We start from the raw sequence: 46228 nt of genomic DNA, 5'->3' as shown, positions 1-46228 counted from the left end.
GTTTTATAAAGAAGATCAAATCTATGTATCTATTGTGGTGTGGAAATAGTTCGTAACATGAGTTACTAAATAGATTTATTAACCACATAGGTTTTATAAAGAAGATCAAATCTATGTATCTATTGTGGTTTGGAAATAGTTCGTAACATGCGTTACTAAATAGATTTATTAACCACATAGATTTTATAAATAAGATCAAATCTATGTATCTATTGTGGTGTGGAAATAGTTCGTAACATGAGTTACTAAATAGATTTATTAACCACATAGATTTTATAAAGAAGATCAAATCTATGTATCTATTGTGGTGTGGAAATAGTTCGTAACATGCGTTACTAAATAGATTTATTAACCAAATAGGCTTTATAAAGAAGATCAAATCTATGTATCTATTGTGGTTTGGAAATAGTTCGTAACATGCGTTACTAAATAGATTTATTAACCACATAGGTTTTATAAAGAAGATCAAATCTATGTATCTATTGTGGTGTGGAAATAGTTCGTAACATGAGTTACTAAATAGATTTATTAACCACATAGGTTTTATAAAGAAGATCAAATCTATGTATCTATTGTGGTGTGGAAATAGTTCGTAACATGAGTTACTAATAAAAATGAAAAAAATATCTGCCTCATCGGATTCTGCCTCCAGCCTTAGATTCTGCGCTTTCCTGCGAGGCGTGAACGTAAAAGGAACGGCCATGAAAATGGCAGAAGTGTGCACCGTATTTGAAAAGGCGGGCATGGAAAAGGTTTCTGCGGTGCTGGCTTCCGGCAATATCGTGTTTTCATCCGGCAAAACTGCGGAAGAGCTGAGGCCGGTGCTGGAAAAGGCCATGGCGGAGCATTTCCGTTACGAAGCATTCCTTTTTGTGAAGGACCAAAGTGAAATAGAAACCATTTTCAGGCTCAATCCCTTTGAGATTCATCCTGAATTTCACATTTACGCTTTTGTGGGGATCGGGGGGATTGAAAAAATCCTGGCGGAGGTGTTTGAAAAGTCGGTGAAAGCAGCAGGGGAGGAAGGCCGGGTTGTTGAAAATCATTTCTACTGGCGCGTGTCCAAAGGCAGTACGCTGGATTCTGATTTCGGGAAAATATTGGGCAGAAAGAACCTGAAAGATGCTTTTACTTCGCGGAATCTGAATACTTTTGAAAAGGTACTTAAGAAAATGTAAAGCCGTTTATTCCGGCACATAAATGATCTCCCCGTTTTCCAGCTGGTAGGCGGTTCCTACGCGTTTTCCCTGCGACTTGTTCTTGTCTGTGGGGCTGTCGGAGGCTTTGTATTTCTCGATTTTGTTGCCTTTTTTGACAATGATCTCCATGTTTTCCGTGCCGGGATTTTTCACCATGTTAAAATCTTCTTTAGACATCAGCTCGGTCATGCCCAGCTTACTGACCAGTGCCACCATCAGCGCTACGGCAAACACCAGGGAGAAGTCAAAGAGATTGGCTACCGCCGCAATGGGGTCCAGGGCTTCATCGTTGGTTTTCTTAAACCGTCTTTTTCTGTTTCTCATCTATAATTTCATTTACAAATTCAAGATTGGCGAGGTCTTCGTTATGCCACCGCTGTTTAATTTGCAGGGTCAGGAAGCCGATACCCCCTATCACCAGGCCGATGATGGTGGAGGCAAAACCCTCTTGCATGTTTTGGGCTATGGAGCTCAGATCGCCGTTCGTAAGGCCCACCAGGGCGGGCTGTATGGGGATCAGCGTTCCCATTAAGCCCAGGATAGGGCCTACTTTGGAGAGCGTGCGGGAGAGGTCAAGGTCTTTCTCCGAAGCCAGCTCAAAATCAGCCAGGATTTTCTCGCGGTGCACTTTGGACTCCTCATAGGTAAGAAGCCGGTCGAGGGAAGCCGTATAAAGGGAATTGCGGTGGGTGTTACTTTCTTCCAGCTGGCGCAGTCCGCCGGGGGTAAGGTCCCGGAGAACCGGGCTCAGCCTTTTATTATTTTTCAGTCGGTTTACATAGAACCCGTAAAACCCGCCCAGCAGCAGCACGCCCCGGATAAAAAGGAAGATAAGGGTGAGCACGGTGGGCACCAGCAGCCCGGTAGAGATCCAGTAGATGATTTTGTTCAGTATTTCCATTTATTCTTTTTGATTTGATGTCCTAAATACCCTAGTATACCCAGGGAAAGGGTCAGCGCCAGGGTCATTACCAGGGGCTTCAGATCGGGAAAGTGGCTTTCCCGGCTGGGAACGGGGATGTCAAAGCCGGCCGTCAGCAGGCAGGCCGTGACGATCTGTAAAAAGTGCAGGAGCAGTTTTAGCTCCAGGCGGAGGTCTTTCTCCGGTAAAATGCGCCTTATGAGGATAGGGACAGCCGCAAATAGCAGGAATATGCCGGCTGCTATGCTGAGGGCCAGGGCGGTAAACGACATGTCCAGCCCCTGGAAAAATACGAGTGTTTCCAATAGCGCAATGGCCGGGAGAACAGAGGGGCCCACCAGGTAAAAAGAGCGTTGCTGCCCTTTACCGATGGGCTCACCGTGGAGTTTCCGGAGCTGAAGCAGGCCGGATGTCAGCAGCAGCATCCCTTCTGCAATCAGGAAGATGGCCAGCCCCTGCGCTATTTCGGGGCTGTGCAGGTAGGCGGAGACGGTCTGGCTGTTTTGCTGAATGGCATAAGGATAAAACCAATAGGCAAAGATGGCCAGTGCCAGGCTTGACAGTACGGACAGCCCCTTTTGCGGCAGCAGGGAAATATGCAGCCAGAAACCGAGCGTGCTGAGCAGCATCAACAGATAAATAACTTCCCTCATGTTCCGCTCTGCTTACGTTTCCGGATAAACCAGAAGAGACCGGCAGCCAGCAGCAGGATCAGCGCCACGCCGTACCGGGTTCCGGTTTCTGGGGAGATTTTGTTCTCCGGCTTATCGGGCCGCGGCTCTTCGGTTTTCTTCAGGGTGACAGAGGCATCGGTTCCGGCGGCTTTGGCCGTTCCGGCGGCATCAATGGCCCGGTTATAGTCGGCTTTATCCGCGCCTGACAACCGCTTATCAATGAATGAGCGGAGGGCGGTATTGTTACACACAAACCCCGAGCAACCGGCGCCGTGCTGCCTGACCTGGGCCAGGTGGAGCTCCGTGATCTCCCGGACCTGCTGCTCGCTGGCTTTCCAGTACCCTTTCCGCACGGTTTCCAGCATTACAGCGGTCATTTCTTCCAGTGCAAAAGGATTCTCCCGCTCAAAGAACGAGCGGATGCCGAGGTTCCCGGTGTCTTTGATGTAGACGTCGTGAAGCTGGTTCCATAGTTCGCCGTCTACCGCCTCCGGTTTCATCACGTTCCAGCCGTAGGTGTTCCGGAAGGTCTCTGCCAGCTTTTCCGCTGATGAGGCCCCGCCGCCGGCCAGTTCGCTGATGTATTTGGGGTTCAACAGGGTAGAGCGGGCCTCTACCCAAATGGCTTCTTTGATGTTCTGGATGCGGGCGTGGGAAGGATTCCGGAAGTCGTTAAAGAATACATCGGCCTCTTTCCCGGTGGCGGTTTTGACGGCCAGGTTCAGTCCGCCGGCAAACTCGTACACGTGATCCAGGCTCAATGCGCCCCAGGTGTTCGACTCCCGTGGCTGAACGATGGCTTCGGTGTTCTGAAGTGCCGCTTCAAATACCCCTTCCCGGTAATAGGCCCAGCGGTCGGAGTCGTCATAAACGGCCCCCATGTTATTCAGGTAGGTCTTGCCCACTTCGGTATCGGATGTCCAGGAATCGCCTTTTTCCACCATTCCCATGATGCCCGTGCCGTAGTTGCCGTTAGCGCCGCCAAATACCCGGAGGGTGGCCAGCTCCCGCGCTTCCTGGGGCGAGATGCCTTTGGCTATCATGCTCTTTTCGGCTGTCAGAACGCCTGATTTCACGAAGTTGTCCTCTCCATCGCCCGCTTCCGTAGCCATTTTTACGGCTACATTGATCAGTTTCAGGCGGGAAGCGGCGAGGTCACGCAGCTGCCCGGCGGTCTGCACCACCACATCTATCCGGGGACGTTTTAGCTCAGCCTGCGGGATCAGGCGGATATCCTGTACCCGGCCAAAGGGATCCCGCACAGGTTCCACGCCCAGCAGCCAGAACACCTGGCCCAGCATGGCGCCTTCAGTCTGGATAAAGTCACCGGGCCAGAGGGTAAATGCTACTTTTTTAGGGTAAGTGCCGTGTGTTTTCAGGTGATTTTCCAGGAGGGAGTTGCCCAGCATTTTGCCTACCTCCCAGCCTTCGGCTGACGGGGTCTTTTCCGCATCGATGGAAAACAGGTTACGCCCGGTGGGAATGGCAGCGGGAGTGGCTATGGGGTCACCGCCGGGCGACGGGCTGATATAGCCTCCGCTGAGGGCGGTGAGAATGCCCGTAAACTCGGCTTCAGTGCTGCTTTTGAGGGCTTCCCGGTACGAGCGGATGTTGGTCACAGCATTTTCGATGGTCAGTACGGCGGTAGCAAATTCCTTTTCCCGGGCATCCGGTACAGCTTTGGGCCGGTGAGACGGGCCGGCTCCGGGGATGGGCCGTTCGGAGGATGTGACGGAAGTTTCGCTTCTTTCCCGGTTATTCTGTAGGGTCCTAGATTGCGGAAGAGAGGGTTTTTCCGGAGTAGGATGTTTTGACGTAGGAGTGTTATCCACCTCTTTTTCTCCGGGATGAGTAGAGGTTTTGGCTGTCGGCCGGGCCGGGGTGCCTGCCGTATTCTTAGCTCCTGCATGCTGTGCAATGCCCGGGCGGCCTCCGGGGTGCCCGGCCGGCTGTACGGCATTCGCTTCCTGCCACTGATGTGCCCGCTTCCGGTCGCTTTCTGCGATTACCTGATCCGCGGAAAGACTACCGTTCAGGGCCCGGTCAATGATCTGCCGGGCTTTTTGGGTATATATTTTGTTGAACCAGACTTTGTCGTCGGTCTTCGATGCCGGGATACGACCCTTGATAACGTCCAGCCTGGCAAACGAGTAGGCCAGCGGGTCAAGGGCCATCAGCATGACCGTATTATTCAGCTGTTGGGTGGTATAGGGTTTGCCCAGGGTATAGAGGCCGCCGGTGACCTTTTCATTGGCTATTTCTTCCACCAGGTTGGCCAGCTGGCGGCATTGTTCCGGCGTCAGGTCCCGGGTATCGTCCTGCAGGCCGAGGTCTTTGTACAGTTTTAGCTTACGGGCACGCTCTGAAATGGTTTTGGTATAGGCGTGCTGCATGGCCGGATCTTCCAAAGCAGAAAAGGTATGCAGCTGCTGCTCCAGGGCACCCAGCTCATCGTAAGCACCGCTCTCCATGAGCGGCGGGGTAAGGTAGCTGATCGTAGTGGCGTACGTGCGGCGCTTGGCCATCATGGCCTCGCCCACGTTGGAGATGGTATATACGTAAAAATGAGGTGTATTCCCGATGAGCGCATCCGGCCAGTCAGACCCGGATAGGGCGATCTGCTTGCCGGGAGTAAATTCCAGGCTGCCGTGGGTGCCGAAATGGAGAATAGCATCGGCTTTAAAGGCATTGCGGGTCCACAGGTAGCTGGCCAGGTAGGGGTGCGGGGGTGCTTCTTTGGCTCCATGTACCAGGCTGTTCGTATTGCTGCCTATGCCCGGTAAAGGTTGGGGAAGCAGAACCACATTACCGAATTGTATCCGCGAAACTGCAATGTAGTCTTTGCCGTCTTTGGAAAGCGACAAATAGCTTCCCGGCGCCTTTCCGTATTTTTCTTCCACCCGGTTCCAGAGCTCTTTCGGTAGTGCGGCTTTGGCCCAGGCTTCGTAGGTGCCGGCTTCCACCAGCTCGGGGTTAGCCGTGCGGATGTACCGGGCCACCGATCCTTCTGCGTAAGGAGCCAGCACCGAACCGTTTTGCAGGATCAGCTGCCACAGCTCTTTTTCGCTAGCCGGAAGCCCCGTGAGGTTGTAACCTTCTGCCTGCAGCCTTTTCAGCAGGTGAAACAGGCTGGGTACCACTTCCATGTTAGCGGCTACCATGGAGTTCAGCCCGGGACCTTTAAAGTAGTAGATCGCGATTTTTTTACCGGCGTTGCTTTTCTTTTTCAGGGCAATGTATTTTGCCACCATGTCGGAAAACGCTTCTAAACGCCCGGGAATGGCGCGGAACGACAGGAAATTATTTTCATCGCGGTACTGGGCCACAATGGCGTATGGATTAACGGCGCCGTCCAGCTCGGGCAGGGTGACACTCATGGTCAGGAGGGCGCCATTCATGCCCTGCGGATCTTTCACCCATTTATCGTATTCGGTAAATACGCTCAAGGGAGCCAGCAGGGGAACTTTGTTTTCGCGGAGCCATTGCTGCGCTTCTGCTGCTTCACCCTGGGTAAGCCGGCCGTGAGGCATCATGATGGCCACATCCGGCCGGATCTGCTTCAGCCAGGCCAGCCGTTTGCTGACCGAGGCAATGGGGTAGACGTTCATACCCCGGCTACTGAGCGACTTAATGATGGCTTCCAGGTGCTCACGGTTCGAATTAAACGGGCCCGGAACGGTGGTCAGCAAAACCACTTTGGGCGCGCCGGGCTTCAGGAAGCCCTTTTCGGTGCCGTATTTTTCAAAGTCGGCGGGGTTTTCAAAAAGTACGGTTTCGTCGATATGGAAAAATACGTCCGGCGGAATGGGGTGAGGCTTCTCCCAGGTGCCGGTAAAAAACGTTTTGCCGTCGAGGCTCTCCCTGACGTAGCTGAGCAGGTTTTTGTAGTTCCGGTTGCCGCCGTACCGGAAGTAGTCCGTAATGTAGCTGAGGTCACGGCCTTCCAGGTTGGTCACGTCGATATCCGGGTTGGTGGTGCCTTCCATGTAGAGAGCTGCTCCTGATTTTTTGAGGGTCTCCACCTGTTCCGGTTTGAGGCTGAAACCCCTTCCGAACAGGAAAACGGCAGTGTAGTTTCCTGCCTTTTCCAGCCGGTCTGTTTCCAGTACCTCCAGGTGGATAAAGCGGCTATCGTTTGCCTTTTTGATCCGGGACAGCTGGAATTCAGGATAATTCACAAAGGCGATCCGTGTGGGCGCCAGGTATTTCCTGTACTGGGTGAAGGCCAGGGTGAGCGCCACCAGGACCGCTAACCCGGTCCCGGTGGCTTTACCGTATTTTTTAAAGAATGATTTCATTGAAGCTCATTGTACTGGAAAGAAGGGTACCCTGAGGTGATATCAGGTCCGCCCTTAAAGGTCAGGAATTTCATTTTGTAGACCCGGCCTTCCGCATCCTGTATCATGTAGGTCTTCCAGTCGTATACCTTGTAGTTGGCCTGGGCGTGCGGCTGCAGGATCTGCCACCAGGATTTCCCGATGACAGAGGCATCTGTTGTCGGGGATAAGGCCTGGAAGTCGGCTTTGGTCAGCACGTCGTATTTGCTTTCTGATGAAGCCACATTGTTGATGGGAGCAGTGGGCAGGTCGCTGGCGGCCAGGTCAGCCGCCGGGTTATGAACCGCCACCTGTACGTTTTCAAAGCGGTTGGTCAGGAAGCCCACGCTTACCACATAGCTGCCCGGAGGGCCGCCGCCCGGCTGGGTGATGCCTGTGGCTACAATATCCCATTTGCCTTTCTCGGGCTCTACGTCAACCACGGTACTATTGATGAGCGAGAAATAGGTAAAGTTGGTTTTGGTATTGACCGGGATCTCCACGGTTTTGTCTTCCGTACCGTCGAGGTTGGCATAGCGGAGGGTGTATTTTCCGTTGGAAAATCCTTCCACCCTGAATTTTTTAAAGCCCAGGCTGACCGCTGAAGTGGGCGGGTTCAGGCCCAGGTTGATCACGTAGGTCTTGCCCTGCCAGTCGCCTACAGCGGTTTTGGTCAGATCCAGGCTGATGTCGTCGTACCTGAGGCCCGTAGCAGGTACCTGGGTGGTGGAGGCGAAATCAGTGGTTACGGCATACACACCGGTCTTTTTGGCAAAATTTGACCGGACGGCAGTGCCGCCCGAGCTTTGGAAGGCCAGGTCCCAGCTGTTGGCGGGCCGCACCACAGCTGTGCCTTCACTGAGGTCAAAGTAGACCTGGTTAGCGTAGTCACTGCCCATTTCGGCGGTTTTGGTGCCTTCTGCCAGCTTGATCTCGGTAAAAGGCTCATCTTTGCTACAGGCATTCAGGAGCAGCACGGCGCTTGCCAGAAGTGAAAATCTGAATTTTTGGGTCATGAAAGTTAACGGTTAAAAACTGTAATAAATCTTAGTGAAAAATTGCCGGCCCTGGGCTATGGGGAGCGAGGGCTTGAAACCCGACCGTACTACCAGTCCCTCGCTTCCTTCCCCGGTCTGTACCACGTTCGTGACATCCAGCAGGTTACGGGCACCCAGGGTTACAAACAGCCTGTCGCCCCAGAAGGGCCGCGAGGCTGAAAGATCCACGAGTGTATAGGCACCTAGGGTACGGTCCAGCAGCTGGTTGTCAGCCGACAGGGAGAACTGGGCCATGGGGCCATTGTATTTGTAGAAGAGGTTCAGCTTGATCTTTGATGCGGTAAGGGCGTAAGAGACATTACCGTTGGCTTCAAAGCTGTAGAACCGGGTGCTCAGCGATTTGGAGCCCGAACGCTCCAGCAGCCCGAAGCCGGGCCGGATCATCAGCCGGCTGCCCTGCGCGTACGAGAGGTTCAGGTTAAAGCCGCGGGTCATGAATTCGGGAATGTTGGCATAGGTTTTGGCTACATTGACATTCTGACGCGACGGATCCATCAGGCTGCGGTCTTTATCGACCAGCTCTATTTTGCGCTCGATCCGGTTAACATAGGTCATCAGCTGGATACCCAGGCGGTGGCTTTCGGTGCCGAAGGTGTATTTGCCCGACAGGATGTAGTTATCGGCAATTTCGGGTTGCAGGGCAGGGTTGCCGTTAATGCTGTGATTGGCATCCTGGAAGTCCCAGAACAGCTCACGCAGCGAGGGTGCCCGGAAACCTTTGGCATAGGAAGCCCGCAGGTTAAGAGCCCTGCTCACCTCATATTTGAGATTCAGCGAGGGAATGACGGGCAGCCCGGTATCCAGGAAATTGATTTCGCGGGTATTGTACCGGGAGTTGTAGGTGTAGCGGAAACCGGGCTGGATTTCTAATTTTCTGAAAGGCTTTATGTTCAGGCTGCCAAAAATGCCGATGTCGTTCACGGAAGTACCGAGCGAGTCAACCGTATCTCCGGCCGAATTATTGAGGTTTACATCATACCCGACCTGGAAACTCAGTCCGGAACCGGTATAGCTGTAGGCACCCCGGAACAGCCAGGAGCTGAATTCCGTGCTTCGGCGGGAAGTACGCTTACGGGTTTCATCGGATACGTTCACCAGGTAGTTTTCGCTGATGCGGTCATAGTACTGGTACCCGGCGATCATATCGATGTACGACCGGGAGCTGCTTCCCGGCTTCCCGTTCAGGAAAATGTTCGAGTTAAAGCGGTTAGTGGTGAAGGCGTTATCGGTGGCGGTCAGGTACTGGAAGCCCGGGTCGGGGTTGCCTTTGCTCACCTGGGTTTCGCGAAACTGGTTATGCAGGAGCCCGTAGTTCAGGTTTCCGGTGCGTTTTACCCATTTGAAGTTGCCGAAATACTGGGTGGATGGATTCCAGAGCTTGTTACGGGGCTGGTCATCGGGCGAAAAGCCGATGAACTGGTTGCGTCCGCCGGAAAGCGAGAGCTTGCTGCCGTCGCGGAGGTTGGTGCCGATACTGGCGTCCACATTGTATTTGCCCACCGTTTCATAGTAGGCATTCACCCCGCTCTGCAGCCTTTTGCCGTCAGGCAGCTGCCTGGAGATGATGTTTACGGTACCGGCCAGCGCATTGGTGCCGTATTGAACAGAAAGAGGGCCTTCAATGACTTCTATCCGCTCCACCTGGTTCATGTTCAGCTGGTTCAGGTCAAATTCATTGGCTTCGCCGGAAATGAGCGGCACGCCGTCCATCAGTATTTTTACGTTCTGCCCGGTAAGCCCCTGGAGAATGATGTTGCTCCCCAGCACGTTATCGTTGACAACGCGCGCATTGAGCTCCATGCTCAGGATGTCGGTCAGGTTTACGGCGCCGCGGGCGGCAATATGGCCTGCATTGAAGACTTTTACGTTATAGAGCGAGCGCGATTTTTCGGTAGGGGTGAACTGGCCGGTGACCACTACCTCGTCGAGCCCGGCGGCAGATGCCCTGAGCCTGACGGTTTCATCGGCTCCGGGAGAGAGGCTTATTTTTTCAGGATGATACCCTACAAACGACAGGCTGACGGTGGTTGGTCCGTCGAGGCGGAGGCGGATAATACCTTCTGAGTCGGCCAGTGCTCCTGACGAGCCGGCCCATGCGGCATTCACCCCGGCCAGCGCCTGGCCGGTTTCTGCATCCAGCACCCGGATCAGGGCATTTTGGGCAATTGCCTGTGATAAGCCGGTACAAAACAGTAGCCAGGTTAAAATGCGTAATTTCATGAATGCAGGCCGGGTTATAAATTTACAAATGCATCAATGTTGCAAATGTAAAATGACATTTTCTTATATGCAACAACGTTGCAAAATATCTTTTGAAATGTCTTTTCCCGGCCGGCGGGAATAGCCGTAAAGAGGACAGGGCCTGTGAGAACTCCCCGGGTTTTATTCGGGCTTTAAGGAAGAGACCCCGTTCAGGAGGGAGTACACTTTTACGCCGGGAAGGAGGCTTTCTGCCAGCCCGGCTGCGCGGGTACTTTTATTTCCCGAAGTACAGTAGAAAATAAGTTCATTATACGATTCGAGTTCGGGCGAGTGGCTTTCCAACTGGTCAATGGGAATGTTTTTCCCGCCGATATTGAAGTGTTGGTGTTTTTCTTCTGTGCGTACATCGATCAGCGCGACCCCGGGCTGCTTTAATTTTTCCTGGACTTCCGGCCAGCTGAGCTGCGGGATGGAAGAGAGGAGATTTTCAGATGAATCAGACATAACTTAAGATTTATTTTGCATTTTCGTTCCAATAATAGCTGTCAGGGGTAGAGCGCTGGCCAAAGATGGCGGTACCTACCCGTACCATAGTGGCTCCTTCAGCTATGGCCGTTTCCAGGTCACCGCTCATGCCCATAGACAACTCCTGCATTTCCACACCGGGTACTTTCAGCGCCAGAATTTCCTGCTGAATTTTTTTAAGCAGCCGGAAGCATTTCCGCACCTGTTCAGTATCTGCACTGAACAGCCCGATGGTCATCAGGCCTTTTATCTTCAGGGTTTCCAGCTGAGCTACCTGCTTTACGAGGGTGCCGGCCTGGTCAGGGCTGATCCCGAACTTACTTTCTTCGCCTGAGGTATTGACCTGGATCAATACCTCTAAAGTTTTGTGTCCGGCCAGCAGGCGCTGGTGCAGCTTTTCGGCCAGTTCCAGCCGGTCAAGCGATTGCAGGCACGAAACATCGTATTTTAAAAGGTCTTTGACCTTATTGGTTTGCAGGTGGCCGATAAAATGATTGGTATGCGGAATTTCCTTCAGGGCCTCATATTTTTCTTTCAGCTCCTGTATTTTATTTTCCGCAATCAGGGTATGCCCTGCCTGCAAAGCCGTTTTTATACGTTCGGGCGGAACGGTTTTCGTGGCCAGAAGCAACTTTACTTCACCGGGGTCTCTGCCGTTATCCCGGCAGGCTTTACTGATTCTTTCCCGTATGCGGGTGATGTTGTTTACAATATCGTTCATATATATCGTTCCCGGTAGTTGGTTCCGGGTGGTCATTCGTTCTTATTGTTAATGGGTGTCCGAGCTTAACAGGTGTTCGGGGCAATCCACCCGCAGATCCCGGGTGTGCAGGGGCTGATTCAGGAGGGTACAGAAATGCTTCCTTCCTGCCCCGGATGACCTGTAATACGAGCAGGTCATGCACATTCGCTGAATAGTAATCACTTCTGCCCGGTTTAAATGGCGTATTATGTTCAGCAGGCTCAAAAGCAGGTTTTCTTTATCGTCCGGGTGCAGGTGGTCAATCGGTTTACGGATCTCCCGGGTGAAAAGCGACGTTTTACCGGCAATTTCTTCACCTTTCGGGGTCAGGTGAATAACATAGCTTCTTGTATCATGCGGTTCATACGTTTTGGTGATCAGGTCTTTTTGCTCCAGTGTTTTGATGGTGTCGCTGATGGTGGCTTTGGTCATGTTAAACTCTGTGGCCAGGTAGCTCACCTTTCTTTTTTCAGGACTGTGGTACAGCAGGAAAATGAGTACCTGTACCTGGATAGGGCTAAGAGAAAATGCTTTGCTTTCCTGCCACAGCAGAACCCGGAAAGCCTGGGCTATCCTTTCAAGAGAGGCTACTATTTTGCTCTCCACATGCCGGTTCTGGTGCGAGAGATCAAAATCTGATTTGTTCATTGAGCAAGAGGTAAAATGCCTCATAAAGTTAGTGATCCTAACTTTATGAGGCAAATTTTTTTTTAACCTTTTACGTCGGCCATTGATGCACCAAAGTTAATGTGAAGCACATTCCCGTTAGGCGTTACCAGGGCCGGAACCGATTTTACTCCCGCATTTTCTGCTTCTGCAATGCGGTTACGGTCTTCACCCAGGTGGACTACTTCTACCTGGTCTTCCCCGATAAGGGTGATAACATCGTGCTCGGCACTAACACATACCGGGCAACCCGCGTGATAAAAAACTGATTTTGCCATGATTTTACTATTTAAATGATGCTTTGGTGATATTACCGGTACAAATATAGTTAGGATAACTAACTATATCAATAAGAGTTGTAATATTTTTGGCTGAAACAGGAAGAGGGGCATCCGTCGATGCCCCTCTTTTAAGGATTTAATTTCCGGTCTGCCGGCCTGAAATACCATGAAATGACGGTCAGGATAAGCAGCAGGGAGGGGCCGAAATAGCTGACGGGGGCATCGCCTACCGCTGCGTGGGAAAACAGGGCTCCTGACATCACGAAGAAGAAGCCCGCATAGGCCCATTCTTTGAGCAGGGGAAATTTAGGGGCCAGTATGGCCATTACCCCCAGTAGCTTCCATACACCGATGATGGTCAGGAAATAGGCGGGGTAGCCAAGCAGCCCGGAGGTTTTTTCCACCTCTTCCTTCAGGGGAATCAGTTGAACAATGGCCGTGGAGGTCATTCCCAATGCCAGCCAGGCAGTAGCTCCCCAGTAGATGATCTTGTTTTTCATAAGGAATAACGTTTAGCCGTGAGCTGATGGTGTACAGTCCATCGCTCAGGGCTACTTTATATTTTTAATTTATTTGCAATTTCCTCTAAGCGGTTAAGGGCCATATTAAGGCCTTGTGCAAAGGGCATCTGGAGAAGTTGGTTCCTGAATTCCACCGACCGGAATACGATGTGTATGCTGAGCCTACTGGTGCTTTCGGTCAGTTTTTCGAACTCAAGGTATTCCAGTTGAACGGGAAAAGGCGTGTTTTCCATTTCAAATGTGCGGATGATCCTTTGGTTCGGAATAAACTCATGGATGGTTCCGTTTGCCCGGAAAACCACGTTTCCGCCGTGCGAGGTTTCAAACGCATACGAACCGTGCTTTTTATTTTCCAGCTTCAGTACTTTTGTGCCCATCCACTGTTCAAAAACCTCCGGATCTTCGTATCCCCTGAAAAGCAGCTCTACCGGCAGATCAAATTCCCGGGTGATGATAATCTCCTGTTTGCCGTCTTCGGCACTGACTTTTGTTTTCATTTATTTCAGGTTTTTAAGTAGGGTTTCCAATCGGTCAAAACGTTCCTCCCACAGTCCGCGGAACTGGTTCAGCCACTGGTCTATTTCTTTCATTTTCTCCGCTTCCAGCTGGTAGTAGATCTCCCGGCCCTGCTGCTTTTGAGTGACCAGTTCGCATTCCGTTAAAATCTGGAGGTGCTTGGATACCGCCTGCCGGCTGGTATCGAAATGCTCGGCCAGGGCATTAGGCGTCATGGCCTGCAGTGCGATAAGGGTAAGAATGGCCCGCCGGGTGGGGTCAGCTATGGCCTGGAAGATATCCCGTCTTGTTTTCATAACGCAAACATTTGATTGCAAATATAGATGCAATTATTTGATTGCGCAAATTTTGGGAATTAAAATTTGTTGTATTGCTATAATTTTGAAGACAGGGGCAGACGAGCGTTCCCCATGAAGTGGGTCACTCCATTTTAATGACATTCACCGGGCAGGCCCGCATGGCCCGCTCGTTTTCTTCCACCTCGTCAGGTCGGATGGAAACCTGGTAAACGCCTTTTTTCTCGATTCCGCCCAGCAGTACGGCTTTCCCGTCTTTTTTCGACATCCGCCAGCGTTCGTAGGCAATTTCCACACAGGCATTGCACCCGATACAGCGCTGCCGGTAATGAAAAAGCTTAGGCATGCGCTTCCACTATTTTGTAGAGCTTGTCGGAAGGACGGATCTTTTCGCTGATCTTCAACGATATGGTGTCTCCTTTTCCGGCTTTCTGCACGTCGTCTCCTGAGCCCAGGCGGATCTCTTCTGCCACAGCTTCTACCAGCCCGGTGGTAGGGCCGGTCACGATCAGCCGGTCGCCCACGTTGATATCGTGGCTTTCCAGGAGGAATTCACCTACCCCTATTTTATCGAAATATTTGACACCTTTGCCGATGTAGATCTTTTTGGTGGTGGCCACCGAACCGTGCACGTTGCTCCACTCGCCCATTTTACGGCCCAGGTAATAGCCATCCCAGAAACCACGGTTATACACCTCGCTGAGCTTTTCTTTCCAGGCTTCCACTTTTTCAGGGGTATAGGTGCCTTCTTCAAATGCGTCTACGGCTTCGCGGTAGCATTTTGTGGTGGTATATACGTAATCTGCCGCTCTGCCCCGGCCTTCAATTTTCAGCACGCGCACCCCTGCTTCCAGGATCTTATCCAGGAAATCAATGGTGCAAAGGTCTTTGGCCGACATGATGTATTCGTTATCGATCTGCAGCTCAATGCCCTCTTCATCGGTCACGGTATATTCCCGGCGGCAGTTCTGGATACAGGCTCCGCGGTTGGCCGAGGCATTGTGCGAGTGAAGGCTCAGGTAGCATTTCCCGGATACGGCCATGCAAAGTGCGCCGTGAGCGAAAATCTCAACCTGTATCAGCTCTCCTTTAGGCCCGCGGATATCGTTCCGTTCAATGGCTTTGACAATATCGCCTACCTGTTTCAGGGTAAGCTCACGGGCCATCACCATGACATCGGCATAGTCTGAAAAAAGCTCTACCGTTTCAATATTGGTAATGTTGGATTGCGTACTTACGTGCAGCTCCATGCCTACTTTGCGGCAGTAGTTCATCACGGCCAGGTCAGAAGCGATCACGGCGGTAATGCCTGCTTCTCTGGCCTTATCGATGATCCTGCGCATCAGCGAGATGTCGTGGTCGTAAATGATCGTATTTAACGTGATATAGCTTTTTACCCCGTTTTCATTGCACAGCCGGGCCACTTCGGGCAGGTCATCTACCAGGAAGTTATTGGTTTGCCGGGCGCGCATGTTCAATTGCTCCACACCAAAATACACGGAATCCGCTCCCGCTTTGATGGCGGCAACCATGGCGTCTTTTGACCCGGCAGGGGCCATCACCTCAAACTTTGTGCTTCTCTTCATTGACTTAACGGGATGCATTTTTTGCAAAATTACGATATATTGCAGAGATTATAACAGATAAACAGGCAGAATGGTGCCTGCAGGTGATAAAATCATTAAATTTGAATTTAAAACCCTTCCCCGGATGAACAGAGAATCTTTGAACAGGATAGCAGCCATTGTGGCTATTGTTTGCGGTATACTTACAGTCAGCCTGCTTATTCTGACCGCTCCCGATCTGCGCCTTCAGACCGTTATCTCCGGGAAGTTTATTTTGGGTTTTGTGATGATTGCGATAGGTATTTTTGCCCTGCGGGTGAAACGGAAGTGAGTAGTTCAGGGCAGGTATCCCAGCAGTCTTAATTCTTCGGCATCACGGAATGATTTAAGCGTGCCGTTTCGCATGATGTACTTCTGAGCCGAAATATCGAGTACATTGCGGTAATCATGGTCGGTCAGGATAATCCCCTTGCCCTCCCGGGCAGTGGTACGGATAATTTCCTTTACTTCTTCTTTCAGAATAGGCGAAAGGCTGTTAAAGGGCTCATCGAGAATGATGTAAGCGGCCGGCCGGTTCACGATAATAAGGATTTCCAGGTATCGTAGTTCCCCGCCGGAGATGGTGGCCACGGTTTGGTTGAGGAGGGGCTTCACCACGGGGTGACCGGCCAGGTGCTCCACCTGCATCAGCTTCAATACCGTTTTTACTTTGAGAGGGGCGGGTATGAAGGTGTCCTGGTAAAGATAAGCTATTTGGGAAGGCCGTTCTGAACGGTTTAAGAATACTTTCCCGTCTATTTTTACATAGGCATGGTCGGCCGGCAAACTGCCGAATATAATTTTGAGCAGGGTAGACTTTCCTGAACCGTTCCGGCCCAGTATTCCCACAATCTCGCCCGGCAGGCAGCTGAGGTAAATATCGGAAAGAACCCGGGTAGTATGAAAATGCCTGATGACGCTGTCTACGTGTAGTCCTTTCATCTCAGGAGGGCGATTAAGATGACGACGCCAAGCGCAATGCCTGCCGTTATAAGCCGGAGCCGGTTTTTAAACAGGCCGAGGTTGGCATAAAAGTAGTATTCCTGCGGGTTACCGAGCTCATAGAAAAACAGGTGCACAAAAGGAGAGAGAACGGCGTATGCAAACCCCAGGAAGGCCGGGGCCAGCTTACCCTCCAGGCCAAGCGCCAGCAGTACGGCCAGGAGCAGGCTATAGAGAAAAATCTTGCGGTAAAAAATCAACCAGGCTCTGACCCGAATCACTCAAAAGGTATTTTTTTGTGAATATAAGAAAAAAACAGGCGTTTACGGGCCTAAAATGCGGAAATGTTAAAAGTTGCGTGAACTTAGCTTTTCTTGGGCAGTTTTCTAATTAAGCGAAAACAGTGACTTCAGTCGGTGGATACGCGGAAGCAGGGACAGCGGAAGCCTGCTTTTTTCAGGGCACATTCCAGGGCATTTATATTCTGGCAGTTCGGACAAACCACCGAAATCTCTTTGGTTTCAAAATCTACATTAAAACTGCCGATCCCAACATTTTTCAGCTCGTACCGCAACTTTTCCAGGTGGGTCATCGCTGTATTTTCGGCGGTAAAAATGACGGTCTTCATGGTTTTTAGTTACGGTTAGCCAAACATTCATGAATCAGGTTTTTTATGCTGGCAGACTCGATCATTTCTATGAAATTTTCCAGCTCATAAGGCGTTAAAATCATCATTGAACCGGAATCTCCCACACTTATGCGAATCTTTTTTTCATGCAGGCCATAGGCATCTCCCTTCACCCTGAGGTGATACAGGTAATTGGCAAATACTTCAAATTCTTTCATGCTCACGCCGAAAAGTGAAGTGCCAAAAGCGATCTGAACCTTAGAGCAGCTTTCGCATCTTGCCACATAACCGTGAAAGTTTGAAACCAGTACTGTATGTTTGCACATTTTATTTAGACTCTGTATAAATAATGAGACAAAGGTAGAGGCTGTCGTATTATGAAGCAAATATTATTTAGAATTATTTTAAATAAAATTCAAATCGGACCAGGTCCGGGAAAATATTTCGCCCTTCAGCAGCTGCTACCCCGGGATATTCAGCTATCCCGTAAAAACCAGGAAAAGACCCGGTCAAAGTGCGACAGGAAGTCCCAGATTTTCCGGTTCCCGTCTTTTCCGGCTTCGGCACAATCGTAGGCTTTGAGCGACTTATCCACCAGGTTGGCCAGCTTCTGCAGGAAGATCACCTGCAGCAGGCGGCGGAAGGGCGGGTAGAGCTTTTCGAAATAATAATGTCCGCGGATTTCTGTCACGAGCGACTTCGTGCTGATGTTGAGGGGCCTCTTTTTGACTTCCCCGAAATGTGTTTTCAGCGCCTCTGCCAGCTCACGCACGCCTTTTTCGGGGTAATTTTTCATCAGCCTGTGCAATTCCGGGTCGCTGATGAGGTGTATTCCCGCATCAGAAAATGAATAGGTAATGGTGCAGTTAAAAAGGGTCCGGGTAAACAATCGGGGCAGCTATATTTTAGTATAACGTAATGCTTCCTGTTTTTATTTTTCCGTAAAGAGGCTGACGGGCTGCGTTACAGCAGCCCGTCAGGCAAAAAGCATCCCCGCCGATTGATCCGCCTGATTATAGAAGATTTTTGAGCTATACAACGCTACAAAATATTCGGTCAGGGGTTTAGCCGTTTCCGCCGCCTGCCCGTTTTTTCGCTTCTTCTGAAGCGGTGCTCCGGTTAACGCTCTTCACATTTTGATTTCCGAAATTGTAAGTGAACGTTAGGGCTATTCTGCGGGCATTCCAGCGGTTGGAGATTTTCAGGTTAACATCCCCGTTATCTACATATCCCTGGAAGAAAGAGGTCAGGAACAGGTCATTGACATTCAGCTTCAGCTTGGCTTTCTTACCGGGAAAGGTCTTCTGGATCCCGGGGTTAAAGGAATGCTGCGCTTTGGTCTGCCGGAATACCCCGAAAATGCCCGGTGAATAATACCAGTAATTGACTTCTGCCGACCAGCTGTCGGGCAGGGTCAGCGTATGCGTGGTGTTTAAGCCAAATATAAAGCCGCTGTTGTTCAGTGGATTGCCCGAAAGGTTGTTGTCGGTGTACCGGTTATGGAATACATTAAAATTGTTCTGGCTGCTCCACCAGTTATTGATTTTGAGCGGTACCGAAAAAACAGCGGAATAGCTTTTCAGCCGGGCAATGTTCTGATTCTGGGAAATATTGGTACCGGTTTTTGCATCCTGGATGATCACCTCATTGATCATCTGGCGCGTGTCGGCGTAAGCCAGGGTAGCCGAGTATTCGCCTTTATAGCTATAGGTCATTTCATTGGAGTTGGTAAACTGCGGCCGCAGGCCGGGGTTCCCCATGACATAAAAGTACGGATCGAGGTAAAAGATAAAAGGATTCAGGTTATCGTAGTTGGGCCGGTCAATCCTTCTGCTGTAAGCGTATTTCAGGGCGTGATCTTCTGACAGCTTATAGTTCACGAATCCCGTGGGAAATACATTCAGGTAGCTTCTTTTATTCCGGAGGTCGAGGGTGATCGAGTTGCCGTCAGAAACGGTATGCTCTGCCCGCAGGCCGGCCTGCAACGACCACTTGCCTTTCTGGTAACCGGCACTGGTATAGAGTGCATTTATATTTTCTTTGTATTGGAAATGGTTTGAACGGTTGAGGTTGCGTTGCCAGCCGCTCTCCAGGAAGTCCTGGTAGGTAAAGTTATTATCAGCGTCAACAAAGGTGGTCTTCGCACCGAAATCAAGCTTCAGCTTGTTTTCAAAAGGCACGGTGAAGTCAAGCTTGGCCGAATAAATATTGATGTTGGTCGGCTGGATTATCCATTGCCGGGTAACAGAATCGGGTGTAGCGGCCTGGCTGTAATACTTGTTGGTGAAAACCTGGTCGGAGGTATTGCGATACCCGCTGTAATCCAGGTCGAAAGAGATCTCTTTTTCTTCCACTTTATGCCGTATGCTGAAATTGGAAGAAAAATTCCGGTTGCCCATGGTTCTGCTGCTGCCGGGAATCAGCGAGGTGGTAACGGTTTCGCCGCCGGTCATGCGGTCAACACCGGTAAGCCCTTTGCTGTTCATGGCGCCGTTCCACAGGTTATAGTCGGCCTGGAGCCCTATGGTGGTGTGTTCGGTAAGGAAATAATCGGCTCCCAGTTTGGCGTAGTAAAACTCCCCGCCGCCTATCCTTTGCGTGTATTGGTCAAAATCGGTACGGGTATTCTCAAAATAGAGGGTACGCCAGAAATGATTGTCGTTGTACCAGCGGTTCCGTCCGGTTCCGGCATTGCCGAAAAGATTCCATCGGGCATTCCGGTGGTTGAGGGTAAGATTGGTATTGCCGCGGTAAAGGTCTTTGGTCGAGTTCTCCAGTATGCCGGTCCCTGCTGAAGCGCTGACGGTTCCGTTGGTGCCGTAAATCTGGTTCTTTTTGAGGCGGATATTGATGATCCCGGAGTTTCCGGCCGCATCGTATTTAGACGACGGGTTGGTAATGATTTCAATGGAAGCGATCTGGTCGGAAGGCAGGTTACCCAGGTACTGGGCCAGCGCTTCAGACGACATATAGTTGATCTTGCCGTCAATCATAACTACCACACCCGACTTATTCCGTATCCTGATCTGGTCATTTTGCCGGTCAACGATCACACCGGGGGCTTTTTCCAGGATTTCAAGGGCAGTGCTTCCACTGGCCGATATGCTGTTTTCCACATTCAGCACCATTTTATCGAGATGCTGCTCAATAAAAGGTTTTTTAGCGGTGACCTGCACCCCCTGAAGCTGTGTGGCCGATTCTTTCAGGCTGATATCGCTGAAGCTGACAGCCGGGTTTTCTTTGTTAATAACAAAAGGGGGGGTAAAAAAGTCTTCGTATCCTACAGAAGATACTTTCAGGTAATAGCTGCTGCTTTCCACGTCGTCTATCAGGAATTTCCCGTCGGTATCGGCTGCGGCCGCTTTGTAAAAAGTGCTGTCAGATGATTTATACAGGAAAATGTTGGCAAAGGAGAGCGCTTCTCCACCGGCACTTTTTACATTTCCGGATACCTGGAAGGTAGTGCGGGCCAGAGCAAGGCCCGACATCAGCCACATGGCGATGAAAATAATTGATCGTATCATTTTAAGTAATAGTTTTTGAATTCTGTTTTAAAGTGTGGAAAATGCCGGCTTACGTTGCATTGGGTAAGCCGGCTTAACTTTTTCATATTTTGTTCTGCAAAATTACTCCTGTAAAGCTTTGCCGTTTCTTAAATTAAGTTAACCGGGTCCTGTTTTAAGGAGTTTTAACTATCCGGCAGCCGGGCCTCCTGAAACGTGTCAGCTATTTAGAATTACCGGCAGATACCCGGAAAGTTACAAATCGCTGCATCTTTTTTTCAGGGGCGGATGTATTCTGCCTGCTTTCCGGGTGCCTACTTCGCCTTTCGGATGTAGATGCTGCCGTTAACGGTCTTCATCATCACCTCGGGGCCGCCGCCGTTAAGGGTACCGGTCACCCAGCGGGTAGTTTCTATTTTGGAAAATCCTTTTTCGCCGGTGCGTACCACTTTCGGATCTTCTTTCAGGAAACCGATCTCAAAGTCACTGTATACATCGCCCTGGTCGGTTTTTGCCCGGATATTGCCTTTAAAAGAGGCCGGGAAGCTCAGGTCAATTTTCCCGTTGAGCGTTGAGAAAGCCATAGGTGTATCAGGAGATACCCGGTTAAAGGTGGCGGTGATGCCGCCGTTGGTGGTGTTGGCCACGGCTGAACCGGAAATATTCTGAAGCGTGATACCGCCGTTTACATTAGAAAGCTCAAACTCGCCGCTCACATTCTCTACCTTAATATCGCCGTTGCTGACGGTCCGTAGCCTGAAGCTCCCGTTATCCGGCACCTGCAGGGTAATGTTTACGGTATGGATAGGAATGCCCGGCACCACCTGCACTTTATTCCCGGCTTCTTTTACCGTAAGATCAAAATTGTTGCCGGAAGAAATTTTCCGCATGCCGTCTTTTTGTACCGGGGCTGTTTTGCCGGTTGCCGGAGTGGCTTCTACCACCAGCTCTTTTCCTGCACTTTTAACCACATGGATAGAACCGTGCACCAGGCTGAGGTCTACCGTGTAGGGTTTTCCGGGTTGAGAGAGCTCTACCACAATTTTTTCATTCTGCGCCTGTACACGGGTCAATGCTGCTCCTAAAAGAAGGGCAAAAATTATTCTCGTTTTCATATGAGTAGGTTATCTTTTTTTGATGTAAATGCTGCCATTCAGCGTTTCGAAATTCATTTTACTTTCTCCTTTTCCTATTCTCAGGTAGGTATCTTTATTCAGCTTGTAGGTAGTGCCTGAGCCGGAGACATTCTTATTCACTACCGTTTGCGGAGCCAGCTGGGCATTCGGGAAGTCGGTATAAAAGCTGCCGTTCATGCTTTTCAGCTTGATATCTGCCGACAGGCTTTCGGGGTAGGTGGCATTGATGGTGCCGTTAATGGTGTGGCAGGAAGAGCCGTCGGCCGGTGTTCCGGCATAGGTCACATCAATTCCCCCGTTAATGGTGTGAAGGTCGGTATACCCCTTTGCATTGTCTACCCGGATGCTTCCGTTTATGTTATTGACCTTCATTTTGCCGCTGACATTGCTCACCGTTATGGCTCCGTCGTTAATGGTCGATAAGCGAAGCTGCACGTCCTGGGGTACTTTAATAACATAATCCAGCTTGATGGAATAGGGAATAGGATTGTTTTTGTCTGATTTGTTCCGCGAGGGACGGGTGTCGTAAGGCGCTTTGGTATAGATGACGATCGTGTCGCGGTTTGTGTCGATGCCCAGCTCAAATTCTTTGTTGCCCAGCTCGATGTCGGCCTTATTTTTGGCAGAAACGTTCTTGTCAATCTCTACCAGCACCTTGTTCCCGGAGTACCCTTCCACCTTGACCGAACCGAGAAGGTTATAGACTTCTACCACGGTTTTGGAGGGGGCAGCAGGTAAAGTAATCTCTTTACTAATGTGCTCCCGGGACGACTGTGCCTGGGTTTGGGCACAGGAAATCATAGCTCCTGCAAAGAGGAGGTTCATCAGCTTTTTCATAGTTTTGTTAATTTTAAATGAGTATTTCTTGAATTGTCTGTTCCAGCTTGTCTTTGACGGTACTGTTAAGATCGCCGCGGTTAAGCATTTTCTTCAGGGGCTTGACCGAGCTTTTCTCCTGGAGCTTCAGCATGACATCGGCCATGGCCGACTGCATGATGGGCGAGGTTTGCGAGACAATCGAGTGCACCAGGCCCTCCCTGACCCTGGGGTTGCCGGCTAATTCTGTCAGGGCTTCCAGGGTCATCAGCCTCACGTTATCGTTAGGGTCATGGTTAAGGGTAGAGAAAAGGGCATCGATCACCTTATCGTCTACATTCCGGATCTCATTGGTCAGGCTAACGGCCCGTATGCGCTCGGTAGCCGAGGGGTTTTCAATCAGGGAAAGAACCATCATCTGCTTCATTTCGCTGATTTCTGACGACATGCGGGCTATTTCGTCGGGGTTCTTACGGTTGATATAAAGTCCGGCTCCCAGGCTTACGCACAGCAGCACCAGGGTGTATGCCATTTTCAGCTGAGGTTGAAAATTCCAGAGGGCTTTCAGCCGGAACAGCCAGCCGGGGTGCGGGTTAGCGGCTTCTTTATACACCTGCAGGGTGTCGAGGAAGCGGCTTTTCAGCTTGTCATTCACTGCCGGAGCCTCTATGTTACCCATCAGGCTCCAGAGGGCTTTCTCCTCTTCGTACGCTGCCCGGAGCTCAGGATCGCGGGCCAGTCTTTCTTCAAAGGCCCGTTTTTCATGTTCGGGCAGCTCTCCGTTAATGTAATCAATGATCTTTTCCATGTTTCAATCGGCAAGTTTTAAATAAACGGTCTTCAGGCGGGCCATAGCCCGGTGAATCCGTACCCTTACGTTGGCTTCCGAAATACGCAGAACCTCTGCAATTTCGCTGTACGACAGCTCCTGGTACCGGCTCAGCACCAGTATTTCCCTGTGCTCTTCGCTCAGCCCGTTCAGGGCCCGGTTCAGCAGGTGTAACTGCTCTTCTTTGTCCATCGAACTTTCCGGGGCTTCATCAGCCACCTGCCCGGATACCTGCTCAAGAGGACCGGCCTGGCGCTTATTCCCTTTGTGATGATCGTTCAGCACGTTCCGCGCCAGGTGATACATCCAGGTTCTGAATTCTCCGTCTCCCTTGAAGGTATGGCGGTATTTCAGCATCCTGAGAAAAACATTCTGAACCATGTCTTCACTGCTTTCCCTGTCGGCGGTCATCCGGTACAGGAAACCGAACAGGGGTTTGTAATGCCTTTCAAACAGCAAGCCCATCCGGTCGAGATCACCGGCTTTTACTTTCAGCATCAGGGCATTGTCAGTTAACGCGTTCAATAGCTTTTCTTATGAGGTTTTACAGAGTTAACTGTGATGCGCTGGTTTTGTTACAGATGTTTTTGATTTTTTTTACCATAGGAGGCACAGGAGTCGTAAGAGGTGGTGGATAAGAGGCAGGAAAGAAAAAGCCTCCGGAGCGGAGGCTTTTTTTAGTCAGCGATACAGCTCAGGCTTCTATTATCTCAGCCCGGTACCCGATCTTCTTCAGGGAATGAATGAGGTCATCCACGTCGATATTCTCACCCTCTACCGTTAAGATCTTATCCGGGTTTTCAGTGTCTACTTTCCATTGGCTTACCTGTTCATTAGCTTCTAAGACAGGAGTTACTTTGGCTACGCAGGAGCTGCAATTGATGTTGGTTTTGAATTTCATAGGTTTTACCATATAAGGCATATTAGTATATACTGAGTTTTGGATGTTCAATAATTGTACTTTCACTTTTCACTTTTCACTTTTCACTTTCAGCCTCAGGCTGTTCAGCACCACACTCACCGAACTAAAAGCCATGGCCGCTCCCGCCCACATGGGATCAAGCAGGAACCCGTTTACCGGGTAAAGAGCGCCGGCGGCAACAGGAATGCCGATCACGTTATAGATAAACGCCCAGAACAGGTTTTGGCGGATAGCCTGCGCCGTATTTTTTGACAGATGGATAGCTTCCGGAATTTTTGCCAGGTCAGACGAGATGATGGTCATTTTGGCCACGTCCATAGCAATATCACTGCCTTTGCCCATAGCAATGCTGACATCGGCACGGGCCAGAGCGTTTGAGTCGTTGATGCCGTCGCCCACCATAGCCACCACTTTACCTTCCTGCTGCAGCTGTTGCACAAATCCGGCCTTTTCTGCCGGCAGCACGTGGGCTTTGTATTCGTCAATACCCAGCTCTGCCGCTACGGCTGCGGCCGTTTGCTCGTTGTCGCCCGTCAGCATATATACCCGGATACCCTCATGATGGAGGCTGTCTATGGCTGCTTTGGAGGTTGGTTTTATGCGGTCGGCAATGGCGATGGCAGCCAGCACCCGCGCCTCGTCGCTATAAAGTACCACGGTCTGCGCTTTTGCCAGGTGCTGATCAATCCATGCTTCTGCTTCCGGACCGGTCTGTATTTTCCGTTGGCCGGTTAAGACCCGGTTGCCGATGGTGAAGGTTTTTCCCCGGTACCGGCCCTCGATTCCCTGGCCGGACAGGTTTTCAATTTCCACATCGTTCAGGAATACCGTTTCTCCTTGCAGGTGGGCTGTGATGGCATCGGCCAGGGGGTGCTCCGACGATTTTTCAATGCTGTAAAGAATATTATTCAGCTCTTCTGTCTTATCGGCGAACCACTGAATGGCCGTTACTGTGGGTTTTCCCTCGGTGATGGTGCCGGTTTTATCCAGGATGACCGCATTGATCTTACGGGCGGTTTCCAGGCTTTCTGCATCTTTGATCAGGATTCCCTTTTCAGCACCTTTGCCCACACCCACCATGATGGCGGTGGGAGTGGCGAGTCCCAATGCACAGGGACAGGCGATAACGAGAACGGTAACAAAGGCAATGAGCCCCTGTGTAAACGCATGCTCTCCGCCAAACACCAGCCAGGCCACAAAGCTCAGCAGGGCAATCCCTATTACCACCGGCACAAATACCGCTGCAATTTTGTCTACCAGCTTCTGTACGGGGGCTTTGCTGCCCTGGGCCTGCTCTACCATTTTAATGATCTGGGCCAGCACGGTGTCACCGCCTACTTTTTCGGCCCGGAACTGAAAGCTGCCTTTCTGGTTGATGGTGCCGGCAAATACCTTTTCACCCGCTGATTTGGCCACCGGTACAGGCTCGCCGCTGATCATGCTTTCATCTACAAACGAAGAGCCCGAGGTGACCGTGCCGTCTACCGCAATTCTTTCTCCCGGCTTTACCAGCAGGGTAGCGCCGGTTTTTACCGACCGGATCGGCATTTCCATCTGGTGACCGCCCTCGTGAACCACGGTAACGGTTTTGGGCTGGAAGCTCATGAGCTTCTTGATAGCGGAAGAGGTATTACCCTTGGCTTTTTCTTCCAGCAGCTTTCCCAGAAGTATGAAGGCGATCACAATACCGGCGGCTTCAAAATACACATGCGCATGGATACCTCTGGCATGCAGGTAGTGGGGGAACAATGTGATCAGCACGCTGAAAAGGTAGGCAGTTCCCGTACTCACGGCCACCAGGGTGTCCATATTGGCGCTGCGGTGCTTCAGCTGCTTCCAGGCACCGGTAAAAAACGGGCGGCCGTAATAGAAAAGCATAGGAGTGGAAAGCGCCCACAGGATGTAGGTGGCATAGGGCATATCCATGAAAAACATGCCGATCACAAACAGCGGAACCGCCAGGATCAGCGCCCCGGTTACCCGTCTTTTCAATGCCTGATAGCTGCTCTCCCGCACTTCATCCAGGGTTTCCGCTTCGGCCTCATCGACCAGCAGATCGTAGCCGGCGGCCTGTAGCGCCGATTTCATTTCTTCGGGACTGATAAGCCCCGGAATATATTCTACCTGTGCCGAATTGTTGGCGTAGTTGACCTCGGCTTTTATCACACCCGGCTGGTTATTGAGGGTAGCTTCGGAGCTTCCGGCGCAGGAGGCACAGGACATGCCCGTTACCGGCCAGGTTTTTTTTACGGAGGGTACATCGTACCCCAGGTCGCGGATTTCCCTGACGGCTTCCTGTATCGCCTCTTCCGGGTATTTGCCGGCCGTGATCACCGCCCGGTGATTATTCAGCTCCACCTTGTGCGACTGAATCCCTTTTACCTTCTCCAGCCCTTTATCTACAATCAGCGCGCAGTGTTCACTGTCTACATTCAGCAGGGGGATATGAATGGGTTGGCTCATGATCTTTAATTTATACTGCAAAATTACAACGGCGAGGTGGGGGAGCGCTTACGTTTTTAGGGGAGAGGCTTGTAGGATTTTCCTTTTTAAAGTTCGATATAAAATAATAAACCGTATATTTGAGTTGATCTTAAAAATGAGAAAGGAAATGAATGTATTGGAAAAGAAGGTTGAATTAATTCAGTGGCTTTCCTTCCTGGAAGATGGTGAGATCATAGAGAAGTTAGTGAAATTTAAGGAGGATTCTACGAAAGACTGGTGGGATAGTATTTCTGCCGAGGAAAAGTCAGGAATAGAAAAAGGCCTTAAAGGAGCAGATAATAATGAGTTAATATCCCATACAGCTTTTTCAAACCGGCAAAGCCCTGCAAAGAAAAAACTTGCCCCTTAGATAGATATACATCCATGCTAAATGTCCAGAATTTCACCAAAAGCTACTCCGGCCAGAAGATCATTGCCGTAGATGAGCTGGTCATTCCTGACGGGATTCACTGGGTCAGGGGAGTAAACGGTTCGGGGAAGTCAACATTCTTCCGGTCGGTGGCGGGAATTGTACCCTACGAGGGGCAAATATCCTGGAACGGGATTGACCAGAAGGCGCAGCCGGTAGCTTACCGGATGAAGGTAAATATGAGCGAGGCAGAACCGCTTTACCCCGAGTTTTTAAGCGGCTACGATATCCTGAGCTTTATCTGCAAGGCGAAACAGGGAACCCGGGAACAGCTGCGCAGTCTGGCCGAACGGTTCGATACGCCCGGTTACTGGAAGAACCCCTGCGGAACTTATTCGAGCGGGATGTTAAAGAAAGTAGCGATTATTTCTGCGTTTTTAGGAAGCCCGGAGCTGATTATCCTGGATGAACCCCTGATCACCATCGATGTAAAGAGCGTGGGTATTGTTTATGAGCTGGTGAAGGAGTTTTACGAAGAAAAGGGCGTTAACTTCCTGCTTTCGTCGCACCAGGATTTCATTTTTGAGAACCTGCCCATCCTGCATTCTTACCAGGTAGAAAACCAAACCATTTTTAAGGTATGAACCGCATCCTGTACCTGACTATCGTACGGGAATACTACCGGCAGAATGCGATCTTCATTTTTGCCGTGCTGATGTTTGCCATCGGGTTTCTGAGGGGGAACGAGCACCTGGCCATCATCAATGAAGCGCTCCGGAGCCCGTTCATACTGTCCTGTATTTTCCTGCTCTGGATACTCTATGCACTGAAGGTTACTTTGTTTGCTTTGCGGTTTTTGTCGCAGAGAAGCAGCGAGTTCCTGTATCATATCCGCCTCTTCTCTCCCGCAAAGCGTATCTGGGCGTTCATGAACCTGCAATTCTCCCTCATCCAGCTGGCGTTTACCTATGCCGTGCTGATGATAGGCAAGGGCATACTCGAAAAAACCTGGTGGGCTATCCTGGCCATTGTGGTGGTGAACCTGGTCGTGGTGGTAGCCGGCGCTCTGGTGTATGAATACCGGATCAGGCGGCCGAACAGCCGGCAGGATGTGACCCGGAAATACGCTAACCTGTCTTTTACCACGCCTCAATTCCTCTTCTACCCGCAGTACCTGCTGACCCGGCAAACGGTGCTCCTACTGATTACCAAAAGCTTTACCGCCTTTGTGATCATGGGCGTATGCTACCTGTACCCCACAGACGACTACGATATCCGGCTGATCTCCCTGGGCTGCCTGCTGGCCGCTTTTTCGCAGAGTGTGATCCTGCAGAACCTGCATTTTTTTGAAAGAATGTATTTCGATATGTACAGGAATATGCCGGTTTCCGGACTACGCTGGTTCCTGAATTACCTGCTGACCCTGGCGGTGATCCTGCTGCCCGAAGCGGTGGTGCTGGCCCGGAATTTCCCGGCGGGTCCGGGCCTGGCCGATGGCGTGCTCCAGTTTGTATTCCTGTTTTCGGTAACGGTGGTGCTTTTGCATTACCAGATTTTCGTGGCAGGAAATAACGAGAGCGGTTTCCAGGTAGTATTTTTCTCCGGGGTGCTGCTGGCCATCCTGGTCATGTTCAGAATTCCGGCCTGGGCGTTTTCAGCAGCCGGACTTCTCCTGGCTTATGGGATGCTGAAGAGGAGATTTTACGAAGTAGAGTAGGAAATATAAGACAACAGGCCCGGCTGAGGGGATCTTTACACAATCTCCACAATATGATTCTTTTTCCCTTTTCCAACCAGGATATACCGGTCATGCAGCAGCACGATATCTGCAACAGGGAGCTTGTCGTTTTGCGTTTTTTCCTTGTTTATACTCACCGCATTGGCCTGGATGGCTTTACGGGCCTCGCCCTTCGACGGGTAAATTTCGCCGTTTGAAAGCACAGAGATCAGCTCCAGCAGGTTACTTTCCGGGGTAAGCTCCGATTTTTTAACGGTTGTCTGCGGAACGCCGGCAAATACCTGCCGGAAAGTTTTTTCATCCAGGCTTTTCAGGGTTTCCAGGGTGGCTTTGCCAAACAGCACTTCCGATGCCTTGACAGCGGTTTCGTAGGCTTCCTGTCCGTGAACCATGATGGTCACCTCTTTGGCCAGGGCTTTCTGGGCTACCCGTAAGTGGGGCGCCTGAGCATGTTCAGCTTCTATGGCCTCAATCTCTTCCCGGCTGAGGTAGCACCCGTATACCCGCATTAAACGGGGCAGGTCGGCGTCGTTCTGGTTGATCCAGAACTGGTAAAATTCATACGGGCTGGTCAATTCGGCGTCCAGCCATACGTTTCCGCCTTCTGATTTCCCGAATTTGGTACCGTCGGCTTTGGTCAGCAGGGGTGTGGTTAAGGCAAAAGCCGAATACGACGCATTTTCGTCGTTTTCATTCTCCTTTCTGCGAATGAGCTCGGTGCCGGTAGTAATATTTCCCCATTGGTCTGAGCCGCCCATCTGCAGCTTTACCCCGCGGGTTTTGTACAGGTGGTAGTAGTCGTACCCCTGGATCAGCTGGTACGAAAATTCGGTAAAGGAAATCCCCGTCTCGATTCTCCGTTTAACCGAATCTTTCGAGCTCATGTAGTTGATGGTGAGGTATTTCCCGGCTTCCCGTAAAAACTGCAGGAAGCTGATATTTTTAAACCAGTCGTAGTTGTTCACAATCTCGGCCGAATTTTCACCGCAGTCGAAATCAAGGAACTTTTCCAGTTGTTTCCGGATGGCAGCCTGGTTTTCCAGGAGAATTTCTTCGGAGAGGAAGTTTCTTTCGGCACTTTTTCCTGAAGGGTCGCCTACCATGCCGGTAGCACCGCCCACCAGGGCCAGGGGCTTATGGCCGGCCAGCTGAAACTGCTTCAGCACCATGATGGTAGCCAGGTTCCCAATATGCAGTGAACGGGCGGTAGGGTCAAACCCGATGTATCCTGTAGTTGATTCTTTGTTCAGTTGCTCTTCTGTGCCGGGCATCATGTCCTGAATCATGCCCCGCCACCTTAGTTCATCAATAAATCCCATTTTTATTTATTTCTTTTTAGGCCCGAATTTTTTGTTCCAGAGGTATTGTTCGGAAAAAGTATATGTAGCGCTTATCTGGAAGCTCCGGTTGCTGAAATCCATCGGTATGTTATTCTTTTTCAGTTCCGTTACATTCCGTAGCCCGTGTACATACCGCAGGTTGATGCTGAAGAGAGAGAACATGTCCAGGAGGTTGATTCTTGCCCCCACGATAAGGCTTTCATCGCCTGATTTCCCGGGGCCGTACGGTTTGTTAAGCGTAGGAACCTCGGTCATACGGTTCAATGCCCAGCTTTTTTCATAACCGGCTTCAATGTAGACGTACTTGACGGGTGAATAACCGAGAAGCACCGGTGTGGAGAAATACCGGTAGGTATGCTTGGACGATATCGGTTTTTTCATGTTTGTGCCTTTGGCCTGGTAAATGAATTCAGGCTGTATGCTGAATTTTCCCAGGTTGAGACGGGTAAAAATACCTCCCTGTAAGCCGAAAGCCGGTTTTATGGAGTAGGTAATGGTATCTGCCGGGGAAATGTTGGAAAGGTTAAGCCCTGCTTTGGGGCCGAATTCAAACAACCGGGGCTCGATCTGCGCCATGGCAGGAAGGGTGATCAGGAAAAGTACCAGGACTTTCAAGGATTGCATGCTGAATATTTTTAGTTTTGAAACGGTAGGTTTCGCTTAAAAAGTCTGCAAAGTTACAAAAAATAGAGGTTTATTTTCTGAAATTGTCAATATTCACGTTTTGCGCATATATTGCAGGCCGATTAAAGAGTTTTCATGGATATAATTTTAAAGCACGGGGAAGGAACTGTGGAGCTCGATCCCGTATTCAAGCATGCCACGAACGGGCTGGATGCCGGTTTCCGCACCCGGGTTACGTTAGGTGCGGACGAGCGTTTCCTGAAGGTGAATTTCATGTGTGAGGACAACCTGTTTACGGAGCAGAACTCCATGAAAGTTCATAATGCGCCCCTGTATAACCAGGAGGTTTTCGAGGTATTTATAGGTGTGGGAGAAGAAGACCCCACAGCGTATTTTGAGGTGGAGATTAACCCCAATAATGCGGTGTGGATAGGGGAGATCGCCAATCCTGAGCTGGGCAACGGCCCGCAGCGCATTGTGCGCCAGCTGGAGCCTGAAGCCGCCGGAATAGCCCATGGAACCGAAGTAAAAGAAGGTGCCTGGGGCGGCTTTTTGCATATCCCGTGGGAGCTGGCAGGCGAGCCGGCCGGTGGAGATTACCGGGTTAATTTTTACAGGATCCGTTCAAGGGTCTCGCACGCCGATCCCGACTGGGAATGCGATGCGGAAACCTGTGATTTTGTATGCTGGCGCAGTACGCTTTCGGGAGCAGAGCCCGCCTTTCACCGGCCCAGGCGGTTCGGGCACCTGAAAGTGCAGCGGTAATTATCCTGCCGTGCCGTTTCCGGGCAGCCGTATGCTCACCCGTTTAGGGCCGAGGTCAGTGCCTGGGTTTCCAGGTGATTTCCGGGGCGTTTTGCTCCTGCGTTATTTTTCGGGATAAGACGAAAAGATAATCGGAAAGCCGGTTCAGGTATTTTAGGATCAAAGGATTAACAGGCTCTGACCGGGAGAGCCGTATCACCTGCCGTTCGGCCCGCCGGGCCACTGTGCGGGCCACGTGCGCAAAAGAAACCTGCGGATGCCCGCCCGGCAATACAAAAGCCCTTAAGGGGGGAATAGCTTCGGAGTAGAGATCAATTTCTTTTTCCAGCAGCTCAATATCCGGCTCGAAGAGCTCTGGCAGCTTTTTCCGGTTTTGCTCCGGCACTGAGGCCAGTTCCGCGCCTATGGTGAACAGCCTGTCCTGGATCTCTTTAAGGATATTTTTCCGTTCTGCATTTTCCGGGGCATCAGACAATACCCCGATCCAGGCATTGAGCTCGTCTACGGTTCCGTAAGCCTCAATTTTATCGTGATCTTTGGAAATGCGGCTTCCGCCTACCAGTGAGGTCTGGCCCGTATCACCGCCTTTTGTATAAATTTTTGGCATTTATTCTTCTTTAATATTCCGTAAGTCCGGTAAAACAGAAGTACCTTTGTGTTCCCGTTCGGGATAATTTTAATAAAGATAAAGACAGGGCAGCGAATGGCAAATATTTTTTTTAAGTTTTGGCGTATAGGTTCCATCATTCTCATTACCGTAGTATTACTTTTTTGTTATACAGCCCTTCCGGATAACATCGCTGTGGGCTTCAATGAAGCGGGCGATCCCGTTGGTTTTATTGACAAGCAGCAGTTTTTCTACTGGTCGGTGGGGGTTATCCTGGGGATAAATTTTTTGTTGCGGATACTGGAAAATGCCCTGGCGAAGCTCGATTTCAGCCGGCTGTTCCGGGGAAGCTCATGGGGAAAAAACCCGGCTGCCGTTACGAACTTTCTTAAGGGCTGGTTTTCGGCGCTCCTGGCCTTCATCAATACGTACCTGGTTTTTGTTTTGCTGGGCTTGTATAATATCAACTCCCATAAAGAACAAAAGCTGGATTTTAATTACAACTACCTTTTGCTGGTAGGGGTACTGATCCTGCTGATCATCCTGGTTTATCTGCCTTACAAACTGATCGTTACGCAGGCTCCTGATGAAGATTAATATTTCTGATTATCAGTATCCGCTGGAAGACAGGCAGATTGCCCGGTTCCCTGAAAATCCGAGAGATGAGTCGCGGCTCCTGGTATACAGGCCGGCGGGTATTGAGCATACCCGGTTCAAAAACATAGCCGGTTACCTGCCGGAGAACGCCCACCTGGTGCTCAATAATACCCGGGTTATTCCTGCGCGCCTGTTTTTTAAGCGAAAAACGGGGGCAAACATCGAGATCTTTCTTCTGAACCCTATAGAACCCAGCGGGGTGCTTCCGCTGGTCATGGAAGAGACCCGCACCGTTACCTGGCATTGCGTGATCGGGAACAAGCGCCGGTGGAAAGAAGGGGAGAGCCTGGAAGGGGAATTCCGGTACGAAGACCGTACGCTCTTGCTGAAAGCCCGGTTAACCGACAACCTTCAGAATTATGTGCAGTTGGAATGGGAAGGAGACGTTCCTTTCTCGCAGGTGGTGGTGGCTTACGGCAATATTCCCCTGCCCCCTTACCTGAACCGCGAAGCAGAGGAATCTGACAAGCAGGATTACCAGACCATTTATTCGGAGAAAGACGGTGCGGTGGCCGCTCCTACCGCCGGTTTGCATTTTACCCCGGCTGTTTTTGATGAGCTTGAGAAGAAAGGCATCGGGAAGAGCTTCGTAACCCTGCATGTGGGGGCGGGCACTTTTATGCCGGTGAAAGAAGAAAATGCGCTGAATCATCCCATGCATTCGGAGCAGATGGTGGTGCACCGCCGCTTTATAGAAAACCTGCTGCTCAATGAAAGCTTTATTTTACCCGTGGGCACCACCTCCATGCGGAGCCTGGAAAGCTTGTATTGGTTCGGGGTAAAAATACTGGAAGGCAGTGAAAATCCGTTCTTTATAGAGAAGCTGTTCCCGTATGACGGGCACGGGGATATCTCTATGCGGGCCTCGTTTGAGGCTATCCTGCGTTTCCTGGAGCACGAAAACCAGGAACAGCTGATCGGTAATACGGAGATCATGATTTTCCCGGGGTACCGGTTCAGGGTTTGTAAAGGCCTTATAACCAACTTTCACCAGCCGGCGTCTACCCTGTTGCTGCTGGTGGCGGCGCTGATCGGCGAGCAAAGCTGGAAAGAAGTTTACCGGCAGGCCCGGGAAAACAATTACCGTTTCCTGAGCTTCGGCGATTCCAGCCTGTTATTGCCGTGAGAATAGACAACCGGTACTATCTTTACTATTTATGAAAGCATTCTATTTCTTTCTCTGCCTGTCTTTTCTTTCCTGCGGGAAGGTAAAGCAGATCGATACTTCGGATATTAAGGAGCTTATGCGAAATTCGAAGGTGAAGCGGGTAACCGAAAAACAGCTGCTGGAAAAGGTGAGCGAGATCGGGGAGGCCGTCAACGGCCGTATTAACCGGGCGGATTACCGGGTAGAATGCCAGCATAGTTATGAGATTGACGGGTACCCGGTAGAGCTGTACAATGCCGATCTTGCGGGAGAAGACCCTACGGATGATGTAAAAGGCCAGTTGCTGGAAGCCTACCAATACGGTATCAGGAACGGCCAGCACGTAGGTTCAAATATCCAGAAGCTGAACGATACCCTGTATGCGTACAGCTTTCCGCTCGGCAGGGAGTCTTACCTGAAAACGGCCTGCAACCAGGATTTTGCGCTGGTGATTATCTCCGGGCCGAAGGTGATAAGGGAGCTGTGAGAGGGTTCCCGGTTCTCGACTTCGCTCGAACTGACACGGGCGAACACTACCTGTCAGTTCGAGCGAAGTCGAGAACCAGCGAAGTCGAGAACCAGCGAAGTCGAGAACCAGCGAAGTCGAGAACCAGCGAAGTCGAGAACCAGCGAAGTCGAGAACCAGCGAAGTCGAGAACCGGGAAACCGACTGCAGGAGCTGCTCAGAATGCCCTGAAGTTCGGCCTTATGTTCATGGGTGAGAACTCAGAAGGCACCGCTACCAGGATGAGCACCAGGGCAATGGTAAACCAGATGGCAATGGTTTTGTATTTTGCCGCATCGTTGGGCTGCCTTTTGGATTTGGCCGAACCGATGGTCACACATACTACTGCCAGAAGCATCATCACCGCGTGCTCCATTCCGAAGAAGCGGAGATCTTTGTTTTTCATGGAGCCGCCCACATTGCCCAGGAATTCGGCAACTAACGGACTCACAAAGTACAGGATCACTCCAATGATCAGCTGAAGATGAATGGTGCTTACCGTAAGTGTCTTAAAGAGATTGGCAATTTTGGTGTACGGCCTGTTGCCCAGCCAGCCGCTGTATGCCTGCACCAGGGAGATAAGAATAAACACTAAAAATACCCACCGCAGCAGGTTATGTGTTGCTAATAAATGAGGATACATATCGTTTATCCGGGTTTGATTCAAAGGCAAATATCGCTTGTATTTCCCAAATCCCGGTTCTCCCTCCTGTAAATTGTTCTTATTCTAAATTAGGTGCCGGCCGCCGCTTTTTACCCTTCTGTTTTCCCGGTGTAGGCTTCCAGCTGGTCAGATACTTCTTTCAGGAATAACCCGCCCAGTGAGCCGTCTACCACCCGGTGGTCATACGAATGAGAGATAATCATTTTCTGCCGTATACCGATCACATCACCCTCGGGCGTCTCAATAACCGAAGCCATTTTCCGGATAATACCGAAGGCCATGATCGCTACCTGGGGCTGTACAATGATGGGGGTGCCGGCCAGGTTTCCGAACCCGCCGATGTTCGACATGGTATAGGTTCCACCTACCAGCTCTTCCGGCTTCAGCTGGTTGTTGCGGGCCCGGTTAGCCAGGTCATTTACCCTGGCAGAGAGCTGAGCGAGAGTATATTTGTCGGCCTGGTGAATTACCGGCACAATCAGGTTGCCGTTAGGCAGGGCTACTGCCATGCCGATGTTGATGTCTTTTTTGTAAATAATTTTTTCACCGTCTACCTGTACGTTAATGGCCGGGAATTTCCGGATGGCCGCTACAATGGCCTGGATCAGGATAGGGGTGAAGGTGATATTTTCGTTGTACTTTTTCTTAAAGTCGTCTTTTACCGAACTCCGCCATTGCGAAACCCGCGTCATATCGGTTTCAATGAAAGAGGTGACATGGGGAGAAATACGCTTGGAGTCTACCATGCGCTGGGCAATCATCTTCCGCATCCGGTCCATTTCAATGACCTGGTCGCCCGCAGCTGAAGGGGTAATCTGCGGAGCAGCAGGCGCAGCTCCGGCCCGGTTCTGAATATAGCCCAGGATATCGTCTTTGGTCACCCGGTTGTTCTGTCCCGTGCCGGAGATTTTGTTCAGTTCCTCCCGGCTGATGTTTTCCTGCCGGGCAATATTCAGCACCAGCGGCGAGTAGAACCGCCCGTCAGCAGGGCTTTCCGGTGCTACGGTTTCCGCGGCTTTCCTGATCCCTGTTTCCAGCTCCTGGATTACTTTGGGCTCGGGGATCTCCACTTTGGGAGCGGCTCCTTCCACTTCAATTTCACAGATGGGCTCGCCGATTTTGGCCACGTGACCTTCCTGCACCAGGAAACGGGTGATCACCCCGCTGTGAGAGCTGCCGATCTCGGTATCAATCTTGTCTGTAGCCACTTCAATGATCATGTCGTCAACCTCTACGCGGTCGCCTTCACTGACCAGCCATTTCAGCACGGTACATTCAAAGATGCTTTCCCCCATATTGGGCATTAAAATCTCTATTTTTGCCATTTGCCTGTTAGTTGAAGCCGCAATAAATTTAAAGCCGCCTTGGTGGTATAGGTGATGTTGGTCAACCGGTCTTTGCCCAGGTTCAGTTTCCGGGTTACCGTTTCCCGCCCATTGGTGGCGGCCATCCAGATGGTACCCACCGGTTTTTCCGGTGTGCCGCCTCCGGGGCCTGCTATACCCGAGGTGGAAACCGCATAGGTAGACCCTGTTAAACGCTGAACACCTTCGGCCATTTCTATTACGGTTGGTTCACTTACGGCCCCAAAATTACTCAAAGTTTCTGATTTAACCTTTAAAATATCCAATTTTGCTGAATTGGCATAGCTGACCACGCTTCCCAGAAAGTAGTCTGAGCTGCCCGCTATCTCCGTGATCTTACGGGCAATGTTCCCCCCGGTGCAGCTTTCGGCCGTGGAGAGGGTAGCGCCCTGTTCCAGAAGCAGCTTTCCTATGGCTTCTTCGAAGGAAATGTCTTCCGTAGCGTATACATACTCCCGGATCAGGGGCAGCACTTCCTCTGTTTTTTGATCCAGTTCTGTGGTGGTATTTTCACCGAAAGCGGTGAGCCTCAGCTTAACCTCTGCTACAGAAGGCAGGTACGCCAGCTTGATATGTGACGGGAGGCTGTCTTCCCATTGTGCAATTTTCTCAGCCAGGAAAGATTCGCCGATGCCGATGGTTTTGATATAGCGATGGGTGATAGCCGGGGTTTTGAAACGCTCCCTGATGCGGGGCAGCACCTCGTGTGTCATGAGGTATTTCATCTCTGACGGAACCCCCGCCATAGAAACTATTGCCTTGTTCCGGTAGTTGAACCACATGCCCGGTGCGGTACCTGCGGCGTTGTGGAGGTATTCGCAACGGGAGGGGACGGCCGCCTGCTGCCGGTTCATTTCTGTAAAAGGCAGACCGCGGCTTTCAAAAAGGTGCCGGATATGTGCCTCGGCCCGGGTGTTGATCGCCAGCACATCTTCCGTATAGCTGCAAAGTGTTTTCTTGGTGACGTCGTCTTTGGTCGGGCCCAGTCCGCCGGTCAGCAGCACGATATCGGCACGGCTCAGTGATTCATCGAGAATGAAGATGATTTCACGGGCGGTGTCTGCCACCGAGGTGGTGCGGGTTACTTTTATCCCGAGAGCAGAGAGCTCTTCGGCCATCCATTGCGAGTTGGTGTCGGTGATCTGACCGTACAGGATCTCATCACCTATGGTTACTATTTCAGCCGTTACCGGGTTCATATGTATATCTGTTCTGACAGGTTGTTTTGTCGACTTTTGAAAATCATTTATCTGTTCCCGTTACAAAAGTCTCTATTTTTGCGTCTAATATAGCAAACAGTTAAATCATGTTAAAGAAAATTATCATTATTCCCTTTTTAGCCATGGCCCTGGTGTCGTGTGCCCAGAATGTAAACCTCGGGGGTGTTTTAGGAAGTGTTTTAAACGGTCCGTTGACAGAAGGAGAAGTAGCCAGCGGCCTGAAAGAAGCCCTGGTAGTAGGCATAACCAACGGGGCCACACAGGCTTCTGCCGTTGACGGATTCCTGGGCAACTCGCTCATCCGGATTCCTTTTCCGCCGGAAGTACAGAAAGTAGAAAGCACCTTGCGGAATATCGGTCTGGGCGGGGAAGTGGATAAATTTGTAACCGCCCTGAACCGGGGGGCTGAGAAAGCGGCAAAAGAAGCTACCCCTATCTTTGTTTCGGCCATTAAGCAGCTGACCATCACCGATGCGTTTAATATTTTAAGAGGCGAAAAAGATGCCGCTACCCAGTTCCTGAAGCGGGTGACCACAGCCCAGCTTACCCAGGCGTTTGCCCCTCATGTACAGAAGGCCCTTGACGCCACCCAGGCCACCAAATACTATAGCGACCTGGCCAATACCTATAACAAAGTGCCGTTTGTAACAAAAATTAATCCCGATTTACAGGCTTATGCAACTCAAAAGGCAATTGACGGGTTATTTATACTGGTAGCGCAGGAGGAAGCGAAGATCAGGGAGAACCCGCTGGCCCGCACTACCGACCTGTTAAAAAGAGTATTTGGTAGTATTAACAATTAAGCATGAAGTCAGAAATCAGTTTTGAAATTCAGTTAGATAAGGATAGGGTTCCGGAGAAGATCTTTTGGGACGCCACCGAGAACCCCAATGAAGGGATTAATGAAACCAAGGCTATCTCTATCAGTGTCTGGGATCACTATCACCGCGGACTGCTGGGCATCAATCTCTGGACCAAGGAAATGCCGGTAGATGAAATGAACCATTTTGCCGTAGATATGATCGGCAACCTGGTGCAGATGCTCCGCGATTCCACGCAGGATGAAAAGATGATCGGTATCCTGGAAGATGCCGGGCGGCAGATGACCAAGCACCTGAACGAACAGGCAAAGCAGGAGCAGAGCGGTACTCCTGCCCCGGAAGACGGCCTCGCCGCTTTGCTGGAGCAAACCAAAAAGAAAATGCAGAAGGGCTGAAACAGGCCCGGATAACCGTGCAAAATAAGAACTGCCCGGAGAGCCGGCACATGTGTGCGCTTTCCGGGCAGCTTTTTTATTTCTGCAGTATTTTTCCTGATTTCTTTTCTTTCAGAAGGGTTACCCGGTCACCGTTGGGCAAGGTTTCTTCTTTGATCAGCCAGTGATCCTGGTCGTATTCTTTGTACACAGAGGGTTTTTGAATGCCTGTCTGTCCCCGCCAGAGCGGCAGCTTCACGGGTTCCCATTGTTTGGTTTCAGACGACCTGTAGGCTGCGTCAATCACCGCGTTGACCACGTAGCCGTCATAGAAGGTTTCCTGTGGCTGCTCTCCTTTCTCCCAGGCGCTCAGCATATCCGTGAACATGTTGGTGTAGCCCAGCTCATGGGCTTCATCGCCTACAGGAAACTGCCAGCCGGAGGCCGACTCCGCCTTTTCCACCACGTAACCGTTGCCTTCTCCGCTGGTGAACATTTCAAAGCCGGTACGCAGCCACGAGTTGATCCAGATGGTGCCCTCGGTGCCCATCACCTCGTCACGCAGGTCCATGCCGCCCCGGAAGGTCCAGGAGACTTCGAATTGACCGATGGCCCCGTTCTCGTATTTTACCAGGCCAATCGCATGATCTTCGGCTTCAATGGGCTTGACCTGGGTGTCGGCCCAGCACATTACTTCTACCGGCAGGATGTCTTTTCCTATGAAGTTCCTGGAGATCTCCACGCAGTGGCAGCCCATGTCGAGCATGGCTCCGCCACCGGCCAGGTCCATATCCCAGAACCATTCGGCGTGCGGACCGGGGTGGGTTTCTCTTGATTTGGCCCAAAGCACCCGCCCGACAGCCCCGTTCTGAACCGACTTTAATGATTTCAGGAATTTGGGCGTGTAGCACAGGTCTTCGAGATAGCCGGCAAAAATCCCGGCTTCTTCTACCGCCCTGAGCATCCGCAGGGCTTCATCGGCGTTCCTGCCCAGCGGCTTGGTGCACAGCACGGCCTTTTTGTGTTTCACGCAGAGGTTCACGGCTTCTTCATGCTGGAAATTGGGCAGGCCGATCACCACGATCTCCGATTCCGGATGCGCAACGGCTTCCTCCATATCGGTGAAATGATGTGGCACCTGATAATCACGAGCGAAACGCTCAGCGCTGGTTTTGCTGCGGGAGTACACTGCCGTCAGGCGGTCAGCCGTTCGTTTGCCGGTTAGCGAGTCGGCATAAAACCGGCCGATAAAACCTCCTCCCAGGATACATATCTTTGCCATAAGCGGTTTATTTTAAAGCCTGATCATTTTCTTTTTTCAGGAAACCCGAAGCATCCAGCCGTGCTGACGAGTCCCATGCCAGGAGGGCTTCGTCAGGTACGGTTTCCAGCGGCAGGGTGCTGTTACCCGAAGGTTCATTGTACGGCAGGTTAGCTGCCCGGTTATAGCAGGAAATAACAGACCAGCGGGCATGGTCTGAGGTGTTGGCTTCCGAACGGTGAATGAGGTTGCTGTGAAAAAAGAGGGCATCGCCGGCCTGCAGTTCCACATACACGTGCTCAAGGGTTTTTAATGCGAGGTCTACATAGTGCTGGGAGGCCCCGACCTGCTCACCGGCGAAACCGTGCTCTATGCGCCCCATTTTGTGCGAGCCCCTGATCACCTGGAGGCAACCGTTGGCCCGGTTGGCGTCGGTAACGGCTACCATCACCGAGATCATCTGGTCAGGAAAAAGAAACTCATTTTTGTACCAGTAGCCGTAGTCCTGGTGCCATTCCCATGCGCCGCCTACTTTAGGCTCTTTTTGCATCAGCTTGGAATGAAAGTGACACACGGCCGAGTCCCCGTCCATCAGCTTACCGGCATTGTTGACCATTCGCCCGCTCCTGGTCAGCAGGCCGTAAGCGTCATTGCCGGGTTTGTACCAGAGCGTCAGCCGGGTTTTTTTACCGGTGGTGTCGTTCAGGTCAATAGCATGGGTATTGACGGCATCGTCTCCCACCGCTATTTTGTAGAGCTTGTCTACTTCTGTACGGCTTAAAAAATTCCGTACAATCAGGTAGCCGTCCTGCCGGTAGGCTTCCACTTCTGTTTCCGTAAGCAGGTAGTTTTTCATTTTAACCGTATTTATCTGTACACCGGGAATTGCCCCGCAATTGTCTTATTTTTTGATCACCAGCCTGCCCGAATACATTTTTCCTTCGTGCATGACCGATATGTTATACACCCCGTCGTCAAGATCCTGCAGGTTCAGCCGGGCTTTTTCCATATCCCTGCGGATCACCCTTCCCCAATTGTCGGTGACCGTGACCTTTTCGGTATCCGGAAGCAGCCGGCCGTTGAGGGCGATCGAGAGCTCACGGGAGGAAGCCAGCGGATTGGGGTAGGCAAGGATCTGCAGGTTTTCAGGCGCATTGGCCATGACAATGTAATCGCGGTAGGCAATGGCCCGGGCCCTGGTATAGCTGGGAATACCGTAGCCGTATTCATTGTCGGGTGTAAGGTAACGGTCAGCCGACCGGATCAGGATATCCCGCAGCTGCAGGGCCGTGAGGGTAGGGAACTGTTGCCGCAGCCCGGCCATAAAACCGGCTATCAGCGGTCCGGAATACGAGGTTCCGTTACCGGTGTATACCGATGAGCCGGAATTGCTCAGGGCTGTAGCCTGGCCCATGGCGCTCACGTCGGGTTTTATCCGGCCGTCAGCCGAGGGCCCGAAAGAGCTGAAAGCGGCTTTTTGCCGGCCGGCGTTTACCGCTCCTACCGCTATAACGTATTCGGCATCGGCCGGTGTACAGATGTATCTCCATTTGTCGTTGCCTTCATTTCCTGCCGAATTTACCACAATCATTCCCGTACGGGTGGCATAGTCTGCTCCCCGGGCAATGATAGTGGTTTTACCGTCCATTTGCTGATAGGTATAGTTCTGGGTGGTATCTATAAATTCATAATAGCCCAGGGAAGTATTGATCACGTCAGCGCCGAGGCTGTCGGCGTGTTCTGCTGCCAGCACCCAATACACTTCTTCTATTTTGGATTCGTTGTATTCCAGGGCATCTTCGGTAACATAGAGGGCCACATCTGCTTCGGGGGCGGTTCCGGAGAGCTTTCCGGGAATAGAACCGGCAATGATGCTCAGTACATTGGTGCCGTGTGCGTTGTCGCGGTAAACGTCAGGGGTATCGTATACATAATTGTAGGTATGTTTGATTTTATTGCTGCTCCGGAGGTGAGCAAATGCATCTGCGGTGTTAACTCCCGGGAAACCGGCGTCCATGACGGCCACCAGCACCCCTCTTCCGCGGTACCCGCTGGTATGCATGGTGTCAGCGCCCAGCATCCTGATCTGGGTGGCAGAGCTGCCGTAATCTACCGGTGGGGGCAGGTCGAATTTGGAACGGAGGCGGGCATATTTCCCGAGCGAAATGTCACCCCGGATGTCTGCATTGCCCTCAATACCCTTCACAAAGGGCAGGGCTTTCAGGGTATTCGTGCGGGCGGTGTCGCCTTCTACCAGCACGGCATTCAGCCATTTCGATTTCCCGATCACCCGGAAGCCGGCCTTACGGATCTCTGTAAGGTAAGTGGCAGAAACCGGGAGGTCTTTGCCGGTAACGACAATATGCTGACTGGTTCTCCTGATGAGAGAACGTTCGGATAAGAAAGTCTCAGGAGCAAGGTTTTCAGAACCTGCTTTGTCTTTTAAGTAAACAAAATACTTTGCCTGGCCCTGAACAAGCAAGGGCATAAGCAGTAAGCAGGAAAAAAAATTACGCATGATACAGAATAACCTATATCAAATATACGTAAAGTCAGGTAGAACACAATACAGCTTAAAGTAAATCTTCAGGGAATACGCTTAGAAATTAAGGTTGAAAATTCCGATAAGTACCAAAGCTGAAAGCACGATGATGTTTAAAATTTTGAACCAGCGATATTCTACAATGGAGGTGCTGGCTTTCGCCTTGTGATAATTTAATTGCACATTTTTCATTTTTTTATAAGGGTTAAGTAAGGAAAAACCGGGGCACTTTCGGTTATGATTTTTTTGATATGAACTTGTAGTTCCTTTAGAAAAAGCACCGGAAATTTCAATTCGGCAATAATATTAAAGAATCTACAATTTATTTACAAGAGATAAGGCTAATTTTGTGCCAATTTGTGAGAATTAATGAATAAAACGGTAAAAATAGCTATCCAGAAGTCGGGAAGACTCAGTGAAGATTCGCTGAATCTCTTTAAGGAATGCGGGATCAAGGTGGAAATCGGGAAAGGCCGGCTGAGGTCGGTTTCGTCTAATTTCCCGGCTGAATTCCTTTTCCTGCGCGACGACGACATCCCGGGCTATGTGGAAGACGGAGTGGCTGACCTGGGGATAGTGGGGGAGAACGTCCTGGTAGAATCGGGTAAAAAAGTTGATGTGGTAAAGGCGCTGGGTTTTTCAAAATGCCGGCTTTCTATTGCCGTTTCAAGAGAACGCGATTTTGTACTTCCCGAAGATCTGAACGGGAAGAGCATCGCCACGTCTTATCCCCGTATCCTGGGCGATTACCTGGATAAGCATGGTATTACGGCCCATATCCATGAGATCAGCGGCTCAGTGGAGATTGCCCCTTCTATCGGGCTGGCCGATGCCATCTGTGATATTGTGAGCTCGGGCAGCACCCTGCTCAGCAACGGCTTGAAAGAGCTGGAAAGCATTTTCCGCTCCGAGGCTGTGCTGATCGCCAATCCCGGCCTGGACCCCGATAAGCAGACCATCCTGGATAAGCTCCTGTTCCGGATAGCTTCGGTTCAGACCGCCAAAGATCATAAATATGTATTGCTGAATGCGCCAAACGATAAGCTGGACGCCATTACGGCCATTTTATCCGGCATGAAAAGCCCCACCGTGATGCCCCTGGCCATAGAAGGCTGGAGCTCGGTGCATTCGGTGCTGAAAGAAAGTGATTTCTGGGAGAAAATCGAGTCGCTGAAAGATGCCGGGGCGCAGGGTATCCTGGTTATTCCAATTGAAAAAATGGTATTGTAAGATGCAGGTATACAAATATCCGTCTCCGCAGGAGGCTGCTGAAATTATCAGGCGGCCGGTTTTAGACCTGGGTGAAATAGAAAGCCGGGTGAGGCCCGTCCTGGAAGAGGTGAAGCACCGGGGTGATTTTGCTTTAAAGAAATTTGCCCTGGATTTTGACAATATGCTGATCGATGATTTTGAGGTTTCTGAACAGGAGCTTTTAACTGCCGCTGACAGCCTGGATCCTGAACTGAAAGAGGCCATAGACCTGGCGTACGATAACATTTACAGGTTTCATCAGTCGCAAATGCGGGCAGAAGACAGGGTAGAAACGATGCCGGGAGTTACCTGCTGGCGGAAGCCGGTGGGGATTGAGAAAGTAGGTATTTATATTCCGGGTGGAACCGCCCCGCTTTTTTCCACGGTGCTGATGCTGGGCATCCCGGCCTCTATTGCCGGGTGTAAGGAAATTGTGCTTTGCTCGCCCGGGAATCATCCGGCCATTTATTATTGTGCTTTAAAATGCAATGTGACCCGGGTTTTCAGAATAGGCGGCGCCCAGGCCATAGCGGCTATGGCTTACGGAACGGAAAGCGTACCGAAGGTCCATAAGATATTCGGCCCCGGAAACCAGTATGTAACGGCGGCGAAGCAGCTCGTAACCCAGTCGGGAGTAGCGATAGATATGCCGGCAGGCCCTTCAGAAGTAGCTGTTCTGGCCGATGAAACGGCTCATCCGGCTTTTGTGGCGGCTGACCTGCTCTCCCAGGCAGAGCACGGGAAAGACAGCCAGGTATTGCTGGTTTCTACTTCCGGAAAACTGATAGACGAAACCCTTACTGAGGTACAGCGACAGCTGGATCTGCTGCCCCGGAAGGATATGGCGGAGGGTGCCCTGGAAAACTCAAGAGCGGTGCTGGTAGAAAATACAGACCAGGCCATGCAGCTGCTGAACAGCTATGCTCCCGAGCACCTGATCCTGGCCGTGAAAAACCCGGAGGAGGCAGGAGAAAAGGTGCTGAATGCCGGGTCGGTATTTTTAGGACATTATACCCCCGAGTCTTGCGGCGATTATGCTTCGGGTACCAACCACACGCTGCCTACCAACGGTTATGCAAGAGCCTACAGCGGGGTATCGGTTGACAGCTTTGTGAAGAAAATCACCTACCAGCAGATTACGCACGATGGACTGAGAGGGATAGGCCAGACTGTAATGAAGATGGCCGAAGCCGAGCAGCTGGATGCTCATAAGAATGCGGTGGAAGTGCGGTTAAAGTGAGGTTTTTTCGACTTTTTCAGTGTCCTGGCGACCTATAATACTCATGATTTCCACGGTGGTTTCAACTATCCGATAATATATACTATCTACACCGCAAACGCACCGTCGATATCCCGGCTGGATGTAATCTACAGGTTGGAACAGGTAAGGTTGCTTAGCGATAATTTCAAACTGCCCGAAAAATGCATAGAAATACTTATCCGCCTGTGCCACTCCAAATTTTAGCACACCGAACTGATGAATCCGGATAAGGTCTTCTTTGGCAGTTTCACTGAGCCTATAGCTTGCCATGGATTCGTAACGATTCCTTAGATTGAACCAGTATTTCCTCAGGACTCATGGTTGTAAAACCACCCAGTTCGGCTTTTTTTAGTTTTTCTCTTATCCACTCAGTCTCCCTTGCCCTCCGTATCAAATCATTGACCAGCTCACTTTTATTTGTATATTCCTTATTTTCAACCTGCATTTTGAGCCACTCATCATTGGGTTTGGTAAGTGTAATACTTTGCCTCGTCATTTTTTTTTACTTCTTTTGGTGTAAAAATACACCAGAAATGCACCAGGGGCAAGTATTTCTTTAAAAATTGTGTTGAGATCTCTTTAAACAACTGTAGTGGAACAGCGATCAGGGGAATATCTGTAGCTTTTCCTCAAATTCTCTATTTGTAGTAGTGGTATCATATCCTCCCACCCTTTCAGATTTATGTTTACGGATGCCTGTATATTCCAGGCTTGCGTTTTCATAACGTTTGAATTTAAAAACGGCATCGTTCATTTTGTTCGAGTTGAACCTAAACACTAGCCTGAGAGAGACTTTGATGAGACTTTCGTATTGCCTACCATAAAATCTGTCGCCAAAATACTCTACACCCTCTCTATGATAATAGCGCTGGCGCCACCGCCACCGTTACAGATAGCGGCCATGCCTCTGCGGCTGTTCCGGCTTTGAAGCACAT

The 46228-nt window shown here is 50.8% G+C and carries 52 protein-coding genes (1 of these 52 only partly in view); 13 read left to right on the top strand and 39 right to left on the bottom strand.

All coding sequences use genetic code 11. The features are described 5' to 3' along the window. Positions 1-614 precede the first annotated feature (614 nt). A complete protein-coding gene (locus AB2U10_RS02880; protein WP_367915456.1) occupies positions 615-1178 on the top strand; it encodes a DUF1697 domain-containing protein in 564 nt (187 codons plus the stop codon). A gap of 6 nt (positions 1179-1184) precedes the next feature. Here AB2U10_RS02880 and AB2U10_RS02875 read toward each other — a convergent pair whose 3' ends face one another. The 15 genes from AB2U10_RS02875 to AB2U10_RS02805 all read right to left on the bottom strand — a co-directional run bounded on the left by AB2U10_RS02875 (position 1185) and on the right by AB2U10_RS02805 (position 15504). After that, positions 1185-1523: a DUF2149 domain-containing protein gene (locus AB2U10_RS02875; protein ID WP_367915457.1), complete on the bottom strand. Its 339-nt coding sequence runs from the start codon at positions 1521-1523 to the stop codon at positions 1185-1187. Then, complete coding sequence (locus AB2U10_RS02870) at positions 1498-2100, bottom strand: MotA/TolQ/ExbB proton channel family protein (protein WP_367915458.1); 603 nt, start codon at positions 2098-2100, stop codon at positions 1498-1500. Before AB2U10_RS02870 ends, AB2U10_RS02875 begins: the two co-directional genes overlap by 26 nt. Further along, complete coding sequence (locus AB2U10_RS02865) at positions 2088-2774, bottom strand: hypothetical protein (RefSeq protein WP_367915459.1); 687 nt, start codon at positions 2772-2774, stop codon at positions 2088-2090. The genes AB2U10_RS02870 and AB2U10_RS02865 overlap by 13 nt, the downstream gene beginning before the upstream one ends. Beyond that, positions 2771-7093 (bottom strand): cobaltochelatase subunit CobN, encoded by a 4323-nt coding sequence (locus tag AB2U10_RS02860; protein WP_367915460.1) that lies wholly within the window; start codon positions 7091-7093, stop codon positions 2771-2773. The genes AB2U10_RS02865 and AB2U10_RS02860 overlap by 4 nt, the downstream gene beginning before the upstream one ends. After that, positions 7090-8127: an HmuY family protein gene (locus tag AB2U10_RS02855; RefSeq protein ID WP_367915461.1), complete on the bottom strand. Its 1038-nt coding sequence runs from the start codon at positions 8125-8127 to the stop codon at positions 7090-7092. The genes AB2U10_RS02860 and AB2U10_RS02855 overlap by 4 nt, the downstream gene beginning before the upstream one ends. A 12-nt stretch (positions 8128-8139) precedes the next feature. Beyond that, on the bottom strand, positions 8140-10389 hold the full coding sequence (locus tag AB2U10_RS02850) for a TonB-dependent receptor (protein WP_367915462.1): 2250 nt from the start codon (positions 10387-10389) through the stop codon (positions 8140-8142). A 162-nt stretch (positions 10390-10551) separates the two neighbouring features. Next, positions 10552-10875: a rhodanese-like domain-containing protein gene (locus tag AB2U10_RS02845; protein ID WP_367915463.1), complete on the bottom strand. Its 324-nt coding sequence runs from the start codon at positions 10873-10875 to the stop codon at positions 10552-10554. 10 nt (positions 10876-10885) lie between these two features. Further along, positions 10886-11653: a YggS family pyridoxal phosphate-dependent enzyme gene (locus AB2U10_RS02840; RefSeq protein ID WP_367915464.1), complete on the bottom strand. Its 768-nt coding sequence runs from the start codon at positions 11651-11653 to the stop codon at positions 10886-10888. 12 nt (positions 11654-11665) lie between these two features. Next, positions 11666-12286, bottom strand: coding sequence for a MarR family winged helix-turn-helix transcriptional regulator (locus tag AB2U10_RS02835; RefSeq protein WP_367915465.1), 621 nt, complete (start codon positions 12284-12286; stop codon positions 11666-11668). Between the two features lie 62 nt (positions 12287-12348). Next, a complete protein-coding gene (locus AB2U10_RS02830) occupies positions 12349-12582 on the bottom strand; it encodes a thioredoxin family protein (RefSeq protein WP_367915466.1) in 234 nt (77 codons plus the stop codon). A 131-nt stretch (positions 12583-12713) separates the two neighbouring features. After that, positions 12714-13085: a DoxX family protein gene (locus tag AB2U10_RS02825; RefSeq protein WP_367915467.1), complete on the bottom strand. Its 372-nt coding sequence runs from the start codon at positions 13083-13085 to the stop codon at positions 12714-12716. A gap of 56 nt (positions 13086-13141) precedes the next feature. Continuing rightward, complete coding sequence (locus AB2U10_RS02820; RefSeq protein ID WP_367915468.1) at positions 13142-13603, bottom strand: SRPBCC family protein; 462 nt, start codon at positions 13601-13603, stop codon at positions 13142-13144. Beyond that, positions 13604-13918, bottom strand: coding sequence for an ArsR/SmtB family transcription factor (locus AB2U10_RS02815; protein WP_367915469.1), 315 nt, complete (start codon positions 13916-13918; stop codon positions 13604-13606). 124 nt (positions 13919-14042) lie between these two features. Beyond that, positions 14043-14264: a ferredoxin gene (locus tag AB2U10_RS02810; RefSeq protein ID WP_367915470.1), complete on the bottom strand. Its 222-nt coding sequence runs from the start codon at positions 14262-14264 to the stop codon at positions 14043-14045. Beyond that, on the bottom strand, positions 14257-15504 hold the full coding sequence (locus tag AB2U10_RS02805; RefSeq protein ID WP_367915471.1) for a peptidase U32 family protein: 1248 nt from the start codon (positions 15502-15504) through the stop codon (positions 14257-14259). Before AB2U10_RS02805 ends, AB2U10_RS02810 begins: the two co-directional genes overlap by 8 nt. Before the next feature lie 124 nt (positions 15505-15628). Here AB2U10_RS02805 and AB2U10_RS02800 point away from each other — a divergent pair, with 124 nt between their 5' ends. Then, entirely contained in the window at positions 15629-15814 is a 186-nt protein-coding gene (locus AB2U10_RS02800) for a hypothetical protein (protein WP_367915472.1), read from the top strand. Between the two features lie 5 nt (positions 15815-15819). Here AB2U10_RS02800 and AB2U10_RS02795 read toward each other — a convergent pair whose 3' ends face one another. From AB2U10_RS02795 to AB2U10_RS02740, 12 genes are all read right to left on the bottom strand, one after another. Continuing rightward, a complete protein-coding gene (locus tag AB2U10_RS02795) occupies positions 15820-16464 on the bottom strand; it encodes an ATP-binding cassette domain-containing protein (protein WP_367915473.1) in 645 nt (214 codons plus the stop codon). Beyond that, on the bottom strand, positions 16461-16745 hold the full coding sequence (locus AB2U10_RS02790) for a hypothetical protein (RefSeq protein WP_367915474.1): 285 nt from the start codon (positions 16743-16745) through the stop codon (positions 16461-16463). The genes AB2U10_RS02795 and AB2U10_RS02790 overlap by 4 nt, the downstream gene beginning before the upstream one ends. 128 nt (positions 16746-16873) lie before the next feature. Beyond that, positions 16874-17092: a hypothetical protein gene (locus tag AB2U10_RS02785; protein WP_367915475.1), complete on the bottom strand. Its 219-nt coding sequence runs from the start codon at positions 17090-17092 to the stop codon at positions 16874-16876. A gap of 5 nt (positions 17093-17097) precedes the next feature. Then, entirely contained in the window at positions 17098-17418 is a 321-nt protein-coding gene (locus AB2U10_RS02780) for a DUF6686 family protein (RefSeq protein WP_367915476.1), read from the bottom strand. 149 nt (positions 17419-17567) lie between these two features. Then, entirely contained in the window at positions 17568-17981 is a 414-nt protein-coding gene (locus AB2U10_RS02775) for a hypothetical protein (protein ID WP_367915477.1), read from the bottom strand. A 175-nt stretch (positions 17982-18156) separates the two neighbouring features. After that, the gene (locus AB2U10_RS02770) at positions 18157-20616 is read right to left on the bottom strand and encodes a TonB-dependent receptor (protein WP_367915478.1); all 2460 of its coding nucleotides are present in this window, start codon (positions 20614-20616) and stop codon (positions 18157-18159) included. Between the two features lie 293 nt (positions 20617-20909). Further along, positions 20910-21710 carry a DUF4097 family beta strand repeat-containing protein gene (locus AB2U10_RS02765; protein WP_367915479.1) on the bottom strand — a complete coding sequence of 267 codons (801 nt, stop codon included), beginning with the start codon at positions 21708-21710 and terminating at the stop codon, positions 20910-20912. 9 nt (positions 21711-21719) lie between these two features. After that, positions 21720-22568 (bottom strand): DUF4097 family beta strand repeat-containing protein, encoded by an 849-nt coding sequence (locus AB2U10_RS02760; RefSeq protein WP_367915480.1) that lies wholly within the window; start codon positions 22566-22568, stop codon positions 21720-21722. A gap of 13 nt (positions 22569-22581) precedes the next feature. Beyond that, a complete protein-coding gene (locus tag AB2U10_RS02755; RefSeq protein WP_367915481.1) occupies positions 22582-23355 on the bottom strand; it encodes a HEAT repeat domain-containing protein in 774 nt (257 codons plus the stop codon). Positions 23356-23358: 3 nt separating this feature from the next. Continuing rightward, positions 23359-23874 (bottom strand): RNA polymerase sigma factor, encoded by a 516-nt coding sequence (locus AB2U10_RS02750; RefSeq protein WP_493820181.1) that lies wholly within the window; start codon positions 23872-23874, stop codon positions 23359-23361. 196 nt (positions 23875-24070) lie between these two features. Beyond that, positions 24071-24277 (bottom strand): heavy-metal-associated domain-containing protein, encoded by a 207-nt coding sequence (locus AB2U10_RS02745; protein WP_367915483.1) that lies wholly within the window; start codon positions 24275-24277, stop codon positions 24071-24073. A gap of 69 nt (positions 24278-24346) precedes the next feature. Then, on the bottom strand, positions 24347-26761 hold the full coding sequence (locus AB2U10_RS02740) for a heavy metal translocating P-type ATPase (protein WP_367915484.1): 2415 nt from the start codon (positions 26759-26761) through the stop codon (positions 24347-24349). 136 nt (positions 26762-26897) lie between these two features. On the opposite strand from AB2U10_RS02740, the gene AB2U10_RS02735 reads away from it, so the two are divergent. Genes AB2U10_RS02735 through AB2U10_RS02725 form a run of 3 tightly spaced genes read left to right on the top strand, consistent with a single transcriptional unit; the run spans position 26898 to position 28869 of the window. Then, positions 26898-27152: a hypothetical protein gene (locus AB2U10_RS02735; RefSeq protein ID WP_367915485.1), complete on the top strand. Its 255-nt coding sequence runs from the start codon at positions 26898-26900 to the stop codon at positions 27150-27152. 14 nt (positions 27153-27166) lie between these two features. Further along, entirely contained in the window at positions 27167-27796 is a 630-nt protein-coding gene (locus AB2U10_RS02730; RefSeq protein ID WP_367915486.1) for an ABC transporter ATP-binding protein, read from the top strand. Further along, positions 27793-28869 (top strand): hypothetical protein, encoded by a 1077-nt coding sequence (locus AB2U10_RS02725; protein WP_367915487.1) that lies wholly within the window; start codon positions 27793-27795, stop codon positions 28867-28869. Before AB2U10_RS02730 ends, AB2U10_RS02725 begins: the two co-directional genes overlap by 4 nt. Before the next feature lie 35 nt (positions 28870-28904). Here AB2U10_RS02725 and tyrS read toward each other — a convergent pair whose 3' ends face one another. Continuing rightward, entirely contained in the window at positions 28905-30209 is a 1305-nt protein-coding gene (tyrS, locus tag AB2U10_RS02720; RefSeq protein ID WP_367915488.1) for a tyrosine--tRNA ligase, read from the bottom strand. Between the two features lie 6 nt (positions 30210-30215). Then, complete coding sequence (locus AB2U10_RS02715) at positions 30216-30854, bottom strand: porin family protein (RefSeq protein ID WP_367915489.1); 639 nt, start codon at positions 30852-30854, stop codon at positions 30216-30218. Between the two features lie 135 nt (positions 30855-30989). Between AB2U10_RS02715 and AB2U10_RS02710 the strand changes: the two genes are divergently transcribed. Beyond that, complete coding sequence (locus AB2U10_RS02710; RefSeq protein ID WP_367915490.1) at positions 30990-31619, top strand: carbohydrate-binding family 9-like protein; 630 nt, start codon at positions 30990-30992, stop codon at positions 31617-31619. 55 nt (positions 31620-31674) lie between these two features. Here the strand turns inward: AB2U10_RS02710 and AB2U10_RS02705 are convergent, their stop codons facing one another. Beyond that, a complete protein-coding gene (locus AB2U10_RS02705; protein ID WP_367915491.1) occupies positions 31675-32226 on the bottom strand; it encodes a cob(I)yrinic acid a,c-diamide adenosyltransferase in 552 nt (183 codons plus the stop codon). A 96-nt stretch (positions 32227-32322) separates the two neighbouring features. Between AB2U10_RS02705 and AB2U10_RS02700 the strand changes: the two genes are divergently transcribed. From AB2U10_RS02700 to AB2U10_RS02690, 3 genes are read left to right on the top strand one after another with little or no spacing between them, the layout of a single operon-like run. Continuing rightward, positions 32323-32823 (top strand): hypothetical protein, encoded by a 501-nt coding sequence (locus tag AB2U10_RS02700; RefSeq protein WP_367915492.1) that lies wholly within the window; start codon positions 32323-32325, stop codon positions 32821-32823. Beyond that, positions 32813-34009, top strand: coding sequence for an S-adenosylmethionine:tRNA ribosyltransferase-isomerase (locus AB2U10_RS02695; RefSeq protein WP_367915493.1), 1197 nt, complete (start codon positions 32813-32815; stop codon positions 34007-34009). Before AB2U10_RS02700 ends, AB2U10_RS02695 begins: the two co-directional genes overlap by 11 nt. Before the next feature lie 31 nt (positions 34010-34040). Then, positions 34041-34517 (top strand): hypothetical protein, encoded by a 477-nt coding sequence (locus AB2U10_RS02690; protein ID WP_367915494.1) that lies wholly within the window; start codon positions 34041-34043, stop codon positions 34515-34517. Between the two features lie 196 nt (positions 34518-34713). Here the strand turns inward: AB2U10_RS02690 and AB2U10_RS02685 are convergent, their stop codons facing one another. The 3 genes from AB2U10_RS02685 to AB2U10_RS02675 form a co-directional block, all read right to left on the bottom strand. Next, a complete protein-coding gene (locus tag AB2U10_RS02685; protein WP_367915495.1) occupies positions 34714-35178 on the bottom strand; it encodes a hypothetical protein in 465 nt (154 codons plus the stop codon). A 110-nt stretch (positions 35179-35288) separates the two neighbouring features. After that, positions 35289-36524, bottom strand: a complete 1236-nt coding sequence (locus AB2U10_RS02680; RefSeq protein ID WP_367915496.1) for a dihydrolipoamide acetyltransferase family protein — start codon at positions 36522-36524, stop codon at positions 35289-35291. Further along, complete coding sequence (locus AB2U10_RS02675) at positions 36512-37762, bottom strand: competence/damage-inducible protein A (protein WP_367915497.1); 1251 nt, start codon at positions 37760-37762, stop codon at positions 36512-36514. Before AB2U10_RS02675 ends, AB2U10_RS02680 begins: the two co-directional genes overlap by 13 nt. Positions 37763-37869: 107 nt before the next feature. Here AB2U10_RS02675 and AB2U10_RS02670 point away from each other — a divergent pair, with 107 nt between their 5' ends. Continuing rightward, positions 37870-38586 carry a DUF4197 domain-containing protein gene (locus AB2U10_RS02670; RefSeq protein ID WP_367915498.1) on the top strand — a complete coding sequence of 239 codons (717 nt, stop codon included), beginning with the start codon at positions 37870-37872 and terminating at the stop codon, positions 38584-38586. Positions 38587-38588: 2 nt separating this feature from the next. After that, positions 38589-38999 carry a gliding motility protein GldC gene (gene gldC / locus AB2U10_RS02665; RefSeq protein ID WP_367915499.1) on the top strand — a complete coding sequence of 137 codons (411 nt, stop codon included), beginning with the start codon at positions 38589-38591 and terminating at the stop codon, positions 38997-38999. Positions 39000-39075: 76 nt separating this feature from the next. Here the strand turns inward: gldC and AB2U10_RS02660 are convergent, their stop codons facing one another. Genes AB2U10_RS02660 through AB2U10_RS02650 form a run of 3 tightly spaced genes read right to left on the bottom strand, consistent with a single transcriptional unit; the run spans position 39076 to position 42757 of the window. Further along, positions 39076-40260 (bottom strand): Gfo/Idh/MocA family protein, encoded by a 1185-nt coding sequence (locus tag AB2U10_RS02660; protein ID WP_367915500.1) that lies wholly within the window; start codon positions 40258-40260, stop codon positions 39076-39078. Between the two features lie 7 nt (positions 40261-40267). Further along, positions 40268-41095, bottom strand: a complete 828-nt coding sequence (locus AB2U10_RS02655; protein WP_367915501.1) for a phytanoyl-CoA dioxygenase family protein — start codon at positions 41093-41095, stop codon at positions 40268-40270. A 45-nt stretch (positions 41096-41140) separates the two neighbouring features. Next, positions 41141-42757 carry a S8 family serine peptidase gene (locus AB2U10_RS02650; RefSeq protein WP_493820125.1) on the bottom strand — a complete coding sequence of 539 codons (1617 nt, stop codon included), beginning with the start codon at positions 42755-42757 and terminating at the stop codon, positions 41141-41143. A gap of 393 nt (positions 42758-43150) precedes the next feature. Between AB2U10_RS02650 and hisG the strand changes: the two genes are divergently transcribed. Next, entirely contained in the window at positions 43151-44011 is an 861-nt protein-coding gene (gene hisG, locus AB2U10_RS02645) for an ATP phosphoribosyltransferase (protein ID WP_367915503.1), read from the top strand. Position 44012: 1 nt separating this feature from the next. Further along, positions 44013-45272 carry a histidinol dehydrogenase gene (gene hisD / locus AB2U10_RS02640; RefSeq protein WP_367915504.1) on the top strand — a complete coding sequence of 420 codons (1260 nt, stop codon included), beginning with the start codon at positions 44013-44015 and terminating at the stop codon, positions 45270-45272. Here hisD and AB2U10_RS02635 read toward each other — a convergent pair. From AB2U10_RS02635 to AB2U10_RS02625, 3 genes are all read right to left on the bottom strand, one after another. Then, positions 45264-45563, bottom strand: a complete 300-nt coding sequence (locus AB2U10_RS02635) for a type II toxin-antitoxin system RelE/ParE family toxin (RefSeq protein ID WP_367915505.1) — start codon at positions 45561-45563, stop codon at positions 45264-45266. The genes hisD and AB2U10_RS02635 overlap by 9 nt on opposite strands. Further along, positions 45550-45789 carry a ribbon-helix-helix domain-containing protein gene (locus AB2U10_RS02630; RefSeq protein WP_367915506.1) on the bottom strand — a complete coding sequence of 80 codons (240 nt, stop codon included), beginning with the start codon at positions 45787-45789 and terminating at the stop codon, positions 45550-45552. Before AB2U10_RS02630 ends, AB2U10_RS02635 begins: the two co-directional genes overlap by 14 nt. Before the next feature lie 347 nt (positions 45790-46136). Further along, positions 46137-46228: the final stretch of a thiolase family protein gene (locus AB2U10_RS02625; RefSeq protein ID WP_367915507.1), read on the bottom strand. It continues 1087 nt past the right edge of the window; the window shows 92 of its 1179 coding nt (coding positions 1088-1179); the start codon falls outside the window, past its right edge; its stop codon occupies positions 46137-46139.

The sequence above is a fragment of the Leadbetterella sp. DM7 genome, from assembly GCF_040829825.2.
Taxonomy (GTDB): domain Bacteria; phylum Bacteroidota; class Bacteroidia; order Cytophagales; family Spirosomataceae; genus Leadbetterella.
This window is presented reverse-complemented; position numbering and strand designations above follow the sequence as displayed.

Bases quoted from the DNA above. Each gene is read 5' to 3' on its own strand.
- AB2U10_RS02880 (WP_367915456.1), top strand. From the start codon at position 615: ATGAAAAAAATATCTGCCTCATCGGATTCTGCCTCCAGCCTTAGATTC.
- AB2U10_RS02875 (WP_367915457.1), bottom strand. From the start codon at position 1,523: ATGAGAAACAGAAAAAGACGGTTTAAGAAAACCAACGATGAAGCCCTG.
- AB2U10_RS02870 (WP_367915458.1), bottom strand. From the start codon at position 2,100: ATGGAAATACTGAACAAAATCATCTACTGGATCTCTACCGGGCTGCTG.
- AB2U10_RS02865 (WP_367915459.1), bottom strand. From the start codon at position 2,774: ATGAGGGAAGTTATTTATCTGTTGATGCTGCTCAGCACGCTCGGTTTC.
- AB2U10_RS02860 (WP_367915460.1), bottom strand. From the start codon at position 7,093: ATGAAATCATTCTTTAAAAAATACGGTAAAGCCACCGGGACCGGGTTA.
- AB2U10_RS02855 (WP_367915461.1), bottom strand. From the start codon at position 8,127: ATGACCCAAAAATTCAGATTTTCACTTCTGGCAAGCGCCGTGCTGCTC.
- AB2U10_RS02850 (WP_367915462.1), bottom strand. From the start codon at position 10,389: ATGAAATTACGCATTTTAACCTGGCTACTGTTTTGTACCGGCTTATCA.
- AB2U10_RS02845 (WP_367915463.1), bottom strand. From the start codon at position 10,875: ATGTCTGATTCATCTGAAAATCTCCTCTCTTCCATCCCGCAGCTCAGC.
- AB2U10_RS02840 (WP_367915464.1), bottom strand. From the start codon at position 11,653: ATGACCACCCGGAACCAACTACCGGGAACGATATATATGAACGATATT.
- AB2U10_RS02835 (WP_367915465.1), bottom strand. From the start codon at position 12,286: ATGAACAAATCAGATTTTGATCTCTCGCACCAGAACCGGCATGTGGAG.
- AB2U10_RS02830 (WP_367915466.1), bottom strand. From the start codon at position 12,582: ATGGCAAAATCAGTTTTTTATCACGCGGGTTGCCCGGTATGTGTTAGT.
- AB2U10_RS02825 (WP_367915467.1), bottom strand. From the start codon at position 13,085: ATGAAAAACAAGATCATCTACTGGGGAGCTACTGCCTGGCTGGCATTG.
- AB2U10_RS02820 (WP_367915468.1), bottom strand. From the start codon at position 13,603: ATGAAAACAAAAGTCAGTGCCGAAGACGGCAAACAGGAGATTATCATC.
- AB2U10_RS02815 (WP_367915469.1), bottom strand. From the start codon at position 13,918: ATGAAAACAAGACGGGATATCTTCCAGGCCATAGCTGACCCCACCCGG.
- AB2U10_RS02810 (WP_367915470.1), bottom strand. From the start codon at position 14,264: ATGCCTAAGCTTTTTCATTACCGGCAGCGCTGTATCGGGTGCAATGCC.
- AB2U10_RS02805 (WP_367915471.1), bottom strand. From the start codon at position 15,504: ATGAAGAGAAGCACAAAGTTTGAGGTGATGGCCCCTGCCGGGTCAAAA.
- AB2U10_RS02800 (WP_367915472.1), top strand. From the start codon at position 15,629: ATGAACAGAGAATCTTTGAACAGGATAGCAGCCATTGTGGCTATTGTT.
- AB2U10_RS02795 (WP_367915473.1), bottom strand. From the start codon at position 16,464: ATGAAAGGACTACACGTAGACAGCGTCATCAGGCATTTTCATACTACC.
- AB2U10_RS02785 (WP_367915475.1), bottom strand. From the start codon at position 17,092: ATGAAGACCGTCATTTTTACCGCCGAAAATACAGCGATGACCCACCTG.
- AB2U10_RS02780 (WP_367915476.1), bottom strand. From the start codon at position 17,418: ATGTGCAAACATACAGTACTGGTTTCAAACTTTCACGGTTATGTGGCA.
- AB2U10_RS02770 (WP_367915478.1), bottom strand. From the start codon at position 20,616: ATGATACGATCAATTATTTTCATCGCCATGTGGCTGATGTCGGGCCTT.
- AB2U10_RS02765 (WP_367915479.1), bottom strand. From the start codon at position 21,710: ATGAAAACGAGAATAATTTTTGCCCTTCTTTTAGGAGCAGCATTGACC.
- AB2U10_RS02760 (WP_367915480.1), bottom strand. From the start codon at position 22,568: ATGAAAAAGCTGATGAACCTCCTCTTTGCAGGAGCTATGATTTCCTGT.
- AB2U10_RS02755 (WP_367915481.1), bottom strand. From the start codon at position 23,355: ATGGAAAAGATCATTGATTACATTAACGGAGAGCTGCCCGAACATGAA.
- AB2U10_RS02750 (WP_493820181.1), bottom strand. From the start codon at position 23,874: ATGCTGAAAGTAAAAGCCGGTGATCTCGACCGGATGGGCTTGCTGTTT.
- AB2U10_RS02745 (WP_367915483.1), bottom strand. From the start codon at position 24,277: ATGAAATTCAAAACCAACATCAATTGCAGCTCCTGCGTAGCCAAAGTA.
- AB2U10_RS02740 (WP_367915484.1), bottom strand. From the start codon at position 26,761: ATGAGCCAACCCATTCATATCCCCCTGCTGAATGTAGACAGTGAACAC.
- AB2U10_RS02735 (WP_367915485.1), top strand. From the start codon at position 26,898: ATGAGAAAGGAAATGAATGTATTGGAAAAGAAGGTTGAATTAATTCAG.
- AB2U10_RS02730 (WP_367915486.1), top strand. From the start codon at position 27,167: ATGCTAAATGTCCAGAATTTCACCAAAAGCTACTCCGGCCAGAAGATC.
- AB2U10_RS02725 (WP_367915487.1), top strand. From the start codon at position 27,793: ATGAACCGCATCCTGTACCTGACTATCGTACGGGAATACTACCGGCAG.
- tyrS (WP_367915488.1), bottom strand. From the start codon at position 30,209: ATGGGATTTATTGATGAACTAAGGTGGCGGGGCATGATTCAGGACATG.
- AB2U10_RS02715 (WP_367915489.1), bottom strand. From the start codon at position 30,854: ATGCAATCCTTGAAAGTCCTGGTACTTTTCCTGATCACCCTTCCTGCC.
- AB2U10_RS02710 (WP_367915490.1), top strand. From the start codon at position 30,990: ATGGATATAATTTTAAAGCACGGGGAAGGAACTGTGGAGCTCGATCCC.
- AB2U10_RS02705 (WP_367915491.1), bottom strand. From the start codon at position 32,226: ATGCCAAAAATTTATACAAAAGGCGGTGATACGGGCCAGACCTCACTG.
- AB2U10_RS02700 (WP_367915492.1), top strand. From the start codon at position 32,323: ATGGCAAATATTTTTTTTAAGTTTTGGCGTATAGGTTCCATCATTCTC.
- AB2U10_RS02695 (WP_367915493.1), top strand. From the start codon at position 32,813: ATGAAGATTAATATTTCTGATTATCAGTATCCGCTGGAAGACAGGCAG.
- AB2U10_RS02690 (WP_367915494.1), top strand. From the start codon at position 34,041: ATGAAAGCATTCTATTTCTTTCTCTGCCTGTCTTTTCTTTCCTGCGGG.
- AB2U10_RS02685 (WP_367915495.1), bottom strand. From the start codon at position 35,178: ATGTATCCTCATTTATTAGCAACACATAACCTGCTGCGGTGGGTATTT.
- AB2U10_RS02680 (WP_367915496.1), bottom strand. From the start codon at position 36,524: ATGGCAAAAATAGAGATTTTAATGCCCAATATGGGGGAAAGCATCTTT.
- AB2U10_RS02675 (WP_367915497.1), bottom strand. From the start codon at position 37,762: ATGAACCCGGTAACGGCTGAAATAGTAACCATAGGTGATGAGATCCTG.
- AB2U10_RS02670 (WP_367915498.1), top strand. From the start codon at position 37,870: ATGTTAAAGAAAATTATCATTATTCCCTTTTTAGCCATGGCCCTGGTG.
- gldC (WP_367915499.1), top strand. From the start codon at position 38,589: ATGAAGTCAGAAATCAGTTTTGAAATTCAGTTAGATAAGGATAGGGTT.
- AB2U10_RS02660 (WP_367915500.1), bottom strand. From the start codon at position 40,260: ATGGCAAAGATATGTATCCTGGGAGGAGGTTTTATCGGCCGGTTTTAT.
- AB2U10_RS02655 (WP_367915501.1), bottom strand. From the start codon at position 41,095: ATGAAAAACTACCTGCTTACGGAAACAGAAGTGGAAGCCTACCGGCAG.
- AB2U10_RS02650 (WP_493820125.1), bottom strand. From the start codon at position 42,757: ATGCGTAATTTTTTTTCCTGCTTACTGCTTATGCCCTTGCTTGTTCAG.
- hisG (WP_367915503.1), top strand. From the start codon at position 43,151: ATGAATAAAACGGTAAAAATAGCTATCCAGAAGTCGGGAAGACTCAGT.
- hisD (WP_367915504.1), top strand. From the start codon at position 44,013: ATGCAGGTATACAAATATCCGTCTCCGCAGGAGGCTGCTGAAATTATC.
- AB2U10_RS02635 (WP_367915505.1), bottom strand. From the start codon at position 45,563: ATGGCAAGCTATAGGCTCAGTGAAACTGCCAAAGAAGACCTTATCCGG.
- AB2U10_RS02630 (WP_367915506.1), bottom strand. From the start codon at position 45,789: ATGACGAGGCAAAGTATTACACTTACCAAACCCAATGATGAGTGGCTC.